44 protein-coding genes and 11 pseudogenes (1 of these 55 running past the window's edge) are annotated in these 57,671 nt (G+C 68.7%); 24 read left to right on the plus strand and 31 right to left on the minus strand.

What is annotated here, in order from left to right; genetic code table 11:
• Positions 1 to 284 precede the first annotated feature (284 nt).
• The 3 genes from J7E87_RS28555 to J7E87_RS36260 all read right to left on the minus strand — a co-directional run bounded on the left by J7E87_RS28555 (position 285) and on the right by J7E87_RS36260 (position 3,267).
• Positions 285 to 1,013 (minus strand): spermidine synthase, encoded by a 729-nt coding sequence (locus J7E87_RS28555; protein ID WP_215097439.1) that lies wholly within the window; start codon positions 1,011 to 1,013, stop codon positions 285 to 287.
• Positions 1,014 to 1,112: 99 nt separating this feature from the next.
• Positions 1,113 to 2,798: a ribonuclease J gene (locus J7E87_RS28560; protein WP_215097441.1), complete on the minus strand. Its 1,686-nt coding sequence runs from the start codon at positions 2,796 to 2,798 to the stop codon at positions 1,113 to 1,115.
• An 85-nt stretch (positions 2,799 to 2,883) separates the two neighbouring features.
• Complete coding sequence (locus tag J7E87_RS36260) at positions 2,884 to 3,267, minus strand: antibiotic biosynthesis monooxygenase (RefSeq protein WP_308313108.1); 384 nt, start codon at positions 3,265 to 3,267, stop codon at positions 2,884 to 2,886.
• Between the two features lie 1,526 nt (positions 3,268 to 4,793).
• Between J7E87_RS36260 and J7E87_RS28570 the strand changes: the two genes are divergently transcribed.
• The 3 genes and pseudogenes from J7E87_RS28570 to J7E87_RS35510 form a co-directional block, all read left to right on the plus strand.
• Positions 4,794 to 5,225, plus strand: a complete 432-nt coding sequence (locus J7E87_RS28570; protein ID WP_215097442.1) for an NfeD family protein — start codon at positions 4,794 to 4,796, stop codon at positions 5,223 to 5,225.
• A 3-nt stretch (positions 5,226 to 5,228) separates the two neighbouring features.
• Positions 5,229 to 6,269, plus strand: coding sequence for an SPFH domain-containing protein (locus J7E87_RS28575; RefSeq protein WP_215097443.1), 1,041 nt, complete (start codon positions 5,229 to 5,231; stop codon positions 6,267 to 6,269).
• Positions 6,270 to 6,578: 309 nt separating this feature from the next.
• A pseudogene (locus tag J7E87_RS35510) lies at positions 6,579 to 6,842 on the plus strand (GAF domain-containing protein); the annotation flags it as partial.
• A gap of 192 nt (positions 6,843 to 7,034) precedes the next feature.
• Here J7E87_RS35510 and katG read toward each other — a convergent pair.
• The 5 genes from katG to J7E87_RS28605 all read right to left on the minus strand — a co-directional run bounded on the left by katG (position 7,035) and on the right by J7E87_RS28605 (position 15,941).
• A complete protein-coding gene (gene katG / locus J7E87_RS28585) occupies positions 7,035 to 9,224 on the minus strand; it encodes a catalase/peroxidase HPI (RefSeq protein ID WP_215097444.1) in 2,190 nt (729 codons plus the stop codon).
• A gap of 682 nt (positions 9,225 to 9,906) precedes the next feature.
• Positions 9,907 to 11,115, minus strand: coding sequence for a type III PLP-dependent enzyme (locus tag J7E87_RS28590; RefSeq protein WP_215097447.1), 1,209 nt, complete (start codon positions 11,113 to 11,115; stop codon positions 9,907 to 9,909).
• Positions 11,112 to 12,881, minus strand: a complete 1,770-nt coding sequence (locus tag J7E87_RS28595) for an IucA/IucC family siderophore biosynthesis protein (RefSeq protein WP_215097449.1) — start codon at positions 12,879 to 12,881, stop codon at positions 11,112 to 11,114. The genes J7E87_RS28590 and J7E87_RS28595 overlap by 4 nt, the downstream gene beginning before the upstream one ends.
• A 94-nt stretch (positions 12,882 to 12,975) precedes the next feature.
• Positions 12,976 to 14,754 (minus strand): IucA/IucC family protein, encoded by a 1,779-nt coding sequence (locus J7E87_RS28600; RefSeq protein WP_215097451.1) that lies wholly within the window; start codon positions 14,752 to 14,754, stop codon positions 12,976 to 12,978.
• Positions 14,751 to 15,941: an acetyl-CoA carboxylase biotin carboxylase subunit family protein gene (locus tag J7E87_RS28605; RefSeq protein ID WP_215097453.1), complete on the minus strand. Its 1,191-nt coding sequence runs from the start codon at positions 15,939 to 15,941 to the stop codon at positions 14,751 to 14,753. The genes J7E87_RS28600 and J7E87_RS28605 overlap by 4 nt, the downstream gene beginning before the upstream one ends.
• A 248-nt stretch (positions 15,942 to 16,189) precedes the next feature.
• Here J7E87_RS28605 and J7E87_RS28610 point away from each other — a divergent pair, with 248 nt between their 5' ends.
• On the plus strand, positions 16,190 to 17,041 hold the full coding sequence (locus J7E87_RS28610) for a (2Fe-2S)-binding protein (RefSeq protein ID WP_215097454.1): 852 nt from the start codon (positions 16,190 to 16,192) through the stop codon (positions 17,039 to 17,041).
• 88 nt (positions 17,042 to 17,129) lie between these two features.
• On the opposite strand, the gene J7E87_RS28615 is transcribed toward J7E87_RS28610, so the two are convergent.
• A complete protein-coding gene (locus J7E87_RS28615) occupies positions 17,130 to 17,381 on the minus strand; it encodes a hypothetical protein (protein WP_215097499.1) in 252 nt (83 codons plus the stop codon).
• Between J7E87_RS28615 and J7E87_RS28620 the strand changes: the two are divergent.
• Positions 17,380 to 17,824 (plus strand): annotated as a pseudogene (locus J7E87_RS28620) (alpha/beta fold hydrolase); the annotation flags it as partial. The gene J7E87_RS28615 and the pseudogene J7E87_RS28620 overlap by 2 nt on opposite strands.
• A 166-nt stretch (positions 17,825 to 17,990) precedes the next feature.
• A pseudogene (locus tag J7E87_RS36265) lies at positions 17,991 to 18,485 on the plus strand (transposase); the annotation flags it as partial.
• A 68-nt stretch (positions 18,486 to 18,553) separates the two neighbouring features.
• Here the strand turns inward: J7E87_RS36265 and J7E87_RS36270 are convergent.
• Together J7E87_RS36270 and J7E87_RS28635 are read right to left on the minus strand one after the other, a co-directional pair.
• On the minus strand, positions 18,554 to 19,252 hold the full coding sequence (locus J7E87_RS36270) for a hypothetical protein (RefSeq protein ID WP_215097500.1): 699 nt from the start codon (positions 19,250 to 19,252) through the stop codon (positions 18,554 to 18,556).
• 138 nt (positions 19,253 to 19,390) lie between these two features.
• A pseudogene (locus tag J7E87_RS28635) lies at positions 19,391 to 20,190 on the minus strand (IS5 family transposase).
• Between the two features lie 253 nt (positions 20,191 to 20,443).
• Here J7E87_RS28635 and J7E87_RS28640 point away from each other — a divergent pair.
• The gene (locus J7E87_RS28640; RefSeq protein ID WP_215097456.1) at positions 20,444 to 20,887 is read left to right on the plus strand and encodes a DUF6228 family protein; all 444 of its coding nucleotides are present in this window, start codon (positions 20,444 to 20,446) and stop codon (positions 20,885 to 20,887) included.
• Positions 20,888 to 20,955: 68 nt separating this feature from the next.
• On the opposite strand, the gene J7E87_RS28645 is transcribed toward J7E87_RS28640, so the two are convergent.
• From J7E87_RS28645 to J7E87_RS28700, 12 genes and pseudogenes are all read right to left on the minus strand, one after another.
• Entirely contained in the window at positions 20,956 to 22,497 is a 1,542-nt protein-coding gene (locus tag J7E87_RS28645) for a hypothetical protein (protein WP_215097457.1), read from the minus strand.
• Positions 22,494 to 22,829, minus strand: a complete 336-nt coding sequence (locus J7E87_RS28650) for a helix-turn-helix transcriptional regulator (RefSeq protein WP_149823987.1) — start codon at positions 22,827 to 22,829, stop codon at positions 22,494 to 22,496. Before J7E87_RS28650 ends, J7E87_RS28645 begins: the two co-directional genes overlap by 4 nt.
• Positions 22,826 to 23,944, minus strand: coding sequence for a site-specific integrase (locus tag J7E87_RS28655; RefSeq protein ID WP_308313109.1), 1,119 nt, complete (start codon positions 23,942 to 23,944; stop codon positions 22,826 to 22,828). Before J7E87_RS28655 ends, J7E87_RS28650 begins: the two co-directional genes overlap by 4 nt.
• Before the next feature lie 324 nt (positions 23,945 to 24,268).
• Positions 24,269 to 24,676: pseudogene (locus J7E87_RS28660) on the minus strand (cation transporter); the annotation flags it as partial.
• Between the two features lie 283 nt (positions 24,677 to 24,959).
• Positions 24,960 to 26,564, minus strand: a complete 1,605-nt coding sequence (locus J7E87_RS28665) for an alpha/beta hydrolase (RefSeq protein ID WP_215097460.1) — start codon at positions 26,562 to 26,564, stop codon at positions 24,960 to 24,962.
• Positions 26,565 to 26,700: 136 nt separating this feature from the next.
• Complete coding sequence (locus tag J7E87_RS28670; RefSeq protein ID WP_215097461.1) at positions 26,701 to 27,036, minus strand: transcriptional regulator; 336 nt, start codon at positions 27,034 to 27,036, stop codon at positions 26,701 to 26,703.
• Between the two features lie 46 nt (positions 27,037 to 27,082).
• Entirely contained in the window at positions 27,083 to 27,679 is a 597-nt protein-coding gene (locus J7E87_RS28675; protein ID WP_215097462.1) for a hypothetical protein, read from the minus strand.
• 80 nt (positions 27,680 to 27,759) lie between these two features.
• Positions 27,760 to 28,056 carry a hypothetical protein gene (locus J7E87_RS28680; RefSeq protein ID WP_215097501.1) on the minus strand — a complete coding sequence of 99 codons (297 nt, stop codon included), beginning with the start codon at positions 28,054 to 28,056 and terminating at the stop codon, positions 27,760 to 27,762.
• Between the two features lie 137 nt (positions 28,057 to 28,193).
• The gene (locus J7E87_RS28685; RefSeq protein WP_215097464.1) at positions 28,194 to 29,612 is read right to left on the minus strand and encodes an extracellular solute-binding protein; all 1,419 of its coding nucleotides are present in this window, start codon (positions 29,610 to 29,612) and stop codon (positions 28,194 to 28,196) included.
• Positions 29,613 to 29,629: 17 nt separating this feature from the next.
• Positions 29,630 to 32,320 carry a vWA domain-containing protein gene (locus tag J7E87_RS28690; RefSeq protein WP_215097465.1) on the minus strand — a complete coding sequence of 897 codons (2,691 nt, stop codon included), beginning with the start codon at positions 32,318 to 32,320 and terminating at the stop codon, positions 29,630 to 29,632.
• A 4-nt stretch (positions 32,321 to 32,324) separates the two neighbouring features.
• Positions 32,325 to 32,666 (minus strand): hypothetical protein, encoded by a 342-nt coding sequence (locus J7E87_RS28695; protein ID WP_215097466.1) that lies wholly within the window; start codon positions 32,664 to 32,666, stop codon positions 32,325 to 32,327.
• A gap of 238 nt (positions 32,667 to 32,904) precedes the next feature.
• Positions 32,905 to 33,195: a hypothetical protein gene (locus J7E87_RS28700; RefSeq protein WP_215097468.1), complete on the minus strand. Its 291-nt coding sequence runs from the start codon at positions 33,193 to 33,195 to the stop codon at positions 32,905 to 32,907.
• An 858-nt stretch (positions 33,196 to 34,053) separates the two neighbouring features.
• Between J7E87_RS28700 and J7E87_RS28705 the strand changes: the two genes are divergently transcribed.
• The 4 genes from J7E87_RS28705 to J7E87_RS28720 all read left to right on the plus strand — a co-directional run bounded on the left by J7E87_RS28705 (position 34,054) and on the right by J7E87_RS28720 (position 37,629).
• Positions 34,054 to 34,509, plus strand: coding sequence for an ATP-binding protein (locus tag J7E87_RS28705; protein ID WP_215097470.1), 456 nt, complete (start codon positions 34,054 to 34,056; stop codon positions 34,507 to 34,509).
• Entirely contained in the window at positions 34,506 to 34,955 is a 450-nt protein-coding gene (locus J7E87_RS28710) for a Fur family transcriptional regulator (protein WP_251018144.1), read from the plus strand. The genes J7E87_RS28705 and J7E87_RS28710 overlap by 4 nt, the downstream gene beginning before the upstream one ends.
• A 362-nt stretch (positions 34,956 to 35,317) precedes the next feature.
• Complete coding sequence (locus J7E87_RS35520; protein WP_308313110.1) at positions 35,318 to 36,364, plus strand: IS4 family transposase; 1,047 nt, start codon at positions 35,318 to 35,320, stop codon at positions 36,362 to 36,364.
• 572 nt (positions 36,365 to 36,936) lie between these two features.
• A complete protein-coding gene (locus J7E87_RS28720; protein ID WP_374195241.1) occupies positions 36,937 to 37,629 on the plus strand; it encodes an IS5 family transposase in 693 nt (230 codons plus the stop codon).
• Here J7E87_RS28720 and J7E87_RS28725 read toward each other — a convergent pair.
• Positions 37,586 to 38,137 (minus strand): hypothetical protein, encoded by a 552-nt coding sequence (locus J7E87_RS28725; protein ID WP_215097471.1) that lies wholly within the window; start codon positions 38,135 to 38,137, stop codon positions 37,586 to 37,588. The genes J7E87_RS28720 and J7E87_RS28725 overlap by 44 nt on opposite strands.
• A 348-nt stretch (positions 38,138 to 38,485) precedes the next feature.
• On the opposite strand from J7E87_RS28725, the gene J7E87_RS28730 reads away from it, so the two are divergent.
• Positions 38,486 to 39,175 carry a YqjF family protein gene (locus J7E87_RS28730; protein ID WP_215097472.1) on the plus strand — a complete coding sequence of 230 codons (690 nt, stop codon included), beginning with the start codon at positions 38,486 to 38,488 and terminating at the stop codon, positions 39,173 to 39,175.
• A 161-nt stretch (positions 39,176 to 39,336) separates the two neighbouring features.
• Here the strand turns inward: J7E87_RS28730 and J7E87_RS28735 are convergent, their stop codons facing one another.
• From J7E87_RS28735 to J7E87_RS28750, 4 genes are all read right to left on the minus strand, one after another.
• Positions 39,337 to 39,987 (minus strand): hypothetical protein, encoded by a 651-nt coding sequence (locus J7E87_RS28735; protein WP_215097474.1) that lies wholly within the window; start codon positions 39,985 to 39,987, stop codon positions 39,337 to 39,339.
• Positions 39,988 to 40,146: 159 nt separating this feature from the next.
• Positions 40,147 to 41,175 (minus strand): NAD(P)/FAD-dependent oxidoreductase, encoded by a 1,029-nt coding sequence (locus J7E87_RS28740; protein ID WP_215097475.1) that lies wholly within the window; start codon positions 41,173 to 41,175, stop codon positions 40,147 to 40,149.
• Positions 41,172 to 41,708 carry an isoprenylcysteine carboxyl methyltransferase family protein gene (locus J7E87_RS28745; protein ID WP_215097476.1) on the minus strand — a complete coding sequence of 179 codons (537 nt, stop codon included), beginning with the start codon at positions 41,706 to 41,708 and terminating at the stop codon, positions 41,172 to 41,174. The genes J7E87_RS28740 and J7E87_RS28745 overlap by 4 nt, the downstream gene beginning before the upstream one ends.
• 6 nt (positions 41,709 to 41,714) lie before the next feature.
• Complete coding sequence (locus J7E87_RS28750) at positions 41,715 to 42,776, minus strand: type III polyketide synthase (protein WP_215097477.1); 1,062 nt, start codon at positions 42,774 to 42,776, stop codon at positions 41,715 to 41,717.
• Between the two features lie 140 nt (positions 42,777 to 42,916).
• On the opposite strand from J7E87_RS28750, the gene J7E87_RS28755 reads away from it, so the two are divergent.
• The gene (locus J7E87_RS28755; RefSeq protein ID WP_215097478.1) at positions 42,917 to 43,735 is read left to right on the plus strand and encodes a UbiA family prenyltransferase; all 819 of its coding nucleotides are present in this window, start codon (positions 42,917 to 42,919) and stop codon (positions 43,733 to 43,735) included.
• Between the two features lie 15 nt (positions 43,736 to 43,750).
• On the opposite strand, the pseudogene J7E87_RS35525 reads toward J7E87_RS28755, so the two are convergent.
• Both J7E87_RS35525 and J7E87_RS28760 read right to left on the minus strand, forming a co-directional pair.
• Positions 43,751 to 43,882, minus strand: a pseudogene (locus J7E87_RS35525) (IS5/IS1182 family transposase); the annotation flags it as partial.
• Positions 43,883 to 44,863: 981 nt separating this feature from the next.
• A pseudogene (locus tag J7E87_RS28760) lies at positions 44,864 to 46,374 on the minus strand (ISL3 family transposase).
• 623 nt (positions 46,375 to 46,997) lie between these two features.
• Between J7E87_RS28760 and J7E87_RS28765 the strand changes: the two are divergent.
• Both J7E87_RS28765 and J7E87_RS36000 read left to right on the plus strand, forming a co-directional pair.
• On the plus strand, positions 46,998 to 47,780 hold the full coding sequence (locus J7E87_RS28765; protein WP_215097479.1) for a calcium-binding protein: 783 nt from the start codon (positions 46,998 to 47,000) through the stop codon (positions 47,778 to 47,780).
• 68 nt (positions 47,781 to 47,848) lie between these two features.
• Positions 47,849 to 48,631, plus strand: coding sequence for a calcium-binding protein (locus J7E87_RS36000; protein WP_215097480.1), 783 nt, complete (start codon positions 47,849 to 47,851; stop codon positions 48,629 to 48,631).
• Positions 48,632 to 49,187: 556 nt separating this feature from the next.
• On the opposite strand, the pseudogene J7E87_RS28775 reads toward J7E87_RS36000, so the two are convergent.
• Positions 49,188 to 49,373 (minus strand): annotated as a pseudogene (locus tag J7E87_RS28775) (leucine zipper domain-containing protein); the annotation flags it as partial.
• A gap of 80 nt (positions 49,374 to 49,453) precedes the next feature.
• On the opposite strand from J7E87_RS28775, the pseudogene J7E87_RS28780 reads away from it, so the two are divergent.
• From J7E87_RS28780 to J7E87_RS28815, 9 genes and pseudogenes are all read left to right on the plus strand, one after another.
• Positions 49,454 to 49,749: pseudogene (locus J7E87_RS28780) on the plus strand (DUF192 domain-containing protein).
• A gap of 525 nt (positions 49,750 to 50,274) precedes the next feature.
• Positions 50,275 to 51,375, plus strand: coding sequence for a PP2C family protein-serine/threonine phosphatase (locus J7E87_RS28785; protein ID WP_308313111.1), 1,101 nt, complete (start codon positions 50,275 to 50,277; stop codon positions 51,373 to 51,375).
• 437 nt (positions 51,376 to 51,812) lie between these two features.
• Positions 51,813 to 52,097 (plus strand): polyprenyl synthetase, encoded by a 285-nt coding sequence (locus J7E87_RS28790; protein WP_215097482.1) that lies wholly within the window; start codon positions 51,813 to 51,815, stop codon positions 52,095 to 52,097.
• Positions 52,090 to 53,142: a polyprenyl synthetase family protein gene (locus J7E87_RS28795; RefSeq protein ID WP_215097484.1), complete on the plus strand. Its 1,053-nt coding sequence runs from the start codon at positions 52,090 to 52,092 to the stop codon at positions 53,140 to 53,142. Before J7E87_RS28790 ends, J7E87_RS28795 begins: the two co-directional genes overlap by 8 nt.
• Before the next feature lie 24 nt (positions 53,143 to 53,166).
• Complete coding sequence (locus tag J7E87_RS28800; RefSeq protein ID WP_215097486.1) at positions 53,167 to 54,330, plus strand: oxygenase MpaB family protein; 1,164 nt, start codon at positions 53,167 to 53,169, stop codon at positions 54,328 to 54,330.
• A gap of 296 nt (positions 54,331 to 54,626) precedes the next feature.
• Positions 54,627 to 54,908, plus strand: a pseudogene (locus tag J7E87_RS36600) (transposase); the annotation flags it as partial.
• 25 nt (positions 54,909 to 54,933) lie between these two features.
• Positions 54,934 to 55,242, plus strand: a pseudogene (locus J7E87_RS36605) (integrase core domain-containing protein); the annotation flags it as partial.
• 851 nt (positions 55,243 to 56,093) lie between these two features.
• Positions 56,094 to 56,342, plus strand: a complete 249-nt coding sequence (locus J7E87_RS28810) for an SCO4226 family nickel-binding protein (RefSeq protein ID WP_215097487.1) — start codon at positions 56,094 to 56,096, stop codon at positions 56,340 to 56,342.
• Between the two features lie 533 nt (positions 56,343 to 56,875).
• Positions 56,876 to 57,671, plus strand: the 5' end (the start) of a protein-coding gene (locus J7E87_RS28815; protein ID WP_215097488.1) for a SpoIIE family protein phosphatase. Its footprint extends 1,283 nt past the window's final position; 796 of the gene's 2,079 nt are visible here — the first part of the coding sequence; it begins with the start codon at positions 56,876 to 56,878; its stop codon lies off the right edge, out of view.

A 57,671-nucleotide genomic window follows, 5' to 3' on the forward strand; every position in this document is an offset into this window, starting at 1 on the left:
CCGCCCCACCCCCATTCCAGCCCGCTACACTCCCCACGCCCAAGCCGTTGACCAGCACGAATGAAGAAGTCCGGCTGGAGTACTAGACCTGACCCAGTTCGCGCAGACGGCGACGATCCCCGCCTAACGGTTCCTCTTGGCTGTGTGGCAGGGCGAGCGACACGATGGCGACGACGACCAAAACCCGGCGATCGAGGCCCTGCTCGCAGAGGACCTGGCCACCGACGGGGCGAGCCGTGTTCTGCCTTACGTGAGCGGCAGCCGCATCGCCTGCCGAGTTCCTCCTACGGCGTGTTCGGTGCCTTGCCGGCCAGGTAGACGGTGTTGGTCGAGGTGCCGCCTTGCAGGGGGTTGTCGAAGTCGACGACATGGGCCGCTGCTCGTGCGAAGACTTCGGTGAGTGCGGAGGTGAACCGGTCGTCAGGCGGGTCGTTGGACCACAGGGCGAACACCCCGTCGGGGTGGAGGTGAGCGGCGAGAGCGCGGAGCCCGGCGGGCTGGTAGAGCGCCGCGTGGCGCGGGTGGAGCACATGGCGCGGTGAGTGGTCGACGTCCAGCAGGATGGCGTGGAAGCGACGGCCCGGCTCCTCGGGGTCCAGGCCGCGGGGGTCGGCGGCCAGCGCGAAGAAGTCGCCGTGGACCAGGCGGCAGCGGTCGTCCGACGTGAGCCGGGCTCCGAGGGGCACCAGGTGCCGTTGGTGCCAGTCGATGACTTCGGCGAGGGCGTCGATCACGGTCAGCGAGCGCACCCGGGGGTCGTCCAGGGCAGTCTGGGCGGTGTAGCCGAGTCCGAGTCCGCCGACGGCTACGTCCAGTTCGGTGTCCGGCAGTTTCGCCAGGGCGAGTTCAGCGAGCGCGATCTCGCCGGTGGTGAAGAGGCTGGACATCAGGAACTCGTCGCCGAGTTTCACCTCGTACACGTCGTCTCCCGAGACCGGGTGGCGGCGTCGGCGCAGACTGATCTCGCCGATCGGTGTCGGTTGCCAGTCGATCTCCTCCAAGCGCAGGCTCATCCGTTCACCTTTCTGACGTTCGTGGATGCACGGGGGCTGTTGCCGGCGTGGCGACGCATGCTCCGCCCCGGTGTGGGAGCGGGGAGTTGGGGCGCCGCGTCAGGCGTCGATGATGACGGGGATGATCAGCGGCCTGCGGCGGTGGGCGCGGAAGGCCCAGTTGGCCACGGCGCGGGCAATGAGCTGTTCGAGCTGGTGGGCGTCGCCGACGCCTTCCTGGGCGGCGGTGGCCAGCGTCTTCTCGATGACGGGGATGACCGGCTCGAAGGTGGTGTCGTCGTGGACGAAGCCGCGAGCCAGGAAGTCGGGGGCCTCGGCCAGCCCGCCGGTGTCGGCGTCGACGATGGCCACGACCGTGATGACGCCCTCCTGGGCGAGGGTGACCCGGTCCTTGAGGGACGCTTCGGTGGCGCCGCCGACTTCCATGCCGTCCACGTAGACGTTGCCCGCGGGCACTTTGCCGGTGATGGAGGCGCGGCCGTCGACGAGGTCGACGACGACACCGTCCTCGGCGATGACGACCCGGTCGGGGTCGACACCGGTGCGGATGGCGAGGTCGGCGTTGGCCCGCAGGTGGCGGAACTCGCCGTGCACGGGCATGACGTTGCGGGGTCGGACGATGTTGTAGCAGTAGACGAGTTCGCCGGCGCTGGCGTGGCCGGAGACGTGCACCTTTGCGTTGCCCTTGTGGACGACGTTGGCGCCCCACCGGGTCAGGCCGTTGATCACCCGGTAGATGGCGTTCTCGTTGCCGGGGATGAGGGAACTGGCGAGCAGAACGGTGTCGCCCTTGCCGACGCGGATCGCGTGGTCGCGGTTGGCCATCCGGGACAGGGCGGCCATCGGTTCGCCCTGGGATCCGGTGCACACCAGGGTGATCTGGTGGTCGGGGAGCTTCTCCAACTCCTTGGCGTTCACGACCAGGTTGGGCGGGACCTTGAGGTAGCCCAGGTCGCGGGCGATGCCCATGTTGCGGACCATGGAGCGGCCCACGAAGGCCACCTTGCGGCCGTGCTGGTGGGCGGCGTCGAGGACTTGCTGGATGCGGTGCACGTGGCTGGCGAAGCTGGAGACGATGACCCGCCGCGGTGCGGTGCGCATCACCTGTTCGATCGCGGGGTTCAGTTCGCGTTCGGAGGTGGTAAAACCGGGGACCTCGGCATTGGTGGAGTCGGTGAGGAACAGGTCCACGCCCTCCTCGCCGAGGCGGGCGAAGGCGCGCAGATCGGTGATGCGGTCGTCCAGGGGGAACTGGTCCATCTTGAAGTCACCGGTGTGCAGCACCATCCCGGCTCCGGTGCGCAGGGCCACCGCGAGGCCGTCCGGGATGGAGTGGTTGACGGCTACGAACTCGCAGTCGAAGGGGCCGAAGCCGCGCCGGTCGCCCTCGCGCACGCGAACCGTGCGGGGCCTGATCCCGTGCTCCTTGAGCTTGGCCTCGATGAAGGCGAGGGTGAGCTTGGAGCCGACGACGGGGATGTCCGCCCGCTCCCGCAGCAGATAGGGCACGCCGCCGATGTGGTCTTCGTGGCCGTGGGTGAGGACGACGGCGACGATGTCGTCGAGGCGGTCCCGGATGGAGGTGAAGTCGGGCAGGATCACGTCCACGCCGGGCTGGTTCTCCTCCGGGAACAGCACACCGCAGTCCACGATCAGCAGCTTGCCGGCATGCTCGAAGACGGTCATGTTCCGGCCGATTTCGCCCAGGCCGCCCAGGGCGGTGACCCTCAGTCCTCCGTCAGGCAGCGGCGGGGCGGCTTTGAGTTCTGGGTGCGGATGGCTCATACCCTCACGTTATCGAAGAGTGTGCCGTGCTGATCCACTGCCTGCACGGTGGATGCGACGCGCGGTGCGCTGCCGGGTGCCTCGGTCATGGCCGGGGGAGAGACAGGGAGCGGTGAAGGTGGTAGCCCCCGCCGCCGGTGGGCCGCACCCCGGGTGTGCTGGAGAAGATCTCGTGCCCCTCGTCGTGATGACCGGCCTCGGCGGCTTCCTGGTGCGCCTCGACGCTGGTCCACCCGGTGTACAGCAGGACGCGGCTGCCGTCGGCGCTGTGCAGGAAGTGGGCCGAGATCGCGCCGGGGTGGCCCGCCTTCCGCCCAGTTCCCAGGCCGGCGGCTTGGGTCTGGTCGTACAAGAGCGCTCCCGTTTCCAGGTCGCGGCCTACAGCCTGCAGGGGGGCGAGGAGGCGGCGTGCGTAGGAAGGGCTGACTCCCCAGGTGGTGGCGCACTGCTGAGCGGTAACGCGGCGCATTGCTCCCTTTTGACGCGACTTGCAACGTACGCCCGGGATGTGCGGAAGTCGACGGCCGTCGTTCCAGCCAAGGAGGAGCCTCGACCTGTCGATCGCGCTCGGCGCACTGCTCGGCGGACTGACCGTCCGCTCCCTGCCCACAACGACTGTCCTGTGGACCGGCGGCGCGCTCAGGGCGCTGGCGGGGCTGCTCGTGTGGCCGCGCGGAGGCAGGCGTTCGCATGGAGCCGGAACGTGAGCCGTCTTGAACACCCGAGCCAGCATTGCAGACACACCGTCCCAACCTCTGAGGCCCCCGCACCGACGGGCACGCCAGACCGCGAAGAGCGTCGTCGTGGCCGCGTTCACCGTCACGAAGGCGGCCGGCCCAGCGATCACGTACACAAAGGCCGTCAGCGTCAGCAGGCCCATCAGCGCTGCGAGTTCGAGGACGCGTGTGCGGGTGGGAGAGGGGTCTCGGCGGGCGGTGCGGGGAGGACCGCGTCGGGAGCGCTGGGCTCGATAGAGGTCATGCCAGAAGCTCAGCAGCGAGGGCGCCGTTGCACCGCACGATCGGGCGAGGATCGGACGAGCTCGGTCAGCGGTGGTCGACCAGGCTCTTCGGGCGGACGTCGCCGGACGTCCAGAACCGTCCTGCGTCGTCCCCAAGTCGACCAGTCGGCTGGGGCACGGTCGCGCCCGGTACGTAGCCTGAGCGACCTGTCCCCTGCAGCACGAAAGGGGTGAGGTGCAACCAGCTTTTGATCAATCGCCCGCAGAAACCTTCTCGGCCGAGCTTCGACGCTTCAAGATCGATTGTGGAGATCCCAGTCTGGCGAGGATCGCTCAGCTCTCGGAAAGGTTTGAGCCGCGACTGTCCAAGTCCGCCATCGGCGACGTCATGAACGGCAAGCGGGTGCCCGGGCTTGACTTCACCATGGCTCTCGTCCGCTCTCTGATCACGCACGCCGACTCGTCCCCACAGGTGGCGCGCGACGACCCGCGCCTCAGGGAGTGGCGAACACGCTGGCAGGACACGAAGAAGCATCAGGACGAGATCCACCGCGCGGCTCGCACTCACACCGCACCGCCGCACCGTGTTCATACTGCGGAATCGCGCCCCCGCACGGCACCAGAGACGACCGCCCACCGACGGACCGCCCGAAGCGTCGACGCGCCCCGGGCCGGCGGGTCGATACCGCTCTGCGAGCCGCTCAGAGTGCCCATGCAGGAGACGGCCGCCCATCACCTGCGGGCCGTGCCGCCGCCGCTGGCTCCCCTACCCCGCTCCCAGCCCCTGACCTGCCAGACCGGCGGCCCGTCCGGGCGGAGGAGGCTAGATCGCTGGGTCTGCACGGAAGAGGCAATTCACTTGGAACGGGTAAAATAGCCCTAAAAGTATGAAGTAGTTGCCTGGTGTGTTGCGCCAGTACGGCTTCGCTCGTTCGGCAGTTTCTTTTCTCAGGGGTACGCAGCCGTCCCGCTATGGCGGCCAGAGGGCGATGGGTCAGCCTTTCCGCACTCGCACCAGTCAGAAAAGGCACGCAATGGATCTATGGCTGATCTGGTTGATCACCGCAGCAGTGTTGGCTGTGGCGGAGATCTTCACTCTCACCGCTGCGCTTGGAATGCTGGCCGGGGCCGCGTTGGTCACGGCGGGATTCGCCGGGGTCGGACTTCCGCTGCCCTTCCAATTCCTGGTGTTCACCGTCGTCGCCACGGTCAGCATTCTGTTCGTGCGGCCCATCGCGTTGCGCCATGTACTCCAGCCCCAGGTGGCGCGATTCGGCGTAGACGCACTGGTCGGCAGCCCCGCGTATGTCGTCTCGGAGGTGACGGGCCTGGGCGGCAGAGTCCGCATCGGGGGCGAGGAATGGACGGCCCGCGCTTATGACGAGACGCTGGTGATTCCTCCCGGAACGACCGTCGATGTCATGGAGATCAGCGGCTCCACCGCACTCGTCTACCCCCGGGAGTGAACCATGTCGGCGTTCCTCGTTGCTGGACTGATCGTCGCGCTTTTCGCAGTCTTCACCGTGGTACGGGCGGTACGCATCGTGCCCCAAGCGCGCGCTCGCAATGTCGAACGACTCGGCCGCTACCATCGCACACTGAAACCCGGCCTCAATGTCGTCATCCCTTACATCGACCGCGTCTATCCGGTGATCGACCTGAGGGAACAGGTGGTCTCCTTCAACCCACAACCCGTCATCACCGAGGACAATCTGGTCGTCGAGATTGACACCGTCCTGTACTTCCAGGTCACGGACCCGCGGGCGGCCGCCTACGAGATCGCGAATTTCCTCCAGGCAGTCGAGCAGCTCACCGTCACCACCTTGCGCAACGTCGTTGGCTCCATGGACCTGGAGAAGACTCTCACTTCACGCGACACCATCAACAGCCAGCTCCGTGGCGTGCTGGACGAGGCCACCGGCAAGTGGGGGCTGCGAGTCAACCGGGTGGAGATCAAGGCCATCGACCCCCCGCAGTCCATCAAGGACGCGATGCAGAAGCAGATGCGGGCCGAGCGGGACAAACGGGCCGCGATTCTCGGGGCCGAAGGACAACGCCAATCGCAAATACTCACCGCTGAGGGCGACAAACAGTCTGCCGTCCTTCGCGCGGAGGGCAACCGCACCGCTGCGATCCTCCAGGCCGAGGGCCAGTCCCGGGCCATCGACGAGGTGTTCCAGGCCGTGCACCGCAACGACCCCGACCCCAAACTGCTTGCCTATCAGTACCTCCAGATGCTGCCCCAACTCGCGCAAGGCTCGGGCAGCACATTCTGGGTGATCCCCAGCGAGGTCACCTCCGCACTCCAGGGCGTGTCCCGCGCCTTCAGCGAGGTGCTGCCCCAATCACCGGCCACCCGCGAGAGTTCCCCGGGCGACAGGGGTGCCCAGGCCGCCGCCGACGCGGCGCAGGCGGCAGAGGCAGCTGCCGAGGCCGTCGCCGACGCAGCCAAGGCCGATGGCGTCACCTCTGGCACCCTCCCGGCTCACCCCCTCGCCGACAGTGGATGACAACTACCCGGACATCCAGAACGCCGCAGGCCGACGTCGGGCATGATTGCCAAGAAGCTGGGGGTGTGCCGTCGGGCCCGTCGTGTGCTGTGGAACTGGCCGGTCGACACCAGGACCTCAGCCCGGTTCAGTGCTGGCGGCGGGCCCGCGAAGTGAACCCCTGCTCCGGATCAGGGGCGAAAAACGGCACCAGGGTGAGGCCCCGCCTCCAGGGCCGCTACTCGACCGGGCGGCGGTGCGACGGGCGGGATATCACAGCAGTTCTTACAGCGGCCCGGTGGCTCACGAGGTCGGGGAGACCAGACTGACGTGGGTCGACACCCCCTACGCCCAGGCTCTGGGGACCTGCGCCCTCGTCTCGTCCGCCACCTCGACACGAATGATCCGTGGCTGGTCCGTCGCTCGGCGCTCGCCGACATCGCTCATGAAGTGGGCCTGCGCTCTCTGATCGCCGTTCCGCTGACGGCCCGCGGAGTGGTCCTGGGCATGGCCGGCTTCTTCCGCACGAATGGTTCGCACGCTTTCGACGACGCCGATCTCCGGCTTGCCGCCGACCTGGGCGCACGTGCTGCGGTGTGCATCGACAATGCCCGCCGCTTCACAGCTGCCGCCCCGGGCGCTGAGCCGGGAGCACGGCGGACTCCGGGTGCGGCATGGTTGCCCAAGTGGTCGCGGGTGGAGCCCTCACGGACCCCTCATCACTGCGCTGCCCGGGTCCCGAGGATGTCCCGGTCGGCCGATGAGTGGCCGGCCGGGACATCGGGCTCAGGCGAGGTCGAACCGGTCGAGGTTCATCACCTTGTCCCACGCTGCCACGAAGTCACGCGCGAACTTCTCTCCCTCGTCCTCGGACGCGTAGACCTCCGAGACGGCTCGGAGCTGCGAGTTTGATCCGAAGATGAGGTCGACGGCGGTGGCGGTCCACTTGACCTCGCCCGTGGCGCCATCCCGACCTTCGAACACGTTCTCGTCCGAGGTCGACGCCTTCCACTCCGTGCCCATGTCGAGCAGGTTGACGAAGAAGTCGTTGGTCAATGTCTCCGGCCGGTGAGTGAAGGCGCCGTGTGGGGATCGCCCGAAGCCGGTGTTCAGGGCCCGCATGCCGCCGATCAGAACCGTCATCTCGGGAGCGGTCAGTGTCAACAGGTTGGCGCGGTCCAGGAGGAGAGTCTCCGGCGACAGCTTCTCTCCCGCCCGGAGGTAGTTGCGGAACGCATCCGCCCTGGGTTCGAGCACGGCGAACGTCTCTACGTCCGTCTGCTCCTGCGAGGCGTCCGTGCGCCCCGGTGAGAACGGGACTGCGATGTGGTGCCCGGCGTTCTTAGCGGCTTGCTCGACGGCCGCGCACCCGCCCAGGACGATCAGGTCAGCGAGTGAAACCTTCGTTCCGCTGGCCTGTGAGTGGTTGACGTCCTGCTGGATCTGCTCAAGGGTCTGCAGCACTTCAGCCACCTCGGGCAGGTCGTTGACCTCCCAGTCCCTTTGCGGCGCGAGCCGAATCCGTGCCCCGTTGGCTCCGCCACGCTTGTCGGTGCTGCGGAAGCTCGCCGCCGACGCCCAAGCGGTGGTGACCAGCTGGGAGACGGACAGTCCCGAGGCGAGGATCCTGCCCTTGAGGGCGGCGATGTCCTCGTCCGTGACGAGTTCGTGATCGACCTCGGGGACGGGGTCCTGCCACAGCTGCGGCTCGGGAATCCACGGGCCGAGGTAACGCGAGAGGGGTCCCATGTCGCGGTGCAGCAGCTTGTACCACGCCTTGGCGAACGCTACCGCGAGCTTGTCCGGGTTCTCATGGAAGCTCTTCGTGATCGGCCCGTAGATTGGGTCCATCTTCAGCGACAGGTCCGTCGTCAGCATCATGGGAGCGTGCCTCTTCGACGGATCGTGAGCATCAGGCACGGTGCCCTTGGCCGAGGGATCCGTGGGAGTCCACTGCTTCGCACCGGCGGGGCTCGTTGTCAGCTCCCAGTCGTACCTGAACAGGTTGTCCAGGTACCCGTTGTCCCACTTCGTCGGCTCGGGGGTCCATGCGCCCTCAAGCCCACTGGTGAGCGCGTCTGCGCCTTTGCCGCTGCCGTAGGTGTTCCTCCATCCGAGGCCCTGCTGCTCGATGGGGCTGGCCTCGGGTTCCGGGCCGATGTATTCGGCATCGACCGCACCGTGACACTTGCCGAACGTGTGGCCGCCGACGATGAGCGCAACCGTCTCCTCATCATTCATCGCCATACGCCCGAACGTCTCGCGAATGTCCCTGGCGGCAGCCATCGGATCCGGGTTGCCGTTGGGCCCCTCCGGGTTGACGTAGATCAGTCCCATCTGCACGGCACCGAAAGGACCGGTGAGTTTTCTGTCGCCGCTGTAGCGCTCATCTCCGAGCCATGTGTCCTCGAGCCCCCAGAAGATTTCCTCCGGTTCCCAGATGTCCTCTCGCCCGAAGCCGAACCCGAACGTCTTGAACCCCATCGATTCCATGGCACAGTTGCCGGCGAAGACCAGAAGGTCGGCCCAGGAGATTTTCCGGCCGTACTTCTGCTTGACCGGCCAGAGCAAACGGCGCGCCTTGTCGAGGCTCACGTTGTCCGGCCAGCTGTTGAGGGGGGCAAAGCGCTGAGCGCCGGAGCCGCCACCGCCCCGGCCATCGGCGATACGGTACGTTCCCGCGGCATGCCAACTCATCCGGATGAAGAGCGGCCCGTAGTGGCCGTAGTCGGCAGGCCACCAGTCCTGCGACGTCGTCATCACCTCGAAGACGTCCTGCTTCAGCGCGTCGAGGTCGAGGGTCGTGAACTCATCTGCGTAGTTGAAGTCCTCACCCATCGGATTGGACTGAGGCGAGTGCTGGTGGAGAACTTGAAGGTCCAGCTGATTCGGCCACCAGTCCCGGTTCGTTTTGGGGCGAGTCGGCGTGGGGGCGGGGGAGGGGATTGCTGGGTTCTCGCTTTCGCTGCCGGACACGTCCGTCCTTCTTCCTGTCTTGGTGTTTCCTTCTGCTGGTTGCTTGCTCTTGACGTTGTTTGCTTTTCTGGTGTTGAGCACTGCGACCCGCGCTCGTAGCCCGCCATGGTGCCCGTCGACTGAACGCCTGCCAGGCCCGCGGCAGGCAACGTGGGATTAGTGGCCGACGAGAACCTTTCCTCGCGCATGAAGCCGATGATTGTGCCTGTGTCGGCGTCCGTATGGTCGCGCACCGCAGACCGCGCCGCTACGAGAACACGCAGAGCACCCCTGGCAACAAGAACTCAAAAGCCCAAAGTCGTTTGGGGCCTGACTTTGGCTCAATCGTTGACGACTCTCCCGGCCTCTGAGCCATGTGAGAGGAGGCGGCTTTTTCCTATCATCATGCTCACCCGCTGACGTGAGAAGCGGAAGTGGAAAGTTATATGCCGGCCTGGCACGTAGTGGAGCGTGCCCCCCGTCACAACGTGGGTGAGGTTCCCCCGAGATGCGGCGGGAGGTGACAGAGGGCCAGCTGGGTCTCGTGAGAGGACCTTTGACCATGGCTGCCCCGAGTAAATATCCGCTGAAGTTGCGGGAGCGTGCGGTGCGGATGTACCGCACGACCGAGCAATATCGCGTCGGATGTGACAACGACCGCGACGGGGCGAGGGAGTCGCCTCGCCCCCGTCCCACGGGCCGGTCAGGCCCCTGTCCGATCGAGGAAGTGGAAGCTGGGCCGGGGGTGCATGAGGAAGTCGTGGTGCGAGATGTTCCACGCGTAGGCGCCCGCGAGGGCGAATGCCACCCGGTCGCCGGCGCGCAGACCCGGTGCCGGGACGCGACGGGCCAGGAGGTCCTTGGGGGTGCACAGCTGGCCGGTCAGCGTGACCCGGTCCTGCTGGGCAGCCGGACGGGGCCAGGGGTGGGGCCAGGTGTCCACCGGGAGGACGGAGCAGGGCTGGTCGTGACCCTTGGTCGCCGGGGTGCGCAGGTGGTGCGTGCCGCCGCGGACGACGGCGAACTCCTCACCGTGGCTGTGCTTCACGTCCAGCACCTCGGTGGCGTACCAACCGCAGTACGCGGTCAGGGCGCGGCCCGGCTCGATGCGCAGGGTGAGGGCGGGATGGGCGGCTGCGAGGCGGGCTAGCCCGACGCCGTACGCCGTCCAGTCGAAGCGCTGGTCGGGAGCGGCGTAGTCGACGGTCATGCCGCCGCCGACGTTGACCTCGGCGATGCGGATCCGGTGGCGGGCGGCCAGCTCCGTCGCCCACGTCACGATGGATTCGGCGACCGCGAACTGTTCGGGGGCGCGCAGGCCGCTGGCCAGGTGGGCGTGGACGCCGCGCAGCTGCAGATGCGGGTACGTGCCGTCGGTGAGCAGGCGGACGACCGTGTCGGCGTCGGCCGGGTCGAGGCCGAACGGGGTGGGCTGGCCGCCCATCGCCAGCGAGCTGTCCGCCAGCGAGCCGTCGGACACCGCGAGGTTGAAGCGGAGCAGGACCCCGGCCCTCGCGTCCGCCCGCCGGGCCAGCTCCGCCAGCATGTGCAGCTCGTACACGCTCTCGACGTGGAAGCGTTCCACGCCCAGTTCCAGGGCCGAGGCGATCTCGGCCGGCGTCTTGCCGGGGCCGCCGATGGCCAGCGGGCGGCCCGGTACCGCCTTGCGGACGTGGGCGAGCTCCCCACCCGAGGAGACCTCGTAGCCGTCGACGTACGGGCCCAGCGCGGCGAGGATCTCCGGCTCCGGGTTGGCCTTCGCGGCGTAGTACAGCTCGACGTGCTCGGGCAGGGCTGTCCGTACGGCGGCTGCGTGCTCGCGCAGCGCCGCCAGGTCGTAGACGTACGCCGGGAGCTCGTCGGCGGGCAGGGAGATGACGCGGTCACGCACCGCGGCGGTGGGGGCGGTCATCGGGCGTCGCTCCAGGTGTCGTGGTCATGGACCGTTTCGGACAGCACGTCCTCGGCGAGCGGGGAGGGTAGGCGGACGTAACCGGCTTCGCGGTCGGCCTTGCGTTTCCAGCGCGTCAGCAGGTTGGCCTTGGCGGGCAGCGGTACGCCCGCGAGCAGCGCGGCGAGCCGCGGCGGGCAGCCGTACTGGTCCGCGTACGCCTGGAGGGTGGCCCGGACCTCGGCCCACAGGGCGCGCTCGGTCTGCGGATGCAGGTCGGCGACGGCGGCGAGCATCTCGGCGACGTGGTTGACCAGCAGGCAGTAGACGACCCGGTCCCAGCCGCACTGTGCGTCGTACGTCATGGGGCCGGCGACCTCGGCGGGCAGCCCGTCGAGGGCGTCGGCGTGGTGCTCGGGGACGAGCTTGGTGCCCTCCAGGTCGCGGAAGAGGACCTGCGCGGGCATGCCCTCCTCGTCGACGCAGACGAGGACGTTCTGCAGGTGCGGCTCCAGGACCAGGCCGTGGTCGAAGTACGCGGCCAGGACGGGCGGGACGAGCAGCTTCAGGTACGCCGACCACCAGTCGAGGGCGGTCTTGGGCCCTGCCCCGTCGAGGAGCCGGGAGATGTGGCCGGGACCGGTCGGGTACTCGTCGGCGACGGCCGCCGCGAGCAGCGGGGTGGTCGCGGGCATGAGGCGGGCCGAGAGTCCCTCACGGACGATCACGCCGAAGCCTTCGAGCAGGGCGCGGTCCGGAGCACCGTCGGGCCCCGGCAGAAGCAGGCTTCGGTAGGCGGGCTCGCGGAGCACGGCGCTGCCGGGAAAGCGGGTGGCCATGTCGTTCAGGACCGGCTCCAGCAGCCGGGTCATGGCCACCGCGCCGGACAGCTCGTAACTGGCGTTTTTGCGCAGGCAGTTGGTGATGCGGACGTTCAGGCTGAACTTCAGGAACGTGTCGCCGTCGTACAGGGTGCGTACGGACGCGGTGGCGGCGAACGGCTGCCCGGCCAGGCCCAGGTCGAGGATGTCGCCCCGCTCGACGGCCGCGCGCAGCCCGGGGTTACCGCTCAGCATCTCGTACTGCCACGGGTGGGCGGGCAGCAGCCGGTAGCCGGCCGGGACGTCGAAACGCAGCCGGTCGAGCACGTCGGCGGCGCCGCGCGCGGCGGTCTCTTGCGCGATGAGATGCTCGCGCACCGCGAGGTGGCGGAGGGGGAAGGAGGCCCCGGTCTCGGGCGCGTACGACAGCCAGGAGGCGGTGTCGCCGCTGCGGGCCTTCGGCGTGGGATGAAAGCGATGGCCGAACAGCAGGGACTGCTCGGAGGCCAGGTAGGTGGCGAGCCTGTCCGCGACGGCGTCGCCCGGCTGGGGCCGTGCGGCGCGTACGCCGAGCGCGACCGTGACCGCCTGGTGGCTGGAGGCGATCTGATCCAGGAACTCCTCGTTGCGCACGCCCGTGCGCGACGACAGCTCGTCCTGCGTGTACGCGGCGAGGCGCCGCCAGTCCACCGCCACCCAGTCGCCGTCGCGCTGCTCCCGCACCGACCCGGTGAAGCGGTGCGCGCCCAGCAGCGACGTACGGCGCAGGGCGACGCGCAGCAGTACGCCGCGGCGGGGAAGACGCAGCAGCAGGTGGCCGTCGGTGACGGCGGTCTGGTGCTCAGGGCCGGGCATCTCTCTCAACAGGCAGTTGAGGAGGGTGTGGGCCACGGCGTCGTCTGCGGTGGGAAGTCCGCTGGGGGTGGCGGAAACGGGGGTGGTACCGATCGAATCGGTCAGCGACATAAACGGCTCCAGCGGATGCGGAGAGAGCGGAGGTTCAGGGACGGAGGGCGGCGTTTCCCGTGGCCGGCCGGGGGCTCGGGGAGTGCGGGGGCGCTCATCGTGCCATCGCCGCCCGCAGGAGGTAGTTGGGGCCGGTGGTGTAGTGCTTGTTGATGTCTGCTGCCCCCGAACGCTCCTTGGTGAGCAGCGTTCCCGCGGTGACCATCGCCTTGACCGGCAGCTCGTGAGCGTCGAGCACATGGGCGCGCAGGATCCCACCGGGCTCCCCAGCCCCGGTACCGAGCCGGTCGACGGCCTCGGTGAGCCGGTCGCGTACGAGGTCCAGCAGCGTCCCCAGCGGGGCGCGGCCCCGTCGGGCGAGCCCGAAGGCGTAGGCCCCGGTGCACAGGTGGACGGTAATGGTGGTGAACAGGTCGGTGATCGGCCTGTCGTCCTCGCCGAAGATCCGGGCGTCGTCGAAGTCGGACGGCTCCGGGGCGTGGGCTCCCAGAGTCTCTCGCATCCGGGCGGTGTTGATCCGCGGGCCGTCGTTGTCCTTGAGCAGCAGCCGTAGACGGGTTCGGCCGTCCCCGTCCCGGTCCAGGACGACGGAGATGTTCTGCTGGTGGGACTCCAGCGCGATGCCGTAGCCGAAGAGCGTGGTCTGCCAGTCGAAGAGCAGGGTGAGGCAGGCGTCGAGCAGCGCGATCGGGTCGCCGCCGTAGAAGCGGTTGGCGAGGTGGTCGATCACCATACCGCCGCTTGGTGCCTCGCTCAGCAGGGCGGCCATGGGCGTCACGACGGCGGCGTCGAGTCCGGCGGGGTAGCGGCGGGCGAGTACGGCGAGGAGTTCGTGCCCGACGTGGGCGTACACCGTCTCGTCGGCGTGCAGGACCGTGTCGCGGAAGCGCGGCTCGCGGGCGACTACCGTTCCCAGTAGGCGCTGGCCGGCGGCGCCGTCGACGAGGGTGCCCGGCTTGATGGTGCGGCGGTTGCGCAGGCCCAGGGTGGCGGTGGCGAGCGGCAGCTTGAGGTGGAGGGTGGGGTCGGCGGCGAGAGCCACCGTACGCATCGACAGGGTCGGTACGGCCTCGAGATACGGGTGGTCGGCGAGCACGGCGCGGTCTTGGAGGCCCGTCGCCCGCAGTGCCTCGTGCAGGGGCGCTCCGACGGTGAGCGGGTGGACGGGGAGGGCGATATGGCTGTGGGAGAGCTCCGGGAGGCCGAGGATCGCCGGCGTGGGCCACCGGTCGGGAAGCCGGGCGGTGCCACCCGGGACGGTGAGGGCCTCGCGCGGCACGGCGATCCAGCGCAGCGCGAAGCGGGGGTGGAACTCGGGGGCGTAGGCGCGCAGCTGCTCTTCGTCCAGGCCGGAGCGTCCTCGCGCGGTGGGGTAGACCGGGTGGTCGTGGCGGGCAGCGAGGGTGTCGTGTGCGAGGCCGCCAGCAAGGCCCGTCCAGTCGGCGGGGTCGGCGCCGTGGCGGTTGGTGAGACGGCCGGTGACTTCCTCGCGGGTGCGGGCGTGCAGCCGCATAGTGGCCAGGGTCTGGCGGCACTCCTCGGCGAAGGCACCGAAGCCGGCCCGGTCGGCGGGGTGCGCGTGCGCGCTCAGGGCGGCGAGGACTTCGTCGGGGGACACAAGCTCACGGCCGTCCGACTCCCGTACGAGCAGCGGCAGTCGCGCGGTGTACGTGCTCTGGAAGCCGTCCTCGACGACCGGGAGCAGTAGGGCGTCACCGTCCGCGTCGTGGGCGAGCCGCAGCCAGAGGCCGTCCTCCCGCTCCACCGGCGTGGAGCGGGTGCGCAGGCCCGCGGCGTCCTCGCGCAGCAGCGCACCGAGCACGCGCAGCAGCAGGTCCGCCTTCGTGTCGACGGCTGTGGTGGTCACCGTCATGGGGTGAACTCCCAGCGCTGAGCGGCGAGGAAGTCGGCCACGACCCGGTCGATGGATTCCTGATCGGTGCCGGTGGCCCGGAGCACGCCGAGGTAGTCGCGGTTCGTGTGGTACAGATCGTGCCACTCGCCGACCTCGCGTAGCGGCCGGTACGTCAGGTTCACACCGTCCACGACGAGATCGGCGGCCGCCGGGGCTGATGTCAGCGTGCCGGCCCTGTCGGCGCAAGGGCATTCGAGCCGGGCTGTGCCGTCGTTACGGGCGCCCAGGTCGGCGGGCAGGGGCTCGCCCAGGTGCGTACGGAGGATGTGCTCGAAGAGCGGGATGTCCATCAACTGAGCGAGGAGAAGGTCGCACTGGTCGCCGATGGCACGGTAGTTGACCTCGATGATGCGTGCGCGGCCCGCATGCACCACGAATTCGGTGTGGCACGCGCCGAAGCCGACGCCGAGGGCGTCGAGCTGGGCGAGGATCTGCTCCACGACCGGCTCGGGGTGGGCGGGGACGAAGGTAAGCCGTTCCTCGATGAAGTACGGCGGCGGGGACAGCTCGGTGTGGAAGCCGCCCAGGACGTGGCGTACGCGGCCGTCGCCGAGCGTTTCGAGGGTGTACAGCTCACCGGCGAGGTACTCCTCGACGACCAGCGCCGCTTCCGGGCGCCGCTCCTGGATCTCCTTGCAGCGCAGCAGGAGGTCCTCGGGGCCGTCGGCGAGCACCACGTCCTCGCTGGCCACGCCCTCGCGGGGCTTGACGACGCACGGGAACGGCACGTCGAGGCCGGTGAGTACGGCCGGGTCCTGGCCGGCGGCCAGCTCGGTCGACCACACCTTGTCCGCCCCGGTCGCGGCGAGGTGGCGGCGCATGTGCGCCTTGTCCTTGGCGCGCAGCGCGGCCTGCCAGGGCTTGGCGGGGAGCCCGAAGTAGTCCGCGGCGAGGGCGGCCTGGGTCTGCAGGTGGTCGCTGTTGGTGAAGACCGCGTCGGGTGTGTGGTGGGTCGATATCCGGGTGATGACCGCGCGGAAGTCGCGTACGTCGCACTCCAGGATCTCGATGTCCGGGCACGTGCGGCGGTGGGCCTGAGGCTGGTCGGTGAGCACGGTGACGCTGAGGCCGAGCCGGGCGGCGGCGGGGAGGAAGCCTTCGGTGACCGAGTCGGTGGGGTTCAGTGCGAGCAGGTACAACCGCATGGGCGGTGACCCCTTCCGAGTCGAGGACGTGGGGACGGGCGGCGTGGGGAGAGGTCGGCGGCGGTGCAGGCACCGACCGGCCTTCGACCTCGGCGGCAGCCCAAGTTAGGTAACCCTAAGTTATCAACTTCCGTGCGACTCACGGAAATCGACCCCTTGATCGCCAGGGTGGGCACTCGACTAAGGTAAGGCTTACCTTTTCATTTTGTGACGCCCAAGCTACCGTGCCGCTCCATGAAGGACTGCCGATGACCATGGCCACAGGGACCGCGACAGCCGGCCCCGCCGTGACCGCGGCCTCCGCGCTCGCCCGTACCTACCTCGACCTCGTGGCCTCGTGCGAAGCGCTGAACGTGCGGATCGCTTCCGTGGCACCCGAAGCGCACCTCGACGGGGCCGAACTGACGCGGAGCGAGAAAGCGCTGGACGCCTTCATCGGCGCCGAGGCCGCCCGCATCCGGGAACATCACAGACACACGCCCCGCAGGGACGTCGCCGCCTCCCGCGTCCTGCACGACTACCTCTGGTCCGTCAGTCTGCTGATGAGCGGCCCCTGGTACCTGGAGCGGCGCGTGCCGCGCATCGCCCGGCAGGATGTCCGCATCGACGTCGCGGCGGCTGCGTTCGAGATCGTCCCGGGTTCCGACTTCGCCTGCCTGTCCGACGACCCGGCGGCCGGGATGCCCGGTGTCCGGGTGGTGGCACACGAAGAGGCGCTGCGCGCCGAGCTGCGCGCCGCCGTTGCCGACCACGTAGGACCTTTACTGGCGGCTGTGGGGCCCCATGCACGCCGCAGGCCAAGGGCCTTGTGGGGCATGGCCGCCGACGACCTGGTCTCCGGGATCTGGTACCTCGGCCGCATGCTCGACCAGGAGGACCGAGCGATCCAGGCCGCGACCGAGCTGCTTCCGAAGGCCATTCCGCCCTTCCCCGGCGGCGCCGACTTCCGCCGGCTGGCGGGCCGCGACGGGCGGCGGCACCCGACCCGCACACGCCTCGGCTGCTGCATGTACTACACCTTCGACGCCGCCCAGGCGTGCTCGACGTGTCCCCGGACCTGTGACTCGGAGCGCCTGCGGAGGGTGGAGGACTCGGGCTGACCGCGGCGGAAACGGCGGCGGGCCGGCACCGGGGCGTACGGCTTCTCCGTACACCTCCGACGTCGGCCCGGCAGTCGTGATGTGACGCTTACTTCGCCGGATCGACCTTGAAGACCTTCGCCATGTCGTCGAAGGCCAGATTGGTGCCCTGGAGCGAGACGGAGGTCATCCAGACGGCGTCGTCGACCTCGTGGGACTGACCCTTCTGTACGGCATTGAGCCGCTTCCACAGCGGGTTCGCGAGGAACTTCTTCTTGCGCTCCTCGCCGCCGGAGAAGGTCGTGATCAAGATGTGGTCGGCGTCCGCCTGCCCGATCTGCTCCTCGCTGATCTCGCCCACCCATCACCTGATCGCCGACATGGAGCGGTTGCGGAAACACCTCGGCATCGACTGCTGGCTACTCTACGGCGGCTCATGGGGGCTCCACGCTCCTCCTGGCCTACGCCGCCGAGCAGCACCCGCAGCACGTGTCGGAGATCGTCATCTCCAGCGTCACCACGACGCGGCGCTCGGAGATCGACTGGCTCTACCGGGGCGCCGGGCGCATCTTCCTCGAGCAGTGGGAACGCTTCCTCGCGGGCGCTCCCGGCACGCCGCGCGACGGCGACATCGTGGCGGCGTACGCCCGCCCTATAAAGCACCCCGACGCCGCCGTACGCGCGAAGGCCACGGCTGACTGGTGCGCCTGGGAGGACGCGGTCCTGTCCGGCGAAACGAACGGCGCCTCCCGCCCGTACGGTGACCGCCCCCCAGCCGCCCAACTGGCCCTCGTACGCATCTGTGGCAGCAGGACCTGGCGGAGTGGGACCGCCGAGATCGACGCCGCGATACGCCCGACGTCCCCGCCCCGTACGCCCCTGCCGTGAACCAGGCGCTGTCACAGTTCTGACCGCCCGAGCGGACCGGTGGCGGCCACTCGACACGCCATCGGTCGGGAGGCGAACGACCATGACCCATACGCTCAGCACCCCACGTGCCCGTCGGCATCCGCCCCTTGCGGGTGAGGTCGTCCTCGGTGTGGACACCCACTGGGATGCCCATGTCGCTGCCGCGGTCTCCCATCTGGGGGCGGTCATCGGCACCGAAACCTTCCCTGCCACCGCGGCCGGCTATCGCCAACTGCTGGAGTGGGCCAGCCGGTTGGGCACAGTTTGTAGGGCCGGTGTGGAGGGGACCGGCAGCTACGGTGCGGCGCTGTCCCGCTATCTGCTGGCGCAGCATGTCGAGGTGTTCGAGGTGAACCGGCCCGACCGTACGGTCCGCCGGCGGCGCGGGAAGTCGGACATGGCCGATGCCCAGGCCGCCGCTCAGGCCGTGCTCAGCGGTCGCGCGCAGGCCCGGGCCAAGTCCGGCGACGGGCCGGTGCAGATCGCCCGGATGTTCAAACTCGCCAAGGACTCCGCCGTCAAGGCTCGCACCCAGGCGGTCAACCAGCTCAAGGCCGTCCTGGTCACCGCCGACCCCGTCGTGCGCGAAGAACTGCCGCCGTGCAATGCGGCACGCCGCCTGTCTCAGGTGCGGGCCGGCGGCGAGTCTTCTGCCCGGCCCCGTATGAGACGCGGGATCCGCCCGGCTTTCGGCGCGCCCGCGCGAGTCATTCCGACAGACGTGAGCGTCGCTGCCGCCACCGTGGCGGCAGCGGTGAACGCGACGACCAGCCAGACACCCCCGACAGGGGCGTTCGTCTGCGGCGGGGCGAACCCTGCGGGCACCGCGTACACCACGAGCCGGTCTCCTGCCTCCGCGTCGGCGGGGCACGCCTTCCCCAGCGGGACGAAGTCCGACTCCCTGAGGGTCCGTTCGAGTTCCGTACCGTCGAGCCGCTCCAGCGAGCACTCCCACCAGGATCCAGTGACCTTTCCCGTCGGCGCGTTCCTCTCATGCCGAACGGCCTTGGTGACGACGGTCTCCAGCGGCTTGCCCCACACGTCGAGCACGGCCTGGTCGAGAAACGTCAGCAACCCCACGGCCAGCAGACACTCCACGATCGCGGCCGCCCCGAAGTGCCAAGGACCAAGACGGATGAAACACACGGCGATCAGCGCGAACCCCACGCCAAGGAGCAACAGACCCGCAACGACGGCCACCGCCGGGCCAGGCCACCACGCGGGAACGAGCACCACCGCGACCACGGCCAGCCCGCACGTCAGCACCGAAGCGGTGACCCCCACCAGCCCACCGGCCACCCACAACCGCGGTCTCCCGCTCACCGACACCTCCCCCACTGCCTAAGCGTCCCGTGCGCTTTCATTCCCAGCTGCGAGCGGTCCGACCCACGCGCGAGCGACTATTCCATGCCCGACCGACCCACGTGTCGCCCCAACTGAGACGACCTGCAAGAAGTCATCTCATTTGGTGATTCTGCGGTAGCAGATGAGGGTGCAGGCGATGCTGGTGAAGGCGAGGAAGTGAATGGCTTTGCGCTCGTAGCGTCGGTGGAGACGGCGGCAGCCGACTAGCCAGGACATGGTGCGTTCGACGGTCCACCGGTGGCGTCCCAGTCGCTGTGATGACTCGATTCCCTTGCGTGCGATGCGTTGCTGTATGCCGCGCTCGCGTAACCATCGTCGCAGGTGGGGGTAGTCGTATCCCTTGTCGGCGTGGAGCTTTCCGGGTTTACGGCGCCGAGGTCCGCGGCGAGAACGGATCGGCGGTATTCCTTGCACGAGCGGGACCAGGGCCTGGCTGTCGTGCAGGTTGGCCCCTGAGATTCCGACGGAGAGGGGCAGACCGGTTCGCTCGGTGATCAAATGGATCTTCGACCCGTACTTGCCCCGGTCGACAGGATTCGGACCTGTCAGGCCCCCCTTTTCAGGGCCCGCATGTTCACCGAGTCAATCGCGCAGCGCGACCAGTCCAACTCGCCGCGGGAGCCGAGCTCGTCGAGCACCACGCGGTGGAGTTTGGCCCACACCCTGACCTTCGTCCACTCCGAGAAACGACGATGGGCCGTCGCCCCTGATGGTCCGAACGAAGCTGCGGGCAGCTGCTGTCAGGTGCAGCCCGACGTCGCCACAAACACGATCGCGGCCAGCACCTCACGATCACCGTGCCGACGCCGCCCACCACCCTGAGGCCGCGAGGGCGCCTCCGGCACCACCCGCTGGAACAACTCCCACAACTCATCCGGCACCAGCCGCTCAACGATCCCCACCACGACCGACAGCCTACCGACCCGCCAAATGAGATGACCTCTTTAGCGCCAACGGCTGTAACGCGGCCTCGGTACTGGTGGGCTCGCGTATTCAACTGTCGCCAGTTGATCAACCTGGCTCCGGAATCACTACTGACCGTGACCATCCTGGCGGGGATCTGGGTGTGGAGCCCTCAACGTTGACGGGAAGTAGCACCGCGTCGTAATGGCGATGACGCCGCCGTGTTGGCGTCCTTATCCTCAGTGGGTGAGTCTGATCGAGGTGGTTCCTGGGCAGGTCGAGCTCGTCGTTCGGGGGGCGGGGTCGCAAGCGCCCTCTATCCGGTTGTTCGACTGGTCACGGACAGATGAGTTCGAGGTCGTATTCGCCGTGGAGGCTGTCGATGACGGCCTGCGCGCACGGATCGAGGCCGTGACCATGTCTGCCTGGGACGGTGCGGGATACCTGACCGAGTTCCTCGATGGTCTTGCGCGCGACTTCCGCGGTTGGGAGGGCGAGCGGTCCTGGACCAACAACGAACTGGTCGTGGCAGCGACATTCGGCTCGGGTGGTCACGTGCATCTGAGCTGGACCCTGCGAGCCGGGGTCTTCTCCAGTGGCTGGGAATGCACTGTGACGACAGTGATTGAGGCTGGCGAAGAGCTGACGGCTGTCGCTGCCGACGTGCAGGAATTCTTCCGCCAGGGGTAGTCGTCCCAGCGCCCCCGAAGTAAGCACTCACGCGCTCTCAAGCCCTCGGAACCTGTGGGCTCTCGTATTCAAATGTCGCTGCTTCCCCGAGGAACCCAGCCTGTTGGTGACCTTGCGTGATCTCCTGGAGCGTATCGGCTCCATGTCCCGCCGGTCTCTCTGATGAGGCGGCCGGTGGTCTTGTCGTGGTAGCCGAGGGCGTCCGCGACGACGGGGCCGGGTAGCTCGAGGAGTTGCTGCCGGATGGCGGCGCCGCGGGCAGCGGCGGCCGGAACTCCGACCTCGTTCAGGAGCGCGGCAAGGTGGTCGGGGCGGAACGGCTGGCCCGCCCGGCGGCCTGGGAAGAGCCAGGAGGATGCGGGGTTGGTGGCGGTGTTCATGTTGTCGCGGTTCGCGATGTGCTCCAGGAGCAGGGCTGCAACCGGTGCAGGGACGGGCGAAGCGGGCTCGCCGAGTCGTAGCAGCACCGTGTCGCCGTCACGGATCACGTCGTCGACGCTGAGCCGGACGATGCGGCTCACGGGCTGTGCGTAAAGGAGGACGATGACTCCGGCGGCTCGGAGACGCATGGGTATCTCCGCGTCGGTCAGCAGTCGGCCAAGGGCATCGAGGCGCTGGTCCTCGCTCAGCGCGGCTCGCCGGGAGACCTTCATCGCGGGAATGGAGAGGGTGCGTCGGCAGCGGTGGCTCTGCATAGCCCAGTTGAGGAAGGCTCGCAGGCAGGTGCGGCTGTGTTCGGTGTTCTCGGCATACCAGGCGTCGATGTCGATCTGGCCGCAGGACGCGAGGGTGCTGTTGCGCTCGCCGAGCCATTGCAGGAACGCGGTCGCGTACTTGACCTGTTCGGCGGCGAACCGTCGGACGCTGGGTGTGATGCGGCTTCGCTCGGCGCGGGTCCGCAGCCGAGGGAGGACGTGCCAGGTCGCGAAGAGCCTGATCGTCTTGGCGTGCTCGGGGTCGGCGATGTCGGTCAGGTGGCCGGGAAGCCAGCGTTGGAAGGAGCAGAGGTACTTGTCGACGGCGGGCAGGGCTCCGCACGTCATCAGAAGTTCTTCCAGGTGAGTGGCGGCCCGCCAGGGCTGGAGTTCGTGGAAGGCGTCGTGGGTCAGAGGGATTTCGCCGAGGCCGAGCCGCCGCAGTAGCTGCGAGGCGCTGCCCGGCTGGTTGCGTCGCATTTCCAGCCAGGCCAGGCCGCTTCTGGGCTTTTCCATCGCCACCAGCAGGTCGAACAGCGGGACAAGTGTGGGTCGGATGCGGCTGGTTCCGTCGTCCAGGAGCGCGGTGAGGCGGTCAGTGAGGGTGCAGCGTTCACACAGCCGTCCGCCCAGGAGCTTGCCCTCGAAGCCGCAGCGTGAGCAGTCGAAGGTCTGGGAGAAGCCGGCGCAGGCGGTGCAGATCGGTGTCCCGTCACCGGGGTGGAGTCCGGGGAGGGCACGATCCTGACCGCATCCCGGGCAGGTGCCCCGTGTCCGGACGGCACGATCTGAACAGGTCCGGCAGACGTATCCGTCCGGGCAGGTGCCGGCCTTGTGCCTGCGGCGGCCGCCGCGGCAGCACTCCGCCATGTACCAGCGTTCGTACTGCTCGTCGGTGGCATAGGGGCGGGTCATGCGTCGGGCAGGATCCGGGCGGCGCGAGGCCGCAGCTTCGCCACGTTCGCTGGCGGGGTGGGCAGGTCGCCGGTGGCGGTCTTGCGGACGCCGGCGTTCTCGGCGGTGGTGGCCACCAGGTCTGCCGGCGTGCAGGACAGGATGTCGCAGAGCGCGGCCATGACCTGCAACGACAGGCGTTCCGGTGTTCCGGAGACCAGGCGGTGAACCTGGGAGGCGGACAGGTCGATGCCGCGTTCGTGCAGCAGCGGCACCAATTCGGTGGCCGTGAAGACCCGATGCTGGGCCATGACCTCGCGCAGCCGCCAGGTGTAGCCGACCTTGCGTTTCATGCCTGCCTCCCGGTCTGGGTCTGAAGGGCAGCGGCGATGGTGGAGTCCAGATGCCGCCGCAGGGTGCGGGTGCGGAAGTCCGAGGACACGCAGGTGTAGAGGGATGTGGTGCTGGCGTGCTCGTGACCGACCTGCTCCTGGACGAAGCGCGGATCCCAGCCGTCCTCGATCAGGTGGGTGACGTAGGACCTGCGGAAGGAGTGGAAGTCGAGTCCGTCGTCCAGGCCGAGGGCCTTGCGATAGGTGATGAAACGGGAGTTGAGCCGCTGGCATCCGATCCGCAGACCCCGTTCCGAGGGCCAGGCCGCCGGGTTGTTGTCGGTACCGAACAGCGGGCGGACCTCGGTGAACCACTCGTCCAGGACGTCCGGGGTCCAGTCGAACACGGTCAGCACCCCGCGGCGCTTGGGCGGCGAGCCCTTCTTGGCCTTGCCGAACCGGACCTGGCACCGGCCGTACTCTCCGAACTCGCCGCCGTGCGGGTTGCGGCCGAAGTCGGCGGCGTCGAGCATCCGCGTCTCGTTGCGCCGCGTCCCGTAGGCGTAGGCGGTCTTGAACAGCGTCGCGTCGCGGAAGGCGGGCAACCAGCCCTTGCGGCCGAAGGCCCGGATGCGGGCAACCTCGTCGTCACAGTGCGCGAAGAAGGCGTGCAGCTCGGCCTTGGTGAACGCGCGCTTCTTCGCGTCCGCCTCGTTGTCCTGGACGTGCACCGCGGTGTTCCACTCGTGCACCACCTGCACCGGGTGGGTGCCGAACCGCTCCTCGCAGGTGGCCGTCCACTCGTAAAGGGGATCGGTGATGAAGTGGCAGAAAGCCCGCACGGCCTCCGAGTACGAGCGGATCGTTGAACGCTTCAACTCTCGCAAGGAGCGCAGGTCACCGAGCCACTCGTCGACCATCGCCGGCGTCCAGAGCCAGGGGTAGGCGTTCACGTAGGCCGCGAACGCCTTGACCGTGTTCTCCCGGCCCTCCACGGTCGTCCGGGCCAGATTCCGCGCGAGCTGCTGGTTGGCGAACCCGGTCAGCATCGCCGCGAAGACCTGTTCCTCCGGCCGCAGCAACGCGACCCCGTCGACCAGGTGCAGCCCGGCCGCCCCCGGTATCGAACCGCTCACCACTTCACCACTTTCCGCGACTCGCATCAGATGCGAGAAAAACGCATCCTATGCGAGTGCTCGGCGGACCCACAGGTCAGCCCCCTGTACAGGTCGCGGCGGAGCCCTCGTCGCGGGTATCGTCCCCGCCAGGGTCTCGCTCAAGTCCGCAGCTCAATACCGCGATTGCCCTTTCCCCACGGGCCGATTCGCTGGCTATCGCGAGTTCGCATCCGATGCAATTGGCGGCGCTGAACACAGCCGTTAGCGCTAAGGAATGATCTTGGGCAGCAGAGGACCGCGGCCATGTGATGGCCGGGGTCCTGTGCGTGTGCAGGTGTCGGTTTAGCCGCAGCAGTCCCAGCCGGGGCGGCAACCGCACCCGTCTGTCTCGGTGCCGGCTGAGGGGACCGCCGCGGCGGCGGGTGTCGCGCAGCAGCCCTTGCCCTGCCAGGCGTCGCGGCCTTCCTTCACGGCGAAGGCGGCGATGGCCAGGGCGGCGATGGGGTCGGCCCAGGACCAGCCGAGGGTGGCGTTGAGGACCAGGCCGACCAGGAGGACGGCGGAGAGGTAGGTGCACAGCAGGGTCTGCTTGGAGTCGGCGACCGCGCTGGCGGAGCCGAGTTCGCGGCCGGCCTTGCGCTGGGCGGCGGAGAGGAACGGCATCACCGCGAGCGAGAGGGCGGCGATGACGATGCCGGGGATGGAGCGTTCTGCCTCGCCGGTGCCGGCCAGCGCGCGGACGGCGTGGATGGTGACGGCACACCACCGAGAGTACACGGAAGCCTGAATTCACAGACCCTTGCATCCATGGAACATGGCGCACGGCCTTGGGGGTATCGGTACAGCCGCCTGCGCCGAGATTGATCACGGGGCCTAACCCGGCCATGGGCGACCAGCGGTACAGCCGTTGGTCCCCATGGCCGGTGTAGAGCGAGGGCCGTCGGTTCGACCCCGACAGGCGGCTCGCAGATCAGGATGTGGAGGCGCGCCCCGGACCGATCGCGGTCCGGGGCGTTCGTACGCGGGGGGCTGGTCACTGGCACTTTGTGTCGTTGACCGGGGGTTTTCCGTGCAGAAGGTAGGTGTTGACTGCTTTCTGGATGCAAGGGTTGCCGGTCGTGTAGGAGCCGTGGCCTTCGCCGTTCAGGGTCAGGAGGACGCCGGAGCCCAGTTGTTCGGCCAGGGCGGGGGCCCAGGTGTAGGGGGTGGCGGGGTCGCCCGTGTTGCCGATCACCACGATGGGCGGGGCGCCGGGGGCGTCGATGTGGTGGGTGGGAGTGCCCTTGACCGGCCAGCCGGTGCAGCCCATCTGGCGCCAGGCCAGGGTCGGGCCGAAGACCGGGGAGGCCTTGGTGAACGCGGGCAGTGCTTTCGCCACGTCCCGCTCGGTGTAGCGCTGGGGAGTGCTGGCGCAGTAGATGCTGCCCGAGGCGTCGTGGTAGTTGGTGTACTGCCCGTCGGGACTGCGCTGGAAGAGGGCGTCGGACAGGGCCAGCAGGATGGTGCCGTCACCGGACTCCGCCTGCTGGATTGCCTGCCAGAGCGCCGGCCACATGGCCTTGGAGTAGAGCCCTGTGAGGACCCCCGCTTCGCCGAGGCTCTGGGTGAGTTCGCGCCTGGTGTCGGTGGGGATGGGTTTGGTGTCCAGGCCGTGCAGCAAGGTGGCGACCCGGGTGACCACCGCGTCCTTGGCGGGACCCTTGGCCTTGGCCTTCGCATTCGCCTTCGCTTGCGGCTGCTGGGCCGCCCATCTGCCGAAGTGGCCGAGCGCCCGTTGGAAGCCCGCCGCCTGCTCGCGGAAGAACCGTATGGGGTTCAGTTCGGTGTTCACGGCGCCGTCAAGGACCGTGCGGCCGACCTTCTTGGGGAACCGGTGGGCGTATTCGGCGCCCAGCCAGGTGCCGTACGAGAAGCCGAAGTAGTTCAGCTTCCGGTCGCCCAGCGCGATCCGCATCACGTCCAGGTCCCGGGCGGCGGCGACCGTGCCGACGTGCGGCAGGGTCTCACCGGACCGGTTTGCGCAACCCTTGACGAAGGCCCTTCCTGTGGAGAGGAGGGCGGCCTTCTCACGGGCGTTGTCGGGGCTGGTGTCCATCGCCAGCCACTCGTCCTTGCGCTTGTCGCCCACGCAGTGCACCGGGCGGCTCCGGCCGACCCCGCGGGGGTCGAAGCTGACCAGGTCGTAGCGAGTGCCCAGCTTCTTGAACTGGGCCGCGGAGCTCCCGGCCAAGTGGTCGATCCCGGATCCGCCGGGGCCGCCGAAGTTGAACACGAGTGAGCCGATGCGGTGGGCCCGGTCGGTCGCCCTGAGGCGGATCAGGGCCACCTCCATGGTCTTCCCGCGAGGCTTGGAGTAGTCGAGCGGCACCGTCAGCTCGGCGCACTCGAGGCTTCGCGGCGCCGGTCCGCCGGGCGGGGCGGGCGGGAGGTCGTGGCACGCGCCCCAGGCGAGCGGCGCCGGGCGATAGGGCTCGCCCGCCCGGGCGCCTGTCCCGGCCGCGGCTTCGTCGGCCGGTCCGTACTGCCCGATCACGCCGACCGCGAGGAGGGCCGCTCCGGCCACGAGAAGGGGCTTGCCGCCCCTCCCGCCGAGTGCGGATCGTCCGCGAGCGCTGATCGATTTGCCGGTGAACAGCATGAGCTGTTCTCCTTTCCCATGGAGGCACGTACGCGTAAGGACACGCCCGTGGGCGTGGTTGTGCGTCTTCCGTCCGTGGGCTGCCGAGTGACCGCTCGGCAGCCCACTTCATGACGTTGGTGACGTGTGCGAGGCCCTATTCCTGGACGGGTTCCTGGATGGATTCCTCGGAGAAGTTCCTCAAGCGCTCCAACTGGTCCCAGTGATGGGCGATGCGCTCTCTCCCGACCGCCGTCAGCGTGACGCTCGTCTTCGGCTTCTTGTGCACGAAGGTCTTCTCGATCTCGACCAGGCCCGCCTCCTCCAGCTTCGACAGGTGGCTGGAGAGATTCCCCTTGGTGAGCCTTGTCGCGCGCTGGAGGAAGACGAAGTCGGCGGCCTTCACGGAGGACAGCACCGTCAGGATCGCCAACCGGCCCGGTTCGTGGATCAGGCGATCGAGGATCAGCTCCTCGTTCCCGGACCCCGACATGACAGACCTGGAGATTTCAGACTCCGAGATTTCAGACCCTGACATTTCAGACCCGGGCATTGCTGTTCCCGGCGGTCAGCTCCTCGGAGGGCCCGAAGGCGCGATTGAGGGCGCGATGGTCGAAGATCCCGGTCGCGATGGTGGCCGCCCCCGCCAGGATCAGGCCCAGATTGATCTTGCTGTCCGCTCCCGCACCACCCCAGACGGGTACGAGGCCGACTGCCAGGAGAGTGCCGCAGATGATCGTGTTGTGCGCCCTCAGCCCTACGCCGACGGCGTAGTAGACCACCATGATCAGGGCGAACGAGGCCGCGGTGAGGCTGAGCGGCAGATCGAGGGACCAGTCCGTCTGCACCCCTCCGGCGACCACCACCGCGCTGACGGCGGTGGCGACGGCGCCCTTGGTCTGGGCCCTTGTGGACAGAGTGACCCGCCCGTAGTTCTCGTTGTAGTAGCGGGTGATGAGCAGGTATGCCGCCGCGGCCGCCAGTAGGCAGCCCATGAAGACCCAGGCGTGGCGCAGTGGGCCCCATTTCAGGTTGCCGAGCCCCGCGAAGATGATCACGGCGCCTGCCGGGATCGAGAGAAGGCCTCTCAGGTAGTAGTAGATCGCCGCCGCTGACTCCAGATTCCTGCGTTCCATTGCCGCCCCTCCCAAACTGGTCTGTGTCGCAAACCATACGTTCGAGGCGGCGTCTCGTCAACTGGTTTGCGCGGCAAACCTCAGTAGCGGGCGGTCACAATTCCGTCGGGAGGTCGTCGTAGCCCGCGACGCCCGGGCGGGCGGTGGCCAGGGCTGACACGACGGTGGCGTGCGGGGACGCGTGGACCAGCGGGGTAGTCGATCTCGCCCTGCGACGGGTCCACCGGCCAGGCCAGGTGTTCGCCGTCCAGGGAGAAGCGGGCGTCGACGCCCTCCTTGTTGCCGCGGGCATCGAGGCGGATCCAGCGGTCCGCCGATGTCGATACCGCGCGGGCCGCCGGCCTGGACTTCCTGACCACGGCCCGCAGCGCCTCCACGAAGCTGGCGCCCTTGTTCCGCGAAGAACTGCGACACGAGCGACGGGTTGCGGCCGAGGATCTCGTCGCGGCGAAGCCATGACGCGGGCGTGGCGTCGGCGGTGGCAATCGCGGAGGGGTGACGGGCCGCGCTGGCGTCACCCGTGGGGCAGCGCCTTCGCCAGTTTCTCGTTCAGGGACTTGGCGAGCTGGGCGTCGGAGGGCGGGCCGTCGCCGAAGAGCTTTCCCAGTTCGGCGGCGAAGGTCTGAGTGAAGGCACCGTAGAACGGGGTGCGGGGCCGCTGGACGGCGTTCCGCAGCGCGGGCAGCAGGATGGTGCGTGCGTACGCGGGACGGCCGTTCGCGTCCCGCGGCATCCGGTCGGTGGTCTCGCCGGTCGCGGAGGGGGTCGGGCCCGCTATCCCCGGAGGCTTCACCGACTCGCAGGCCAGGCCGTCGTCCTCGTACGCGGACACCCTCGTCGCCGCGAACCCCGCGTCGAGTAGGCAGCGTTCGCTTTCCCTGCTGGTGAGGAACTGGATCAGCCGCTGTGCGGTGGCGCTGCGCTCCGACGCCCGGGTCACGGCCAGGTTCTGACCGCCCAGCACCGCCCTGCCCGGCAGCGGGGCCACCCTGAGCTGCTGGTCGGAGAGGGTCTGGTGCAGGGAGCCGTAGGCGTACGGCCAGTGGCGCAGGAAGGCGGTGCGGCCGTCGGCGAAGTCGGTGAGCGACCGGGCCTCGTCGGAGTGGAAGGCGTCCCCGAGGGTGTACGGGGCCCGGGCGCGGTTGCGTAGCTCGCCCAGCCCCGCGATCAGGTCCTCCGCCGAACCCGCGTACCGGCCGTCGGCATCGGTGAGGGAGAAGTCGCCGCGGACGGAGGCGAACGCCTCGATGCCGTTGACGGTGAGGCCCTCGTACGAGGCGTCGAGCTGTGTCGTCCAGCCCTTCTCGTAGTGCTCCGGCACCTTCCTGCCCGCGTCGTTGAGCGTGTCGATCAGCTGCTCGATCTCGGACCACCGGGTGACCTTGCTGAGGTCGGTGTTCGTCACGCCCGCCTTCTTGAGATAGTCGTGCCGGTAGTAGAGCAGCCCGACGTCGCTGTTGAACGGCACGGCGTACACCCTGCCGTTCCAGCGGGCCGTGGCGGCCACGGACTCGATGACGTCCCCGTCGGCCAGCTCGTCGGGCAGCGGCCGGACCAGATCCGCCTCGGCGAATTCCGGCACCCACGTCACGTCTAGGTTGACCACGTCGTACTCCGCGCTGCCGGACTGGAGCGCGCCCAGCAACTGGCTGCGCTGCTGGTCCGCGGAGCCCGACAGTTCGACCAGACGGGCCCGGTGGCCCTTGCCCGCCTGTCGCCGGTTCCACTCGTCGATGAGCTGCTGGCGGATGCCGCCCCTGCCGGTGACGTCACGGCCGCTGGCCACGACGATGTCGCCAGGGGGCTCGGCGGAACCCGTGGCACCGGGGGTGCCGGTCCCGTCGCCGCCGGTGCAGGCACCGATGGCGAGGAGGAGAGCGAGGGTGAACGCGCCGACGGCATGGCGCCTTCCGCCCACGCGCCTCGAACGCATCGTCATTGATCCCTCGTTCATTCGTCTCCCGTTCCGGTCCTGGCGACCTCGTCCCGCAGGTCCGCCACGAGATCGGTCCTTGTGTCAAGGCAACGCCCGCCGCTCGCCTCGGAGATTGCCGCGTCCGCCTTTCCCTCGTCGCATCCGCCGCTGTCGAGCGACGCCATGACCACGGGGACCTTCATGCTTCGCGCGGACCTGAGCAGACCCTCGAGCCGTCCGCCCTCGGTCAGCCGGTTGTTGTCCTCGTCGTCCGTGAGGTAGACGATCAACTGGGGGCGCTCGTCGTCGACGCGGCGCTGCGCCATGGCGTTCAGCGCGGCGATGAGCGCCCCGTACGGATCGGCCTCCGCGTTCCTCACTCTGGCACTTCGGTCGATGGCGCGCTCCGCGACCCCGCGCCCGTACTGTCCAAAGGCCAGCAGTTCGCTGTACGGGCGCTTGGCACCGGCCTCCGACGCCACGGCCCAGACCCCGTATTCGTCCTGGGCGCCGAGCCCGCCCAGCGACTGCTTGACGATGCCGGGCGCGCCGCCGGGCCCCTTCCACAGGTCACCCATCGAGCCCGAGCTGTCCAGCAGGAACAGCACACGGCCCGGGCCGTGTGCGTCCCGGTAGTCCGTCAGCGCCGCACTCATCGCGTCCGGGCGGGCGGAGCGGGTGAGGGGCCCGGGGGCACTGAGGGCCCCGAAGTCACTGAAGGCGAAGCCGGAGCCGAGGGGCGGATGGTCCCCCGAAGCGCTGCGAAAGCCGTCCTTCCCGAACTCGGCGAGCCCGCCCTGGGCGGCGTCAGCCCCGTCCTTTCCGTCCGCGCCGCCGCCGGCGCCGGTCAGCCAGTGGTGGAATCTCTCGACCTCGTCGCTCCGCGCCGACGTGTCACGGTCGGCGTCGTCCCAGCGCACGCGGACGAAGGTCGGGTCCAGGGCCGGGACGTCGTCGGGGTACTCGGCCATCCGCCGGGCCCGTGTCCTCCGGTCGCAGCTCACTGCGGTCTTCATCAGGAACTCCGGTACGAGGGCGGCGGTGTGGTCGTCCACGGCGTCGTCGTCGGGCAGCACGCACAGGAGGTCCGCGCCGGTCGGCGAGGGCGGACCGAGCTGCGCGACGCTGTGCTCGGCGGCGGCCGCACCGGCCGCACCCGCCTTCTCGGCGCCGGCGTTCCCCGTGCCGTGCGCGCCGTACAGGCCGACGGTCGCCAGCAGACCGGCGTCGGTGTACTCCGGGTCCGTACGCCGCACCTCGGCCTTGCCCTCCAGGCCTGCCATTAGTTCCCCAAGACTGCTGGTCCGGCCGGAGCCCTCGGTCGCCAGCGCTTGCGGGACGGCGAGCACGATCGGGGAGTACGCGAACGCGGTGGGGTCGGGGACCAGTTCCGCCCAGCGCCGCTGGTCCGTCGTGGCACGGGCCCGGTCGACGTTCGCCGAGGACGCCGGGATCCAGATGTCCGGCTGGGGCCCGATGTCGCGCTGCGGGTTGATGTCGTCGCTCGTGGGCCGCTGCCAGGGATCGGACTGGTCGCGGAACGCGGAGACGACGTCGGCGGCTCCGGCGCTGTAGACGGTGATGCCGCTGCGCCGGCAGCCGTCGTCCGTCGTGTTGGTTTCCGACGTCAGGTAGTCCTCGGCCGCCTTGCGGACGGTGGGCTCGATGTCGGGGTCGGTGAGCAGGCGGAGTTCGAGGGGGGGCTTGCAGGAGGAGCCGCGGGAGAGGACGAGGCCGACGGCGGTCAGGCCGGCCAGCGCCACGAGTACGGCCGCGACCACGGCGAGCGTCCTGGCGGGCGGCTTGGACAGACGGGCACCAAGGGACTTCAAGGCGTTCCGGACCCGCCGCCATGAGGGGAGCGGCGGCGGAACCACAGGCGGCGGAATCGGAGGCGGCGAGGGCGGGGGCGGGGCCGCGCCGAGCGCGAGCAGCACGTCCTCGCCCGAGGTGGCCGAGCGGCTCTGCGGTTCCCACGGCTCTGGGGGCTCGCGCAGCGTCACCTCGTGCCTGGATATGTACGCCCTGAGCGCCTCCGCCAGCTTGCCGAAGCCCACCGGGAAGCCTGTTTCGCCGCCCGCTTCGGCAGAGGGGCCGCCGAGTCCGCCGGGCCCGACGCCCTCGTTCAGGAAGTGCACCAGTCGGGCGGTGAACGGCGTCGGGGTGTCATCGTTCCCCGCGTCGATCCTGTTGTTGGCCTGCACGCTCATCAGCAGCGAGGTCCGCCTGCGCTGGGCGGCGCCGAGCGCGTCCCACGCCGCCGCGGCGTTGCCCGCGTAACAGCAGTCGAGGACGACGACCACGTGCTCCGCCCCGGTGCGGCCGAGCACGGTGAGCACGCTCTTCCACGGGGCGGCGCCGCGGAACACCGACTCGGTGCCCGCCTCGATCGTCGCCGTGCGCATCAGGAACCAGAGTTCGGCCCCCGTGCTGGGCACGGCGCCGTGCCCGGAGAAGTAGAGCAGGAGCACGCCCTCGGCCGCGTCGACGGCCGCGTCCAGCTGACGGTCGAAGTCGTCCACGTTGGCCGGCTGGGACTCGACGATCTCGTCCTCGCCGAACACCCCGCCCCTGCCCAGGGCATCGCGGAGCGCGGTGAGGTTGTGGGCGATCGCCTTGAGATCGCCGGGCACTCCGTTGGGCCGCTCGGGCTGCTTGTAGTCGTATTCCGGAACGCCGACGAGCAGTGCCCGGTTGGCCTTCCTGCGCGGTTCGGGGCGCGACATCGGGCTACCTCGCGTCGCGGTCCGGGATGACCTCGACCTCGGGGGGTTCGCCGTGCTCCACGGAACGGCGGTTGTCTTGCCAGGCGCGCACCCCGCTCTTCACCTGGGCGAGCACCTCTACGAAGACCGTGGAGCCTGCGGCGCCTATCAGCACCAGCAGGATCTCCCACGCAGCACTCATCGGGGCGCCGTGCTCCTCGGTGCCCGCGCGCTGCTTGATCTCGAGGTCGCCGTTGGTCCTGAGCTGTTCGAGCCGGTGCTCCCGTTCGAGCCACGCCTTCAGGGCGCCGACGTCGCTCTCGCTCGCGCCCTGCTTCAGACGTACGCGGATAGCCGGATTCGCCACACGCTCCCCCTCTGTCATAACTCCCCATTATGGCATGTCAGTTGGGGCGCATGGAGAGATCGTGCACGCCCCCTGGCGCCCTCTTGCGCGCCCCCTGCGGCACCCCCACCGGACGCCCTCGACGGCGACCCGGCGCGCGGCCGTTCAGGTACCGCAGCCCCCGGGGAGAACGAAAAGCTCACCGCCGGAGTGGGGAGCGGGGCGCCGTCATGCGTGTACGGCGGAACTGCCTCTGCTCTCAGGCCGAATCACTGATCTGTGAGCCCCGGTCGCCGACAATCAGTAGGCTCGTCGTTCGATCTCCAAGGGGCGGTGGCCAGTGGACCTGGACGAAGTGCTGGCGAAGGTGGAAGAGGCCGACGGCGTGGCCGTCCTTCTCCGGCCGGCCGGAAAAACACAGGCCCCAGTGCGGCAGCGGCAGGCCGTCCCGGAAGAGGTAGTCCAGCAAGGCCGGCTCCTGGCCGTCGGTGTGCAACGCGCGCACTGGCCCGCCATGGTCGGCGAAAACACCGGCGGCCGTCGCACGCACAGCACCTTCAGCAGCCAACGCTGCAGGTCCTCACCGCTGACCAGAGCGAACTGACTGCCGCGCGGGTCGGGAGCAATGCGCTGGTCGGACTGGTATCCGCGCAGGATGGCGAAGGCACGTCCAATGTCCAGCGGAGAAAGGTGACTGTTGTGCCGCTCGCACAGCACGTTCGCCGCAAGGGCCTTGGGAGTGAACTCCTCTCGCCTGTTGCGCTGCCAGGGCGCGCCCTCGACGGTGCCCGTCTTGCCGTGAGTCATAGAGCGCAGGATGTCCGCCGACAGCCAATGCTCTCGTGTACATCCGCGGCGAGCAATCCCTGACGCGGCCGCACTAGCAGCGCTCATTCCGGTGTCCGCTGCGCGGACCGCTGACCTGGGGCGCCGAGCCGGCCAGCAGCCAGCGGTCCTGCGCTCGGTCAGCGTGGCACCGCGCGCACCACGGCCACTGCCGCACGGACAGCGGCCCGTACGCACAGACGCCACTGGGCCGGCGAACGGGATGGGGCCTATGAAGTCGCGGGCGCCTGACATGGCTTTGTAACGCGTTCGCGGGGGGTTGCGAGGCTCGGCTGGTTTCCGGAGCGGAGAGCCGGGTGTGATCCTCTCCAGTAGTTTGTAGGAATCATGAAGGTTGATGTACTCCATAGACTTGACTGACTCCAGAAGAGCCGTATCGTCGGAAGAGAGATTGCAACCGTCCCCCGGAAAGCGCGCCCTCATGGACCGAACAGCCCCCCGAGCACCTCGTCCGCGCGGAACGATCGCCGATACGGCTTCCCCCGGCCCTCAGCACTCCGCTCTGCTAGCACCCCCCGCGGCCGTCGACGCGCCCCTGGCCGCGAACTGCGTGGAGTCATTCGTGGCAGGGCCCTGGCCGCTGCCGTGGTCGCCGACCGCGTGCGGTGTGGCGAGGAGCGCGATACGTAACGTTTTGCCCCGGTGGGGCGTCAGCGAGCTCGTCCCGACCGCCGAGCTGCTGGCGAGCGAGCTGGTGTGCAACGCGCTGCGTCACGCGGTCGGCCCGCTGCTCCTCACCCTCGAGCGGGTGTCCGGTCTGCGCTGCCAGGTCAGCGACGGCTCTTCGGAACCTCCCTGCCCGACCGACTCCGGCCCCGAGGACGAGGACGGCCGCGGACTGGCACTCGTGGACATGCTGGCCGCACGGTGGGGCTATGAGCACGGGCCCGTGGGGAAGAGCGTGTGGTTCGAGCTGTCCGTCGACGTGGACACAGCCGGCCTGGACGGCCGGCACACACCATGGATCGGCGAGACCGACCTGCACGGCCTGGACGCCCTGAAGAGCGAGGCAGCATGACGACCGCCGAGGAACCCATGGCGCTGGCAGCGACACGGCTGCGCACGGCAGGCATGCGGGTCACTGCCCAGCGCATGGCCATGCTGATGGCTGTCTGCGAGTCGCCCGGCCACCTCGACGCCGACACCCTGCGCGAGCGCGCCCAGCGAGTCACGGGCCGCCTGTCCCTCCAGGCCACCTACAACGTACTGCGCGCCCTCACGGACGCCGGTTTGGTCCGGTGCACGCAGATTCCCGGCCATCCGTCTCGTTACGAGATCGAGCACCACGACAACCACCACCACTTCGTGTGCCGTCGCTGCGGAGCCATCCGTGACGTCGAGTGCACGGTGGGTGCGGCTCCCTGCATGCAGCCACAGTTGCCGAAGGAGTACGAGACCCAGGAGGCCGCCGTGACCTTCTGGGGCTTGTGCCCCGACTGCCGGGACAGCGCCGTGGCGTCCTGATGGCGTCGGACGTTTCCGCTCGCATCGAATGAGCCCCTGCCATGTGGAGGCGGGCGGCACCGGTGTCCAGCTTCACCATGCTGATCGCGTCGGTGACTGCGTGATGGTCCTGGGCGTAGCACATCGCACCGTCGAGCTGCTTCACCTGGGAGGCGAGTCCGGAGGAACCCTTGCAGCCGGGCCGCCCGGGGCGGGCCACGTCATGCCCGGCTCGTATTTTTCCAGGTGTATAGCGAATCGCGTCGAGCATCCAATGCCACGAAGTTAAGGGCCCGTTGGCGATGTCAAGGGCGGGTGCGACGCGAAGGGGCCTCTGCTATCCAGGGGATCGACCAAGATCTTCCTGAGAAAGCAGAGGCTCAGTGGCCAAGTCTGTCATGGGCGGAACCGATGACGTGTTCGCGCCTGGTCATATTGGTGAGTTAACGCAGGTCATCCCGCCCGAGTTGGTAGATGCCGTACTGAACGAGACCGGGGCACGCGAGCGGCGACTGCGGAGCCTCCCCTCTCGCGTCGGGGTGTACTTCGTGCTCGCGCTCAGGCTGTACGAGCATCTGGGTGCCGGGCTGGTGTGGAGCAAACTCGTGGCGGGACTGGCAGCCAGAGTGCCGCAGCCGTCGGAGAAGGCACTTCGCGACCTGCGTCGGCGGGTCGGGGTGGCCCCGTTCAAGCGGCTGTTCGACGTGCTGGCCGGGCCGCTGGCCCAGCCGTCCACACCGGGAGTGCGCTACCGCTGCTGGCGCACGGTGGCCTTCGACGGCTGCGGGAGCCTGTCCGTTCCCGACCACGAGCGCAACCGGTCATGGCTCGGCCGCACCGAACGCCGCTACGGCCCGACTGGCCACCCCCGGCTGATGCTCATGACCCTGTGCGAAACAGGCACCCGCGGCCTGATCGCAGCGGTCTTTGGCCCCGCTTCCAAGGGCGAGACTGACTACGCCCACGACCTGACCGGCCACCTGACCCCGGACATGCTCCTCCTGGCGGACCGCGCCTTCGACAGCAACGACCTGCTCGCAGACATCGCAGCTCAGGGGGCTCAGTTCCTGATACGTGCTACCAGCACCCGACGACCGCCGGTGCTGGCGCTGCTGCCCGACGGCTCCTACCTGACCCGGATCGGTGGCCTCCCGCTGCGGGTGATCGAGGCCGAGATCCATTCCCGCACCGCCGACGGCGGCGACTTCGGCGGGACCTACCGCCTGCTGACCACGCTCAGCGACCACCGCACCGATCCAGCCGACCACCTGGTGCGTCTCTACCACGAGCGCTGGGAGATCGAGATCACCTACCTGGCTCTACGTCACACCCTGCTCAAAGGACGGGTTCTACGTTCGAAGGACCCGGTCTCAACCAGGAGATGTGGGGACTGCTCACCCTTTACCAGGCCCTGCGCTCGGTCATGGTGACCGCGGTGGAGACAATGCCCGGCTGCGATCCCGACCGGGCCGGCTTCACCGTCGCTCTGGAATCCGCCCGCGACACGGTGGTCAGCCTGGTCGCAACGACCGCGGCCTCAGGGCCGAGCAGCCGCTACGACCTGGTGGGACACATCGGCACCCGCGTCCTGCACGCGCTGCTCCCCGGGCGCCGGATGCACCTGTCCGCCCGCATCGTCAAGTGCGGAACCTCCCGCGAACCGCGACGGCCGTCCACGCGCCAGCACACCGATCACCGCCATCGAGATCACCGTGCACCCACCAGCCCTGCCCAGCACTCAGGACCCGAGCCGGGCCCTCTCCGGCCGCTGGGGCCAGGTCTGCCAGCTCCTGGCCGCGAACTCCAACCAGGCCATGCACACCCGGGACATCGCACGGCACCTCGGGCTCCCCACATCGGGGCGCCCCCTCAGCAGCCTCACCGCGCAACTCTGCTACTGGGCCCGCAACGACCGACTCATCCGCACCGCACCAAGCACCTACAAGATCACTCTCCCTGAAGCCTTGACATCGCCAACGGGCCCTTAACTTCGTGGTATTGGATACTCGATGCGATCCGCTACCTCGTCGACAATGGCATCAAGTGGCGGGCGATGCCGGCGGACTTCCCGCCGTGGGACCGGGTCTACGAGTTTTTCCGCCGCTGGCGCGACCATGCCCTGGTCAGGGAGTTCCACGACCGGCTGCGCGCCAGGGTCCGCGAGAGGCTGGGCCGCGACGCGGAGCCGAGTGCGGGTGTGATCGACTCGCAGTCGGTCAAGGCGGACGCCGTCGTCGGTGCGGACAGCCGTGGGTTCGACGGCGGGAAGCTGGTCAACGGCCGCAAGCGGCACGTCGTGGTCGACACGCTCGGCCTGCTGCTGGGCGTGATGGTCACCGCCGCGGACACCGGCGACCGCACCGCCGCCCGGGTGCTGCTCGCGCAGGTGGCCGACGCGCACCACCGCCTCGCCCTGGTCTGGGCGGACGGCGGCTACACCGGCAGCCTCGTCGAGTACTGCCTGGCCACGCTCGCGCTGGTCCTGGCGATCGTCAAACGCAGCGACGACATGCGCGGCTTCGTGGTGCTGCCCAAGCGGTGGATCGTCGAGCGTCTCTTCGCCCACCTGATGCGCACCCGCCGCCTGGCCCGCGACTACGAACGCCGCACCACCAGCGCCGAAGCGATGGTCTACTGGTCGATGATCCTGCTCATGACCCGCCGCCTAACCCGGCCACACTCTGGGCGAGGGTGAACCTGCCCGGCGCGGGCTCGGCCAGCCAGCCCCGCGCGACCAGGCGTTTCGCCTTCGACCGCAGCGCCTCCACCTTGGCCGGCACCGCGTCCAGGCCGAACAAGGTGGCCAACTCCTGGCAGGTCAGCGGCCCTTGATGGAGCCGGTGCCGGTCCGCCAGGGCCTGAAGGATGCGCTGATAGTCCACCGACAGCACCGACCAGGCCAGTCCCTCACGCCACACCGGCACCTGCGACTTCGGCTTCACCGCATCCGGCACCTGCGACGTCTTTCCGGTCTGCTCCCCGGCGGCCGGCGCGGTCCCCTCGACCCGGGCGTGGTCCTGCCCGCTCTCGTCCGCCGGGGCCAGCACCTCGCCAACCCGCGAGCAGGCGATGGCCCACTCCTTCCATTCCCGCTCGGCCACGGCCAGCTCGGCCTGGATGCGGTCGGCCTCCTCCCGCAGCTCGTCCACCCGACGGCGAGCACTCAGCTCACGTCGTTCCAACAGCCCGAACACCGACGGCATCCACGACCTCCCAGGGAGCGACAGCACGACAGGCCACTACTCCCACCGAATCACCGACCCCACGCCCGACCAGCGGAAACGCGGCGATCACGTCCGGAAAGACAACAGCTTCTAAGCAACATTTCCCGGTCTGAAGGGGTTCGTGTCCGCCGATGGGGTGAGACACGTTCCGGGGCATGAGAGCGCGAGTCCGGGTTATCAGGAGCTGCGTCACTCTGGGCGTGCTGGTGCGTCGTTTCTCCTGGAAGTCGGTGATCGTATGACGTTCAATCCTCTGGAGCAGCGAGGCAACCCGCTGGACCGTCAGCTGCGCAGCTGGCGGGGGCTGAACGTCTCGCCGATCAATCGGTGAGGCCAGCGGCGCTGACAGCATGGTGGCTGCGGCAGACCTTCGTGCACTGGTCCTACCCGACGGAGGAAGTACAGGCACTGCTGCCCGCCGGGCTGCGCGTGGATGACTACCATGGCCGGGCATGGGTAGGCCTGGCTCCCTTTGTCATGGCATCGGTCCGGCTCGGGGGCGTAGCGCCGCTGCCGCGTTCGACGTTTCCGGAGACGAACCTGCGCACCTACGTCCGGCTGCCGGACGGACGCAGCGGGCTGTGGTTCCTGTCCCTGGAAGTCACCCATCCGGTGATGCTCGCGGCCCGAGCGCTGGGCGTGCCCTACCACCTCGCCGACCTTACGGTCCGGGTCGACGGCCCCCTCGTCCACTACGCGGGCAGGCGCCGCGGGGCAGGGGCCTCCTACCAGCTCACCGTCGAGACCGGCCCACCGATCAGCGCAGATGAATTCGACAGCTGGCTCACCTCCCGATGGAGAGCCTTTTCATTGCGGGCGGGCACGCTGTGGCAGACGCCGGTCCGACACGAGCCTTGGCCCTTCGCACGCGTCGTACTTGTCCAGCTGCAGCAGATGCTCACATCCGACGCCGGCCTCTCGCCCCCCGCGACCGATCCGGTTGTGCACTACTCACCCGGCGTCGGGCCTGTAGGTATCGGCATGCCCCGGCCCGTTGCCGCCTCGGTCTTCGGGTGACTCTCTCGACGGTTGCCCTGCGAGTCACCTGAAGCAGTGGAGCTACGACTGGCGCCAGTCCCACGCGAACACAACGCGCCTGCCGCAAGGGACCACGTGACGCGTTCTGAGGAACCGGGCTGACGAACCAGCGTGCGGCCCGGACAGCCGAGGCGCCTTGGTCAAAAAGAAGCGCCCCTCTCCAGGCCTACCGTTGTGGTGAGCCGCACAACCGCCGGCTTCCGGGGGACGGAACCGGCCCCGAAATGCACGGGAGGCTCGACCCGCGCCAGCGGGCCCAAGTCGTTTCCACCGAAGCTGGCCACGGCACTGGAGATCGGCAGAAGGTCCTGCACGCCATACCACTCACGACGGCCCGCCCTGGTACTGCCGCAGGTCCGTACGCCCAACAGCAGTCGAGCCGGCACATCGACCAGTGCGCTCCAGGCCGGGCGAATGGCGAGCGAACCAGGCACGGCATGCAGCAGCGCCCCAAGCCGGGCTCGCCGACCGGTGGTGAAACACATGTCCAGCGACGGCGCCGTGACGGACCAAACTTCTCCTGCGACGTCGACCGTGACCGGTACGATCTGCACTTCGTCGAAGGTATAGGTGCCGGCGATGAAGTCCCCGATCACTGCAGTGGGAGCCAACAGAAGACGCCTTCCGTTCGCCTGCTCGAGCATCACGTCACTGAACGGCCCGAACGGCGACCGTGCCCAGTGTCCGAGCACCAGCCGAACGCTGGAGGAGGTTCCGACACCAGCGATCCAGCCTTCGAAGCGCAATCGTTGACGCGTTGGAGCGACTCCTTCCTCCAAGGAGGGACACATGGGTGAACGACCAGGGTGTCCTTCGGCTTCCCGTCCGGCGCTCCTGGCCTCCTGGTACCCCGCGCTCGGGCCGAACCACCTTGGTCAGGAGCGGGCGCCTCCGCCATAAGCTGTATGCCCCCTTCACCGGCCGACAAGGCAGGGACGAACGCCTGTGGCTCAGGCGAGGAGGTTGACGCCTTGGCGGAACAGCCAGCTCAGACGGGATGCGAGCGGCACGATGTGCGGTCCGACGAGTGGCTGTTCACGGGCCCACAGCAAGGAGCCGGTGAGCAGCACGTGGCTCTGTGAGAGCTTTCTCCAGGCCCGCTCGTAAGCTTGCGGGCGACCGGCCCGCACGCTCCGGACCAGTTCACCGGCGGCGGTCAGGGCCAGCGTCAGGCCCTCCCCGGTGAGCGCGTCGATGTAGCCGGCCGCGTCACCCACGAGAAGGACGCGGCCCGCGACGCGCGAACGTACCCGCTGTCGCAGCGGACCGGCGCCACGCACCGGGGTGGTCCCCGCGGCGGCGGACAGCCGTGCCATCAGGACGGGAAACCGGTTCAGCTGCGCGTCGAACGCCATGCGGTCGCTGGTGAGGACCACGATGCCGACAAGGCCGGGTGCGAGCGGCGTGACGTATGCCTCGGAGCGTCCCGACCAGTGGACCTCGACCAGGTCGCTCCACGGTTCGACGGCGTAGTGGCGGCGTAGTCCGTAGCGAGGGGGTCGATGCGGATCGGGCGGTGCGCACAGGCCGAGTGCGCGACGCGTCGGGGAGTGGAGACCGTCGGCGGCGGCCAGGTACCGGGCGGTCAGCCCGCCGGCGGTGACGCAGGCTCCATCTTGGTACAGCTTGTCAAGACGGCGCTGCACCAGCCGAACCCCCAGCTGGGCCGCTCGGGCGGCCAGGGCCGCGTGCAAGCCGGTGCGTCGTACGCCGAGGCCATGGCCGGCGCGGAACTGTGCCTCCGCATGGCGCCCGGTGATGCCGTCCACGTAGCGGATGCCGTGGAAGGGCTGTCCGGCGACCGCGACACCGAGCTGCTCAAGTGCCCGCAGGGCCCCCGGCATCAGCCCCTCGCCGCACGCTTTGTCGATCGGCGTGGGCCGGGGTTCGGCGACGACGACCTCGAGGCCGGCCAGCGCGCCGTGGATGGCTGTGGCCAGCCCTGCCGGGCCGCCGCCGACGACGAGTAGATCGATCATCGTGCGATACCCGGCAACGGTACGGTGCGGTCGCCCACCAGCGCCGTCTCCTCACAGCGGACGCGCACAGAGAGCAGCACGAGGTTCAGCACGGTGAAGCAGAGTGCGGTCGCCCAGGCCGTGTGCACAAGGGGAAGGGCGAACCCCTCGACCACGACTGCCAGGTAGTTGGGGTGCCGGAGCCATCGATAGGGGCCGGAGGTGACCAACGGCAGTCCTTCGACCACGACGACCCGGGTGTTCCAGCGCGGGCCGAGGGTGATGATGCACCACCAGCGCAACACCTGTACGCCAACGGCAAGTGCCAGCATGGGCCAGCCGAGCACCGGGAGGAAGGGACGGCCGAGCGCCCACGGTTCGGCCACACAGCCCAGCAGCAGGCCGGTGTGGAGGGTGACCATCGCCGGGTAGTGGCCGCGCCCGTATTCCCTACCGCCGCGTGCACGGCTCCACGCGCTGTTGCGGCGAGCCACGAGGAGTTCGGCGAGGCGCTCCACGCTCACCAGGAGCATCAGTCCGGTCCAGGCGTTCATGAGCGATCACCAGCGCAGGAGGACGAGTTCGGAACAGAGGCCGGGCCCGAGGGCAACCATGAGCCCGGTGGACCCGGACTCGGGCGGTCCGGAGGTCATCGTGTCGCGCAGCACATGCAACACGGACGCCGATGAGAGATTCCCGCTACGGGCCAGTGAGCGCCAGCTCAACTCGAACGCCGAGTGCGGCAGCCCGAGGACTTCAGCCAGCACGTCGAGGACCTTCGGCCCGCCGGGGTGGCAGATCCAGGCCGTGACGTCCGGTGGCTTGAGATCGTGATCGGCAAGGAAGGACGCGATCTCCTCTCCCACGTGCAGCCTGATCACCTCGGGCAAGTCGCTGCCGAGGACCATGCGGAAGCCCCACTCGCCGACTTCCCACGCAAGAAGCCTTCCAGTGCCCGGGTAAAGGCGGCTGCGGCCTGCCACCACCTGCGGACCGGGGCCGTCGCCATGTCGGGGGTGGTCACGGCCGACGGCCAGCAGGGCTGCTGCTCCGTCACCGAACAGGGCGCCTGCCACCAGGTTCCCGGTGGACGTGTCCGAGGTCTGCAGCGTGAGCGAACACAGTTCGGTGGAGAGCAACAGCGCGACATGGTCCGGTCGGCCGACAAGGTAGTCGTGGACTCGCGCGGTGCCGGCCGCGCCGCCCGCGCAGCCGAGTCCGAAGACGGGCACGCGCTTGACGTCGGGGCGCAGTCCGACGGTCGGGGTCAGCCGGGCGTCCAAGGACGGGGTGGCAATGCCGGTGACCGAGGTGGACAGCACGAGGTCGATCGTGGCGGCGGTCAGTCCGGCTTCGGCCAGCGCCCCTTCGACGGCCTGGGCCCCGAGATCGAGCGCCGCATCGATGTAGGCGTCGTTAGCCCGGCCGAAGCCGCCGAGCCGTTCGTACCGGTCCAGGGGCAGAGCCAGATGCCGGGCCTCGACCTGCACAGAGGCATGGATACGGCGCAGCAGACCGGCGTCCGCACCCGTCGGGAGACAACGGGCGAGCGTATCCGCGATGTCCGCCTGCGTATAGCGGTGGGGCGGCAACACCGTGCTCACTGCCAGTACACGCGTCATTGACCCACCATAGACAAGGCCTGACACAAGGTCATGAAACGTGGCAAAGTGGGTGCGGCGCGACGTAATGTGAAATCGTGCCAAGCGCCCCCACCGCCGAGGACACCGTAGGCGCACCCATCGCTCTCCCGGTCAGGCCGGTGACTGGCTTACTGACGGCATGTCACCCGCTTCCCGCCGCCGCAGTAACCGCCTTCACTGCCACGCTGGCCGCTGCGGTGGGGCACAGCCTCCCCGGCGGTACTGTCACGGTATGCGCGGTGGCCGCCGGACAGCTCTCAGTCGGCTGGTGCAACGATCGCATCGATCTGTGGCGCGACCGAAAAGCCCAGCGCAGGGACAAGCCGCTGGCCACCGGCCAAGCACGGCCCGGGGCGGTGACCGTCGGCGCAGCCTCGGCCCTGGCGCTGTGCATCCTCCTGTCGACGGCCTGCGGACCACTCGCGGCCTGCACTCATCTGGGCGGTGTCGCGGCAGCCTGGTGGTACAACCTCCATCTGAAGCGCACGGCCGCTTCCTGGCTGCCGTACGCCTTCGCCTTCGGCACTCTTCCCGCCTTCGTCACCCTTGCCCTGCCCAGCGGCTCATGGCCGCCGCTGTGGCTGATGGCCGCCGCCGCCCTGCTGGGCACAGGTGCCCACTTCGCCAATGTGCTGCCGGACATCGACCATGACCTCGAAGCAGGCGTGACCGGCCTTCCGCAGCGGCTGGGTAGGCGGTGGACCGGTCCTATGGCGGCTCTCCTGGTGCTCGCTTCGTCCTTCGTTTTGGTCCTCGCGCCCCCCGGGCCGGCCCCCGTGTCCGGCTGGGCAGTACTGGGGTTCACCACTTTGCTGTGCACGGCCGCCCTGACCCGAACGCTCCGCGCGGCCGACGGAAAGCTCGCTTTCCGGGCCACCATGGCGATTGCCGGGGCCGATGTCGTCCAACTGCTGCTTCACGGCACCGATCTCCGCTGACGGCGCGGAACCGCAGCGGGCTCTGACCCGGCGATGCTCGGAATTGTCTTCTTCCTCGCCGGCTAGCAGGGAACGGCCGGGCCGCTTGCCATGCGGGACGACGAGTCCGCTGTTGAGGTACGCCCCATCTCTGAGCACGGTCACGCCCTAACGGCCGGGATCTGACCGTGGCGTTCCCCGAGATCGCCGACGCGCGCCGCGCTGGGGGGAGGAGGTTGTCCTGGACGGCGAGGTGGTCATCTACGCCGAGGGCTAGCTCGATTTCGGTGCGCTGCAGCAGCGTATGAACCGCCGTCCGCGGGGCGTGCTGGAGCTGGCCCGTCGCCAGCCGGCTCACTTCATCGCGTTCGATCTGCTGCAGCGAGGCGCCGTGGGCGCTGACGCCCGGGACCAGCGATGTGCGGGAAGCCGAGCAGTGGATGCGGCGGTGGGCGCCCGCCGGGGTGGAAGGCCTCTTGGGGACAGAGCTTCGGGTTGACCGGCTGACCGAGCGGCTGGCGAGAGCATATCGGCGGGCGTCGCACTCGCAACAAGCCAACTGCTGACGGGGCGATCGCAGAGCTCCCGGAGCGCCCTCGTCCCACGCCTGCCGCCATCGCTGCACCGACCGGACGCTGACGCGCAGCTCCTTGGCGATCAGCGAGCTCGCCTCACCCCGGCGAACTGCTCGCCGACTGGAGCCGTAACTCCTCGCGGAACTGCTGTCGTTCGGCGGTCAGCCCGCCTCCCTGTGGATACCGCATGCTCTTGGTGATACCGCAGGACCCACGAGCCGTCAGCCCCTACGACTACTCCACGAGTTCAACCTCAGTAACCGGGACCAGTACCGCTCCAGCCATTGGCCAGGCCAGGGGCCCACCGTTGCGGTAGTCGCGGATACCTCCTGCCAGGAGCAGAGCAGAGACTGCCAGACCCCATCAGTCCAGGGCCACGTCCAACAATCCCAAAATCTTTGAAGACTTGATCACGGCCCGATCCTGGCAGGCGATAGTGCTCGCTGCCAGATGTGATCGCGGTCGGCGGAGTCTCAATGACCGATCAAGTCGCCGGCCAGCCTGCGCCCCTCGATGCGAAGGGAGTGTCTAATCAACGGCCCTGTCTCATATTCGGTGGTGGCTGAGCGTGAGGTCATCCGAGGAGGATGCGGTGGCGTAGGAGGGTGAAGTGTGCCCGCCCGTACATCTGCCTGGCGATCAGCTTGGTCTTGGTGTTGACGCCTTCGGTTCCGCCGTTGTGGTACGGGAGTGTGAACGCGGCGATGACAGCATCGCGGTCTCGGTCCAGGCCCCGGGTGAAGGCGTGCAGATGGGGCAGGTCGGCTGCGTGGACCTGGGCGATCCAGCGCGCGAGCGTGTCGGCATTTTCTGGGCGAGGCATCAGGAGCTGGGCGAACGCCCTGATGCGGGTGGAGAGTTCGGTCATTTCGGGGCAGGCGGCGGTGAGCCGGGCCAGCAGGTCGTGATGTTCGGCTTTGAGGTGGTCGGGCCTGGTGAGCAGCATCCGGGCGAATCTGCGCGCGGAGATGTGGCTGCGGTCGGCGTCCGCACGGCCTTGGTTGATGTACTTGTGCAGGAGGTTCAGACAGCCCGTGAAGCCGAGGGCCTTGATCTCTTCGAAGAGGTGCAGGACGGGGACGCCAGGGTCCTCGGTCCGGCGTTTGCGCAGGTGCTCACGGTAGGGGTCGACAAGGCTTGCACGGTACTTGGGGACACGGAGCATCCGCTCGGGCCGATCGGCCCGGGCGTAGCGTTTGACGGTGTTCAGGGCCAGTTGGAGACGGCGTGCGCATTCGAGCAGGCCGTGCCCACCCCCTTGTCGATCAGGTCATGGACCTGGTGCCAGCGTTCCAGGGTGGTTCGCACGCGGGGCCCGTCGTACAGGGGCGCGTCCAGGGCGGTAGCCCAGCAGCTGCTGGGCGCCTTCACCTCGCTCAGGGCGGCTTCGCACAGGTTGTGCCACAGATGCCAGCGATCAGCGACGTGGACCGCCTCGGGCAGGGCGCGGCGGATGGCCTCGGCGTAGGTCGCGGAGCCGTCACGGCACACGACCTCGACTCCCGGATGGGCGCGCAGCCACGCCTCCAGAGTGCCGACCGTGCGGTCGGGCAGCACGTCGATCCGCTCATGGGTTTCGGCGTCGATCACCACGGTGGCGTAGCGGTGCCGCCGGCGCAGAGCAAAATCGTCGACGCCGATCACGCGGGGCACCCGCCCGGTGGGCAACGGGATGCGCAGCAGGGCGCGCAGGGCCGTGTGACGCGACAAGCCCACCGCGAGTATCGCCAGCAAACGTGCCCCGGCCCGGCCCGCTAACTCCTTGACCACGGCCTTGACTTGCCTGGTCAGACGGGCGGTGCGTCGCTGGTATCGCTCCAGGACTCCGGGTACCTGCTCGCGGAAGGTGTGACGGCAGCCGCGCGTGGGACACACCAGACGGCGCACCCGCACACGGACCACCACCCGCCGCCCATCGACCGGCACGTCGGCCACGGTCCGCAGATGATAGCCGTGCACCCGGGTCGTCTCAGCCCCACAGCCCGGGCACGCAGCCGGGCCCTCGGGCGTCCGCGCCCGCACCCAGATCCGCTCGCCCTCGTCGACCACATCCTCGACAGTCAGGGGACCCAGCCCCGAAAACACCGTACTCGCAAGCTCGTTGACATCACGCACACGATGTCAACGAGCCCAGTCAGCTCAGCCACCACCGAATATGAGACAGGGCCGTTAAATTGAGACACCCCCCCACGGGATGATGAGCCACGGACTCGCCCACGAGGCGTTTTCCGCCACCCTGGACGCGTTCCTTTCCGCAGCACTCCTGCCGTCGGCACGGCCTGCACCGCACGTCAGAAACTCGCGGAATTATCCTTTCAATGGCGCTAAACCCTCTCTTCCACAAGGTCTCCACACGGCATACTCAGGCCCGGCAGCCGAGGGAGCACCGGGCATCATCCGATGCGTGGCAACGTTTCCGACAATGCGCGCCCAGTTCTGCTGTGAACCACCACGCACTGCCGTACTGCCGTCATGAACGCCGGGAAGGCGAGCACACCGTAAGACGCCGTTTCCGGCGGGCAAAATTCCGCTGTCCCGAACCAAGGTGACGAGGCAACGATTCGCGGGCCCGTGGAACGGCCCAACGCACCCAAGCGGCAAACGCCGTTCCAGGCATGCGGGTGGCGCCGCTGCGCTATGTCACCACTGGGCCACGAAAGCATTTCGAGCCGAATTAACAATCCCGCACGTTTTCCAGGAGGCAGGTCATGGACAAGGCGCTTCATCGCACCGTTGCGCTCCTGACAACGGTGTTCGGCTTCACGCTGTGCCTCACCGGCCCGGCGAGTGCGACCCCCAGTACCCAGCCGCTCGGCTCCGCTGTGGCCGGCACGCTGGTGAGCAAGAACGGCACGTCGGTCACCGTCACCGCCGCTGTGGGCCTGGGCAACACCATCTCCGTGTGGCAGGTCGGCGACACGATCCGGGTGAGGGACACCGGTGACACCATCGTTGCTTTCGGCGGGTGCACCGCGCTCAGCGCCACGGAGGCCGTCTGTCCGGGGGCCGGCAGCCTCACCGAGCTCGTCGTCAACGCCGGTGACCAGGCCGACAACGTCACCTCATCCCTCGCGAGTCCCGGGGTAACCCTCGTTGGTGGCGCGGGTGACGACAGCCTCCAGGGCGGCAGCGCCAACGACACCCTGGAAGGCGACGAAGGCTCCGACTTCCTTTCCGGCGGAGGCGGCAACGACACGCTCAACGGCGCCAGCGGCCCGGACCGCATCTTCGGCGGCGCCGGCAACGACTCGATCGAGGGCCGGGCCAGCTCCGACGTCATCAACGCAGGCCCCGGGAACGACGTGGTGAGCGGCGGCAACGGCGGCGACCAGGTGGTCGCCAGCACCGGCAACGACTTCGTGGAGGGCGGCGCCGGCCGGGACAGCATCAACGCCGTGGACGACGTCAGCGGCAATGACTACGTCCAGGGGGGCACAGAGGTCGACAACTGCACGGCCGATCTGGGCGACAGTGTCACGGAGTGCCCGTGACCGGCGAGCGCGAACGGCGCGGAGACAGGCCCGCAGTGCCAGCGACACGACGAAGGAGACGCACAACCATGACAGCGCGACGTATCTACGCGATCCTGTCGGCCGGAGCGCTCCTATGCGCTGCGCTGGCCGGCACCTCGGCCTCGGCGGCCCCGCTCACCGCCGAGCCCCGGCACCTCGCCGACGCCACGGTGGTCGAGATGATCGGCGGCACTCTGCTCGTCACAGCGGATCAGGGCGTGGCCAATGACATCACCGTCCGCCGTCAGGGCAGCGTCGTCCTCGTGTCGGACAACGCGGACGAGGTGCGCGCCGTCGCCCCCTGCGAGACACGGTCACAGAACACCGCGGCGTGCCCGCTCCCCACGGCCGTGCAGGTCAACGGCCAGGACGGCGATGACGACATTACGGTCTCCCCGAATCTGGACGCTCCCGCCACTCTCTACGGGGGCGACGGCAAGGACCAGCTCAACGGCGGCCCCCGCGCGGATCACCTTGTCGGCGACGACCCGGCCGGCGTCTTCGGCCTCACGGCAGCGACTCCGGGCAACGACACCATCAACGGCGGGCCCGGGAACGACGCCATCTCCGGGCTGGGAGGAAACGACACCATCAACGGCAATGCCGGAAACGACACCCTCAACGGGAACGAGGGCAACGACACCCTCAACGGGAACCCCGGAAACGACACCCTGGCCGGAGGAAGCGGCAACGACACCCTGAGCGGCGACGAGGGGAACGACACCCTCAACGCCACCGACGGCGTCAACGCCAACGACAGCCTCGACGGCGGTCTCGCCTTCGACTCCTGCAACCGCGACATCGGCGACTCGATGGTCAACTGCCCCTGATTGATAGCACGTCCGGTGTGCGTTGTCGCGGCTGAGAGCGCGTGAAGCGGCCACGCCGGGGTGCGGCCCGTTGCTCCTCGCCCCGGCCGACGAGCATCGCACCGACCGGGCACAAACTGTGGGAGATCGTGTCGGGCGGTACTGCCGCACGATCTCCCCCAGCACGCGCAGCGGATGACGCCAGGTACCCCGGTCGATGGCAGTGTCGGCGCCGATCTCGGCAACGGGGTCGGGGGCACGACGAGGATGGGGTCGAGGGGGTCGCGGCTGCCCCAGGAGGCGGTGAACCGTACACCGGTCCACGGGGGGCGGCCTGGTTATGGTGGTCGGCGAGCTGACGGGGCGTCTGGCTTCAGCGCCGTCGCCCGTCCGACCCGCGCGCAGGCGGCCGTCGGTGTCCTAGCGGCCGAGGACGAGCAGCTGCGGGTGGTGTGGAGGGGCGGGTTGGCCGGCCTGCCAGGGGACTCGCCTGCCGACGGCGCACAGAGTTGAAGCAACAGTCACCGCCGGACTGGCGCCCGCTGGTCGGCGACTTCACGCGCTGCCTGGACCGTGAGCCCTCCACCCGCCAGCGGCGGACCCACTTGTGTGCCGTGGTTCGCGAGATACCCATCTCCGCGGGGACACGGGCGATTGCGCGCCCGGAATCGACGCGTTCAACCAGCAGCCGTCTGCCGTGAACGGTCAGCCGGGCATTACGGTGGACACGAAGACCTCCGTGCGTGGTGTGGAGCCTAGACACCTCCACCACACCGGAGGTCTTCGCCGTGATCAAGACCTACGGGTGTCAACAACACTCGTGATCAATACACCTAGTGCGCCGTGCCGCTGGAAATCGCCGCCTCGCTCAGAGCCCGCACCCGCGGGCTCCTGGGCCGCGACGGCATCGACGGAGCCATCCTGATCACCCCTCCAGCAGCATCCACACCCTGCGCCTGCGCTTCACCATCGACGCCGCGTACCTCGACAGGCAGCTGCGCGTCACAGACGTCCACACGATGAAGCCCAACCGCATTGGAACGCCGCGCTCGCGGGCTCGCCACGTCCTGGAAGCAGAAGCCGGCGCCCTGGCCCGCTGGGCCATCCACACCGGAGTGCAGCTGTCCATCGACCACTGATCATCGGGAGCGGGGGAGTAGATGAAGAACGCACGGGAGAAGCGTCCGAATGGTCCGGGCCGACTCGTCTCCGCCGACGAGATCGGGCCCGTCCCGAGCCGTTCAAGCGCCCGCTGAGCGTGGGGCTTCGTGCTGTCCGGATGCGGCAGGACCGGTCCGGTACGAGGCTCGGGGCATGTCCGGACTGCCTGTGATCGTGTATCCGCCGTCGCCGACGAGCGGCCGCCGGGTGCGCGTCGACGGGGAGATCCTCGGGCTCGTGACCACGGTCATCTCAAGATCACGCCGCCCCGACCTGGCCGCGAAGCCCGGCCCGGTGAAGTCCGATGACCGGCAGATGACGGGAAGAAGTACAGGTGAACCGCCCTTGGCCACGGGTGGGAGTGCGCCTGCAACGAGCACATCTGGCCCACGAGGCGTATATGTGAAGCCATTGGAAGGACAAACATGGTGCGCTAAGGCAAACCGTGCGGTGGCCCCGTTTCTTCCGGGTCGTGAGCGCGGCCCGGCAGCGGGAGATGCACTGTGAAAGTCCTGCAACCCACGCTGGCGAAGGTGCCGTGGACGCTCGCGGCGCTGGCCCTCGTGGCTGGCGTCCTGCTGGACCTTTTCGCGCCCCAGCCGTACACGGGACTCCCGCTGCTGGCCGCCGCACCGCTCGTCGCGGGCGCCACGCTCTCCTTCCGCTCCGCGCTCGCCGTCGTGTGTGTCACGTGCGTGGTCTCGGTGGCGGTGGATATCGAACGCGGACGTCCGGCGACGCCATTGTTTGTCGATCTGGCCGTGGTCGGCTTGATCGGCGTGCTGGCTCTCGCGGTCAACCGGCTCATTGTGCGGCAAGGGCGCGATCTGGCGCTGGCCAGGGATGTCGCGGAGGCAGTCCAGCGGGCGGTGCTCCCGGACCCGCCGAGGGAGGTCGGGCCGCTGACCGTGGCTGCGGGGTATACGGCGGCGCAGGCCGAGGCGCGGATCGGCGGTGATCTCTTCGCGGTGCAGGAGACGCCGTTCGGGGTGCGGATGATCATCGGAGATGTGCGGGGCAAAGGTATGGCGGCTGTCGCCGCCGTGTCGGTCGCGATCGGAACGTTCCGTCAGGAGGCCGAGTACGCTCCCACCTTGGTCACGCTGGGACAGCGGATGGACGAGGCGCTGGCCAGGGCAGCGGCCCGGAGCGGCCCGGTGATCTCCACGGAGGGCTTCACCACCGCTGTGCTGGCCGAGGTCTCCGCCGACGGCGAGGTGCTGAGCCTGGTGAACCGCGGGCATCCGCCCCCGTACCTGGTTCACGACGGACAGCTCGTACGGCTCGACCCGACCGCCCCACAGCTGCCCCTCGGGGTGGGGCTGGGCGATATCACTCCTGCTGGCTCCGTGCCCGTCGATGTGGTGCGGCTGCCCCCGGGGGCCTCGCTGCTGCTGGTGACTGACGGTGTCACCGAGGCGCGGGACAAGCGGGGGACTTTCTATGATCCGGTCTCCTCAGAGCGCATGCGCAGGCGGTTCAGGGACCCCGATGCACTGGTGGATGCACTCACCAAAGACGTCGGCCGCTGGACCGAGGGCGAACACGAGGACGACATGGCCATCCTGGTGGTCACCCGGCGCCGCCCTCCCCTCGCCGCCTGATCAGGAAGCGAGCCCCCACGGCGCCGCCTCGCCCACGGCTTCGCTGCGTGCACATTACTGCGAGGGGCGTGCTGCAGCCGGGGCGGCGCGGTCAGCGGCTGGTCCGGTGGGCGGTGCGAGGAGTGTTGTCGACGCGGGTGGCGGTGGGCGGGAGGACCCGCTCGACATGGCTGACTAGGCCGGCTCGGCTGAGCTGGCAGGGTCTCAGAGTCGGCGGCGGACCCGTCAGGCAGGGCCTAGCCGTGACCAGGTTCTTGTCCCGTAACAGGTGCCGCTTACTGCATGTGGGGATCTTAGAAGAAGATCACTCGATGGTGCATAAGGGCTGCCTGGGGTGTGTTCGGTGGCCAGACTCGAATCGTGTTGTGCCGAACACCGCTACGCGCTGCTCTGTGCCGGCCCGAGCCGGTGCGGGCCTTGCCGCAGGGGGACATGCTGTGACACACCATGACGGCCGCAAGCCGGGCCTGACCGAGGACACGGTGGCCCTGGTGGCCGGCCTTGCCGATCTGGCGGTCTGCGGTCTGAGCAGCGCGGTGGGCGGCGTCAGCGGCCTGCTGCGCCGCGCCGATCTCGGGGACCTTCTGGTGGACGGCCAGGAGGAGACCAAGGCCCGCGGCCGCCTGCTCCTGGACCGGCATGCGGCCGCCGGGCCGGCTCACCTGGAGGTCCTCGCCCGCACCGTGACCGCTCGCATCCAGGCGGAGCGCGGCAGTGAGTGAAGGGGAAGAGCACGCCTTCCTGAAGAAGCGCATCGACCGAGTCCTCGGCGAATTCGTTGCCGCGGAAGCACGGGCGCTGGCTGACATCGATGCCTGTCTGGCGCCGGTTGCAGAGCGACTTCATGCCGCGACCGGGCACGGCAAGCGCCTCAGGGCGGCGTTTTGCTACTGGGGCTGGCGTGGGGCCGGCCAGCCCGACAGCGAGGCGCTGGTGCGCGCCGCCAGCGCGATCGAGCTGGTCCATGCGGCCGCCGTCGTGCACGACGACCTGATCGACCACAGCCGCACCCGGCACGGCCAGCCCACCGGTCACATCGCCCTGCGCAAGGTCCTCACCGATCATGTGCGGCCGAAGGCCGGCGCCCGGGCCCTGGCCATGCTGGTGGGTGATCTGCTGATGTCGATGGCCGGGCAGCTGTTCACCACCTCGGGCCTGCCCGGCGCCTTCCTGGGCAGGGCCCGGCCTCTGTGGGCGGTTCTGGCACGCGAACTGGTGGCCGGTGAGTGCCTGGAGGTATTGCGCACCGGAGCCGAGCCGGACCCGGACGCGTCGGTGAAGGTGATCCGCTACAAGGCCGCCAAATACACCGTCGAACACCCTTTGCAGATCGGCGGCCTTCTCGCCGGTGCCCCACCGCGGCTGCTGCAGGCGTACAGCGACTACGGCGTGCCGCTGGGCGAGGCATTCCAGCTGCGCGATGACCTGCTGGGCCTGTTCGGCGATCCTGAGCAGACCGGCAAGGACCCGGCCGATGACCTGGCCGGGAACCGGCCCACCGCGCTGATGGCCCACGCGCTCACGTCCGCCACCAAGGCGGAACACGGCGAGCTGCACAGCCTGCTCGGGCAGGCGAACCTCAGCGAGCAGCAGGTGGAACGGGTCCGGGAGATCGCTCACCGCACCGGGGCCGTCGCCCGCCTCGAAGACATGATCAGCGCCCGGCTGCGTGAAGCACACGAGGCTCTGTCCGACGCCGATCTGACCACCGAGGCCCGCCGCGCACTGTCGGCCTTGGCGACCGTCTCAGCCACCCGCACTCACTGACCGCCATCCCACCGGAGGAGCACCATGACCTACACCCGAGCGTCCATGGACGCCCTGCGCACGGGAGGGGACGAACTCGCCGACGCGACTGTGGCGACGCTGTTCGAGCGCGGAGAAGTCGGCAAGTTCAACACGCTCATGCGCTACGTCTCCACCGTCGGGCAGGAGCTTCCCGAGGGGCTGCCGGACGTGGCCCGCGAGTACCTGAACGAGACCAGCACGCCGCCGGCCTGGGTGGACTGGAGTGAGATGGAGAAGGCACGGCTGTTCTTCATCGACAACAACGTGCACATCTCCACCGCGCTGTCGTTCGCCTCGATGCCCGCCTGCTACGTCCTGCCGCACGTGGCCAAGCTGCTGTCGGCCACCCATTCGCTGAAGTACCCCTCCAAGCGAATGGCTGAGACGGGCCAGTTCACCGTCTACCTCATGCAGCCCGGCGCGTTCGAAGCCGGCAGCCGTTTCATCCCGGCCGCGCAGAAGGTGCGGCTGCTGCACGCCTCCATCCGCCACCACCTCAAGCGGGAGGACCGCTGGGACACCGCCGCCCTGGGCACGCCGATCTGTCAGGAGGACATGATCGGCGGGCAGATGATGTTCTCCATCCAGGTCCTCGACGCCCTGCACCGCCTGGGCATCCACATGAGCAACGAAGGCGCCGAGTCCTACTACTACGCCTGGCGGGTGGTCGGCGCCATCCTCGGCGTCGACCAGGACCATGTCCCCAAGGACCTACAGGCAGCCCGCGAGTTCTCCGACCTGTACATGACCCGCCACATGGGCCCCAGCGAGGAAGGCGCCCAGCTCACCCGCCAGCTCATCGACCTCTACGAAGAAGTCGTGCCCGGTACCTTCTTCGACCCGATCGTCTCCGCCCTGATCCGCTACCTGATCGGCGACACCTGCGCCGACTGGCTGCAAGTCCCCCGCACCACCTGGGACACCGTCTTCAAGGCCGCCCCCGCCCTGCTGGGGCTGCTGGAAACCATTGAGGACCGCTCACCCCTGGCGGGCTGGGCCCTGGACCGACTCGGACACCTGACCAGCATCTTCGAACTGTCCTCCCTCACCCGCGGCCGCGTCATGCACTACGCCATCCCCGAACAGCTCAAGAACGACTTCGGAGTCAGCAGCACCATCCCGCCCAAAACCCGCTGGACCCCGCCGTCGGCAACCATCAGCCAGTAGCGACAACACCTTCCAGGGCACCGCGGCGCGGACGGCTTCAGGGCGCGCTGGCCGGTGTTGCGCGTCGGCCAGGGCCGCCGCGCCCGGGCCGCCGGGTCCGGCGCATCACCGGGTCCGGCGCATCACCGGGTCCGGCAGGCTGCCGCCATTAGCGGCTTGGGTGATCGTCGGAGTTCAGTGGGGCACCAACCGATGTGCTGCTCTACGCCCACCACACCCAGTTCCCCGAGTGCTGCCCTGTCCAGGTGAACCGTTCCGGGTTCGGTGGAGACTCGATCGTTTGAGAGGATCGAGTCATGGCACGCCCGTCTCCCTATCCCGTTGAGCTGCGCAAACGCGCGGTCCGCATGGTCGCCGAAGTGCGGTCCGACTACGACACCGAGTGGTCCGCGATGAAGGCCGTCGCCGCGAAACTCGGCATCGGGTCGACTGAAACGTTGCGTAAATGGATCCGCCAGGTCCAGGTCGACAACGGGGCTCGGCCAGGCACCACGACGGAGGAGTCGGCCGAGTTGAAGCGGTTGCGGCGCGAGAACGCCGAGCTCAAGCTGGCGAACGAGATCTTGAAGGCGGCGTCGGCTTAGCCGGCGCGTTCGAAGCCTCAGCCAATACACCTCGTTCATGCTGGCCACACATCTGGCCGGCGAGGGCATCGCGGCGTCCATCGGCTCGGTCGGCGACGCGTACGACAACGCGCTGATGGAGTCGACGATCGGCCTGTACAAGACCGAGCTGATCAAGCCCCGCCGGCCCTGGAAGACCCTTTCCGAGGTCGAGTTGGCCACCGCTGAGTGGGCCGACTGGTACAACCACCGCCGACTGCACGGTGAGATCGGCCACGTCCCGCCCGCAGAATACGAAGCCGCCTACCACCTTCAGAACACTGAACCCCAGGTCACAGTCACAACCTAGAGTCTCGATCAAACCCGGAACGGTTCAAGGTGCGGGTACCCGTGGACAGGCCCAACGCCCCGGATGACTGGTGACCAGCGCGGACTGTTCTGCGATCGGTGCCAGGCTTACAAGGCAGTGGTCACTTCTGCTGCCTTACACCAGTACAAGCGACGAGCGCCTGGCCGTCTTCGGGGAGGAAGAGCATGAAGACCCAGGAGCCATCGGAAGAGTCGACACGACCGAGCGAACAGGTTGGTCATGCTGGCGAAGCAGCTGAACAGCTCGCTCCAGGTCCAGTGTCTCCAGCCCGAGCCGGCGAGTGTGTCGAAGCCGACGTCCGTAGACCTGGGTGAGTGACTCAGCAGAGGTCGACCCGTTCCAGACTACGTAGGCACCACCGTCCAGTAGCGCGTTACGAGCCGCGGTCGTAGCCTCAGCGCCGTCAGCGAGCAGTCGAACAAGCACGTCGCGTTCCACGGTCACCTCCACTCGGGATCCTGCGGTACAGCAGCGAAGTACAGCAACCGTGTTGCCCGCAGTCGTCCGCCACCGAACGCAAGGAGGCGACTGACCAGCCCGGCAGACCTCAGCGACCGTCCCGCCGGTAGTTCGCATCGAGGGGCAGCCGGCAGGCGAGTTGACTCAGTCATTGAGACTCCCGCCCCAAACCGCTCCACCGCCCTCTCGACCTGGCCAACCAAGACGAGCGCGAGCACGACCTCGGCGACCTGCCCAGCCGCGCCAAGCACTGACGGCGGTCACGGGGGCGAGTCGCCCATCGCGACCCGCAGGTGCAGCATGGGAGGAGAGGGCCGAGGCTGGCGGCTACCGGTTCCCGGTGCCGTCACGAGACCGGAGGAGTGGGAGCGATGACGAAGTTCATGGATGTACACCACGGCATGAAGGGGATTACGAGCGAGCAGTTCCTGGCCGCCCACAGGGCTGATCTGGCGGTGGAAGGCGACGAAGGCGTGCACTTCGAGCAGGCCTGGGCCGACCCGGATTCCGGCACGGTGTGGTGCCTGTCCGAAGGGCCCTCGGCGGAAGCGATCCAGCGGACCCATGAGCGGGCGGGCCACACCGCCGACGAGATCTACCCGGTGTCGCTCGTGCTGTAAACGGCAGCGCGAAGGGCTTCCGGAGCCATGCCACTCTCGTGCCAGTACCTCACCGCTCGTGCCCGATCCGTGCCCGATAGGTCGGTGAACCACGGTCAACAGCGGGTGCCAGGAAGAGCCCTCGGGATAGCCCTGGCATCCGTGCACGCTGGTCAGGCCGCAGCCGAGGCGCAGGAGCACGGTGATTCCCAAGCTCAGAGCGCGGGTTCGATTCCCGTCACCCGCTCCACAATGAAGGCCCAGGTCAATGACCGGGGCCTAGTTTGTTGTTAGACCATTTTTTGGGCGCGTGCCATTCGCGTGCCATAAGGGGCCGATTACCGCGCTGAATTGGGCCACGCAAGCCCCCCTCAGCAAGAGTCGACGTGGCGTCATTCCATATCGCGAGATGCCCTCACTACTGTGACTTGCGCCACTGTCGGGGTGGGCGCCTGAGCGTATGCAGACGCGAAGTGATCGCCCTCGCTGGCTGCGCCGCTGGTCGTCCAAGGGGGGAGCATGGGGGCAGGGGGCAGGCGGAGGGAGTGCCCGGGATGAGTACAGCCGGACCTTTCCGTGCCGACTCCGGCCTGCCACGCGCCGGCCCGTTCACGCCGAGTGGGCTGCTGGACCGGTTCAGCGTCGCCGCGGTGGTTCTGGACACCGATGGGCGGATCGTGTTCTGGAGCCCACAGGCCGAGGAGCTGTTCGGATACACCGCCCAGGAGGCACTGGGCGAATACGCCGGTCGACTGCTGGTCCATGAACAACACCTCGACTTGGTGATCAAGCTGTTCGTCGATGTTATGGACACCGGCCAGAGCTGGGCGGGTGCCTTCCCGATCCGGCACAAGGACGGCAGCACTCGGCTGGTCGAGTTCCGCAACATGCGGCTGCTGGATGACCTCGGCGATATCTACGCCCTGGGTATCGCTGCCGATCACACCACCCTCAGAAAGGTCGAGACAGACCTCGCGATCTCCGAGCGACTGTTCTCCCAGTCGCCGATCGGGGTGGCTGTATTGGACCCCGACCTGCATTACGGGCTGGTCAATCGGGCGATGGAGCACATCGACGGGCTGTCTGCCGCCGAACACATGGGGCGGCATGTCCGGGAGGCGTTGCCCTTCCTCGACGTCGATTCGATCGAGTCCGCATTGCGGCAAGTGTTGGAGACCGGAGTCCCCGAGATTGATCAGCACGCCGTCGGCATCACACCAGCTGATCCGGATCACGACCATGCCTGGTCCATCTCGTTCCACCGCCTCGAGGACGTCGGCGGGCACATCCTCGGCGTGGCCATCTCAGTCGTGGATGTGACCGAGCGGCACCGCGCGGCCACCGAGGCCG

It is taken from the genome of Streptomyces sp. ISL-1, assembly GCF_018614585.1.
Classification (GTDB): domain Bacteria; phylum Actinomycetota; class Actinomycetes; order Streptomycetales; family Streptomycetaceae; genus Streptomyces; species Streptomyces maoxianensis.

Bases quoted from the DNA above. Each gene is read 5' to 3' on its own strand.
- J7E87_RS28555 (WP_215097439.1), bottom strand. From the start codon at position 1,013: ATGAGCCTGCGCTTGGAGGAGATCGACTGGCAACCGACACCGATCGGC.
- J7E87_RS28560 (WP_215097441.1), bottom strand. From the start codon at position 2,798: ATGAGCCATCCGCACCCAGAACTCAAAGCCGCCCCGCCGCTGCCTGAC.
- J7E87_RS36260 (WP_308313108.1), bottom strand. From the start codon at position 3,267: ATGCGCCGCGTTACCGCTCAGCAGTGCGCCACCACCTGGGGAGTCAGC.
- J7E87_RS28570 (WP_215097442.1), top strand. From the start codon at position 4,794: ATGGATCTATGGCTGATCTGGTTGATCACCGCAGCAGTGTTGGCTGTG.
- J7E87_RS28575 (WP_215097443.1), top strand. From the start codon at position 5,229: ATGTCGGCGTTCCTCGTTGCTGGACTGATCGTCGCGCTTTTCGCAGTC.
- J7E87_RS28590 (WP_215097447.1), bottom strand. From the start codon at position 11,115: ATGACCGCCCCCACCGCCGCGGTGCGTGACCGCGTCATCTCCCTGCCC.
- J7E87_RS28595 (WP_215097449.1), bottom strand. From the start codon at position 12,881: ATGTCGCTGACCGATTCGATCGGTACCACCCCCGTTTCCGCCACCCCC.
- J7E87_RS28600 (WP_215097451.1), bottom strand. From the start codon at position 14,754: ATGACGGTGACCACCACAGCCGTCGACACGAAGGCGGACCTGCTGCTG.
- J7E87_RS28605 (WP_215097453.1), bottom strand. From the start codon at position 15,941: ATGCGGTTGTACCTGCTCGCACTGAACCCCACCGACTCGGTCACCGAA.
- J7E87_RS28610 (WP_215097454.1), top strand. From the start codon at position 16,190: ATGACCATGGCCACAGGGACCGCGACAGCCGGCCCCGCCGTGACCGCG.
- J7E87_RS28645 (WP_215097457.1), bottom strand. From the start codon at position 22,497: ATGACCCGCCCCTATGCCACCGACGAGCAGTACGAACGCTGGTACATG.
- J7E87_RS28650 (WP_149823987.1), bottom strand. From the start codon at position 22,829: ATGAAACGCAAGGTCGGCTACACCTGGCGGCTGCGCGAGGTCATGGCC.
- J7E87_RS28665 (WP_215097460.1), bottom strand. From the start codon at position 26,564: ATGCTGTTCACCGGCAAATCGATCAGCGCTCGCGGACGATCCGCACTC.
- J7E87_RS28670 (WP_215097461.1), bottom strand. From the start codon at position 27,036: ATGTCGGGGTCCGGGAACGAGGAGCTGATCCTCGATCGCCTGATCCAC.
- J7E87_RS28675 (WP_215097462.1), bottom strand. From the start codon at position 27,679: ATGGAACGCAGGAATCTGGAGTCAGCGGCGGCGATCTACTACTACCTG.
- J7E87_RS28685 (WP_215097464.1), bottom strand. From the start codon at position 29,612: ATGCGTTCGAGGCGCGTGGGCGGAAGGCGCCATGCCGTCGGCGCGTTC.
- J7E87_RS28690 (WP_215097465.1), bottom strand. From the start codon at position 32,320: ATGTCGCGCCCCGAACCGCGCAGGAAGGCCAACCGGGCACTGCTCGTC.
- J7E87_RS28710 (WP_251018144.1), top strand. From the start codon at position 34,506: ATGACGACCGCCGAGGAACCCATGGCGCTGGCAGCGACACGGCTGCGC.
- J7E87_RS28725 (WP_215097471.1), bottom strand. From the start codon at position 38,137: ATGCCGTCGGTGTTCGGGCTGTTGGAACGACGTGAGCTGAGTGCTCGC.
- J7E87_RS28735 (WP_215097474.1), bottom strand. From the start codon at position 39,987: ATGTGTCCCTCCTTGGAGGAAGGAGTCGCTCCAACGCGTCAACGATTG.
- J7E87_RS28740 (WP_215097475.1), bottom strand. From the start codon at position 41,175: ATGATCGATCTACTCGTCGTCGGCGGCGGCCCGGCAGGGCTGGCCACA.
- J7E87_RS28745 (WP_215097476.1), bottom strand. From the start codon at position 41,708: ATGAACGCCTGGACCGGACTGATGCTCCTGGTGAGCGTGGAGCGCCTC.
- J7E87_RS28750 (WP_215097477.1), bottom strand. From the start codon at position 42,776: ATGACGCGTGTACTGGCAGTGAGCACGGTGTTGCCGCCCCACCGCTAT.
- J7E87_RS28765 (WP_215097479.1), top strand. From the start codon at position 46,998: ATGGACAAGGCGCTTCATCGCACCGTTGCGCTCCTGACAACGGTGTTC.
- J7E87_RS36000 (WP_215097480.1), top strand. From the start codon at position 47,849: ATGACAGCGCGACGTATCTACGCGATCCTGTCGGCCGGAGCGCTCCTA.
- J7E87_RS28800 (WP_215097486.1), top strand. From the start codon at position 53,167: ATGACCTACACCCGAGCGTCCATGGACGCCCTGCGCACGGGAGGGGAC.
- J7E87_RS28810 (WP_215097487.1), top strand. From the start codon at position 56,094: ATGACGAAGTTCATGGATGTACACCACGGCATGAAGGGGATTACGAGC.